The sequence below is a fragment of the Xanthomonas sp. WHRI 8932A genome, from assembly GCF_035012785.1.
Taxonomy (GTDB): Bacteria; Pseudomonadota; Gammaproteobacteria; order Xanthomonadales; family Xanthomonadaceae; genus Xanthomonas.
In genome coordinates this window covers 57,672-115,342 of the sequence record NZ_JAYGQQ010000011.1, presented here as the reverse complement: position 1 = coordinate 115,342, position 57,671 = coordinate 57,672, and the positions used below count along the sequence as shown (strand labels likewise).

49 protein-coding genes, 1 tRNA gene, 1 other RNA gene and 2 pseudogenes (2 of these 53 cut by a window edge) are annotated in these 57,671 nt (G+C 65.7%); 24 read left to right on the top strand and 29 right to left on the bottom strand.

Annotated elements, in window-relative coordinates:
* Both VC212_RS18170 and VC212_RS18165 read left to right on the top strand, forming a co-directional pair.
* Positions 1–86: pseudogene (locus VC212_RS18170) on the top strand (IS5/IS1182 family transposase) (its annotated part extends 16 nt beyond the left edge of the window); the annotation flags it as partial.
* Positions 87–268: 182 nt separating this feature from the next.
* Positions 269–628 carry a hypothetical protein gene (locus VC212_RS18165; protein WP_323515060.1) on the top strand — a complete coding sequence of 120 codons (360 nt, stop codon included), beginning with the start codon at positions 269–271 and terminating at the stop codon, positions 626–628.
* A gap of 289 nt (positions 629–917) precedes the next feature.
* Here the strand turns inward: VC212_RS18165 and VC212_RS18160 are convergent.
* The 5 genes and pseudogenes from VC212_RS18160 to dtd all read right to left on the bottom strand — a co-directional run bounded on the left by VC212_RS18160 (position 918) and on the right by dtd (position 5,311).
* Positions 918–2,027 (bottom strand): annotated as a pseudogene (locus VC212_RS18160) (IS3 family transposase).
* Between the two features lie 76 nt (positions 2,028–2,103).
* Positions 2,104–2,179: transfer RNA gene (locus VC212_RS18155), tRNA-Ile, on the bottom strand.
* 218 nt (positions 2,180–2,397) lie between these two features.
* Complete coding sequence (locus tag VC212_RS18150; RefSeq protein ID WP_323515061.1) at positions 2,398–2,643, bottom strand: hypothetical protein; 246 nt, start codon at positions 2,641–2,643, stop codon at positions 2,398–2,400.
* Positions 2,644–2,884: 241 nt separating this feature from the next.
* A complete protein-coding gene (gene rpoD, locus VC212_RS18145; RefSeq protein ID WP_055847682.1) occupies positions 2,885–4,762 on the bottom strand; it encodes an RNA polymerase sigma factor RpoD in 1,878 nt (625 codons plus the stop codon).
* A 108-nt stretch (positions 4,763–4,870) separates the two neighbouring features.
* Positions 4,871–5,311, bottom strand: a complete 441-nt coding sequence (gene dtd, locus VC212_RS18140) for a D-aminoacyl-tRNA deacylase (RefSeq protein WP_323515062.1) — start codon at positions 5,309–5,311, stop codon at positions 4,871–4,873.
* Between dtd and VC212_RS18135 the strand changes: the two genes are divergently transcribed.
* On the top strand, positions 5,310–6,326 hold the full coding sequence (locus tag VC212_RS18135) for a lauroyl acyltransferase (RefSeq protein ID WP_193552917.1): 1,017 nt from the start codon (positions 5,310–5,312) through the stop codon (positions 6,324–6,326). The genes dtd and VC212_RS18135 overlap by 2 nt on opposite strands.
* A gap of 44 nt (positions 6,327–6,370) precedes the next feature.
* Here VC212_RS18135 and VC212_RS18130 read toward each other — a convergent pair whose 3' ends face one another.
* On the bottom strand, positions 6,371–6,892 hold the full coding sequence (locus VC212_RS18130) for a GNAT family N-acetyltransferase (protein ID WP_055847672.1): 522 nt from the start codon (positions 6,890–6,892) through the stop codon (positions 6,371–6,373).
* 241 nt (positions 6,893–7,133) lie between these two features.
* On the opposite strand from VC212_RS18130, the gene ribA reads away from it, so the two are divergent.
* From ribA to VC212_RS18110, 4 genes are all read left to right on the top strand, one after another.
* A complete protein-coding gene (gene ribA / locus VC212_RS18125; protein ID WP_323515063.1) occupies positions 7,134–8,267 on the top strand; it encodes a GTP cyclohydrolase II RibA in 1,134 nt (377 codons plus the stop codon).
* 270 nt (positions 8,268–8,537) lie between these two features.
* Positions 8,538–8,614, top strand: a non-coding RNA gene (locus VC212_RS18120) — sX9 sRNA.
* A 225-nt stretch (positions 8,615–8,839) separates the two neighbouring features.
* On the top strand, positions 8,840–9,316 hold the full coding sequence (locus VC212_RS18115; protein WP_323515106.1) for a PH domain-containing protein: 477 nt from the start codon (positions 8,840–8,842) through the stop codon (positions 9,314–9,316).
* Positions 9,313–10,821, top strand: coding sequence for a PH domain-containing protein (locus tag VC212_RS18110; protein WP_323515064.1), 1,509 nt, complete (start codon positions 9,313–9,315; stop codon positions 10,819–10,821). The genes VC212_RS18115 and VC212_RS18110 overlap by 4 nt, the downstream gene beginning before the upstream one ends.
* A 117-nt stretch (positions 10,822–10,938) precedes the next feature.
* Here VC212_RS18110 and VC212_RS18105 read toward each other — a convergent pair whose 3' ends face one another.
* A complete protein-coding gene (locus VC212_RS18105) occupies positions 10,939–11,997 on the bottom strand; it encodes a CDP-glycerol glycerophosphotransferase family protein (RefSeq protein ID WP_323515065.1) in 1,059 nt (352 codons plus the stop codon).
* Here VC212_RS18105 and VC212_RS18100 point away from each other — a divergent pair, their 5' ends adjacent.
* Positions 11,998–12,822 (top strand): glycosyltransferase family 2 protein, encoded by an 825-nt coding sequence (locus VC212_RS18100; protein WP_323515066.1) that lies wholly within the window; start codon positions 11,998–12,000, stop codon positions 12,820–12,822.
* A 199-nt stretch (positions 12,823–13,021) separates the two neighbouring features.
* Here the strand turns inward: VC212_RS18100 and VC212_RS18095 are convergent, their stop codons facing one another.
* The 5 genes from VC212_RS18095 to def form a co-directional block, all read right to left on the bottom strand.
* Positions 13,022–14,299, bottom strand: a complete 1,278-nt coding sequence (locus VC212_RS18095; protein ID WP_323515068.1) for an O-antigen ligase — start codon at positions 14,297–14,299, stop codon at positions 13,022–13,024.
* 152 nt (positions 14,300–14,451) lie between these two features.
* Positions 14,452–16,173: a glycosyltransferase family 39 protein gene (locus tag VC212_RS18090; protein ID WP_323515069.1), complete on the bottom strand. Its 1,722-nt coding sequence runs from the start codon at positions 16,171–16,173 to the stop codon at positions 14,452–14,454.
* A 49-nt stretch (positions 16,174–16,222) separates the two neighbouring features.
* Positions 16,223–17,533 (bottom strand): 16S rRNA (cytosine(967)-C(5))-methyltransferase RsmB, encoded by a 1,311-nt coding sequence (gene rsmB, locus VC212_RS18085; protein ID WP_323515070.1) that lies wholly within the window; start codon positions 17,531–17,533, stop codon positions 16,223–16,225.
* A complete protein-coding gene (gene fmt, locus VC212_RS18080; RefSeq protein ID WP_115554730.1) occupies positions 17,533–18,456 on the bottom strand; it encodes a methionyl-tRNA formyltransferase in 924 nt (307 codons plus the stop codon). Before fmt ends, rsmB begins: the two co-directional genes overlap by 1 nt.
* Positions 18,457–18,769: 313 nt before the next feature.
* The gene (gene def, locus VC212_RS18075) at positions 18,770–19,282 is read right to left on the bottom strand and encodes a peptide deformylase (RefSeq protein ID WP_115514054.1); all 513 of its coding nucleotides are present in this window, start codon (positions 19,280–19,282) and stop codon (positions 18,770–18,772) included.
* 131 nt (positions 19,283–19,413) lie between these two features.
* On the opposite strand from def, the gene VC212_RS18070 reads away from it, so the two are divergent.
* The 9 genes from VC212_RS18070 (at position 19,414) to VC212_RS18030 (ending at position 29,469) form a co-directional block, all read left to right on the top strand.
* Positions 19,414–20,550 carry a LysM peptidoglycan-binding domain-containing protein gene (locus VC212_RS18070; RefSeq protein ID WP_055847644.1) on the top strand — a complete coding sequence of 379 codons (1,137 nt, stop codon included), beginning with the start codon at positions 19,414–19,416 and terminating at the stop codon, positions 20,548–20,550.
* 71 nt (positions 20,551–20,621) lie between these two features.
* Positions 20,622–21,758, top strand: coding sequence for a DNA-processing protein DprA (gene dprA, locus VC212_RS18065; RefSeq protein WP_055847641.1), 1,137 nt, complete (start codon positions 20,622–20,624; stop codon positions 21,756–21,758).
* 43 nt (positions 21,759–21,801) lie between these two features.
* A complete protein-coding gene (locus VC212_RS18060; protein WP_003484452.1) occupies positions 21,802–22,275 on the top strand; it encodes a DUF494 family protein in 474 nt (157 codons plus the stop codon).
* A gap of 40 nt (positions 22,276–22,315) precedes the next feature.
* Complete coding sequence (locus tag VC212_RS18055; protein ID WP_323515071.1) at positions 22,316–23,038, top strand: pilin; 723 nt, start codon at positions 22,316–22,318, stop codon at positions 23,036–23,038.
* A gap of 40 nt (positions 23,039–23,078) precedes the next feature.
* Positions 23,079–24,401 carry an RDD family protein gene (locus VC212_RS18050; protein WP_323515072.1) on the top strand — a complete coding sequence of 441 codons (1,323 nt, stop codon included), beginning with the start codon at positions 23,079–23,081 and terminating at the stop codon, positions 24,399–24,401.
* A 182-nt stretch (positions 24,402–24,583) separates the two neighbouring features.
* Complete coding sequence (locus tag VC212_RS18045; RefSeq protein ID WP_323515074.1) at positions 24,584–27,097, top strand: DNA topoisomerase I; 2,514 nt, start codon at positions 24,584–24,586, stop codon at positions 27,095–27,097.
* 8 nt (positions 27,098–27,105) lie between these two features.
* Positions 27,106–27,669 carry a Sua5/YciO/YrdC/YwlC family protein gene (locus VC212_RS18040; RefSeq protein WP_323515075.1) on the top strand — a complete coding sequence of 188 codons (564 nt, stop codon included), beginning with the start codon at positions 27,106–27,108 and terminating at the stop codon, positions 27,667–27,669.
* 376 nt (positions 27,670–28,045) lie between these two features.
* Positions 28,046–28,819, top strand: coding sequence for a DUF4124 domain-containing protein (locus VC212_RS18035; protein WP_323515076.1), 774 nt, complete (start codon positions 28,046–28,048; stop codon positions 28,817–28,819).
* A complete protein-coding gene (locus VC212_RS18030) occupies positions 28,816–29,469 on the top strand; it encodes a DUF4124 domain-containing protein (protein ID WP_323515077.1) in 654 nt (217 codons plus the stop codon). The genes VC212_RS18035 and VC212_RS18030 overlap by 4 nt, the downstream gene beginning before the upstream one ends.
* Before the next feature lie 765 nt (positions 29,470–30,234).
* Here the strand turns inward: VC212_RS18030 and VC212_RS18025 are convergent.
* Positions 30,235–31,011: an SDR family oxidoreductase gene (locus VC212_RS18025; protein WP_311240642.1), complete on the bottom strand. Its 777-nt coding sequence runs from the start codon at positions 31,009–31,011 to the stop codon at positions 30,235–30,237.
* A 107-nt stretch (positions 31,012–31,118) separates the two neighbouring features.
* On the opposite strand from VC212_RS18025, the gene VC212_RS18020 reads away from it, so the two are divergent.
* Positions 31,119–31,334: a hypothetical protein gene (locus tag VC212_RS18020; RefSeq protein ID WP_323515078.1), complete on the top strand. Its 216-nt coding sequence runs from the start codon at positions 31,119–31,121 to the stop codon at positions 31,332–31,334.
* Between the two features lie 148 nt (positions 31,335–31,482).
* Here the strand turns inward: VC212_RS18020 and sppA are convergent, their stop codons facing one another.
* Positions 31,483–33,384, bottom strand: a complete 1,902-nt coding sequence (sppA, locus tag VC212_RS18015; protein WP_115554739.1) for a signal peptide peptidase SppA — start codon at positions 33,382–33,384, stop codon at positions 31,483–31,485.
* An 84-nt stretch (positions 33,385–33,468) separates the two neighbouring features.
* Positions 33,469–34,845 carry an MATE family efflux transporter gene (locus VC212_RS18010; protein ID WP_055847614.1) on the bottom strand — a complete coding sequence of 459 codons (1,377 nt, stop codon included), beginning with the start codon at positions 34,843–34,845 and terminating at the stop codon, positions 33,469–33,471.
* 272 nt (positions 34,846–35,117) lie between these two features.
* On the opposite strand from VC212_RS18010, the gene VC212_RS18005 reads away from it, so the two are divergent.
* Complete coding sequence (locus VC212_RS18005; protein WP_323515079.1) at positions 35,118–36,275, top strand: DUF3667 domain-containing protein; 1,158 nt, start codon at positions 35,118–35,120, stop codon at positions 36,273–36,275.
* Between the two features lie 151 nt (positions 36,276–36,426).
* Here the strand turns inward: VC212_RS18005 and VC212_RS18000 are convergent, their stop codons facing one another.
* Positions 36,427–37,017 (bottom strand): DUF3106 domain-containing protein, encoded by a 591-nt coding sequence (locus VC212_RS18000; protein ID WP_323515080.1) that lies wholly within the window; start codon positions 37,015–37,017, stop codon positions 36,427–36,429.
* Positions 37,004–38,035 carry a hypothetical protein gene (locus tag VC212_RS17995; RefSeq protein ID WP_323515082.1) on the bottom strand — a complete coding sequence of 344 codons (1,032 nt, stop codon included), beginning with the start codon at positions 38,033–38,035 and terminating at the stop codon, positions 37,004–37,006. The genes VC212_RS18000 and VC212_RS17995 overlap by 14 nt, the downstream gene beginning before the upstream one ends.
* A gap of 459 nt (positions 38,036–38,494) precedes the next feature.
* Here VC212_RS17995 and VC212_RS17990 point away from each other — a divergent pair, with 459 nt between their 5' ends.
* On the top strand, positions 38,495–40,717 hold the full coding sequence (locus VC212_RS17990) for a primosomal protein N' (RefSeq protein ID WP_115554742.1): 2,223 nt from the start codon (positions 38,495–38,497) through the stop codon (positions 40,715–40,717).
* 251 nt (positions 40,718–40,968) lie between these two features.
* Here VC212_RS17990 and VC212_RS17985 read toward each other — a convergent pair whose 3' ends face one another.
* Genes VC212_RS17985 through VC212_RS17975 form a run of 3 tightly spaced genes read right to left on the bottom strand, consistent with a single transcriptional unit; the run spans position 40,969 to position 43,027 of the window.
* Entirely contained in the window at positions 40,969–41,619 is a 651-nt protein-coding gene (locus VC212_RS17985; protein WP_161964743.1) for a glutathione S-transferase, read from the bottom strand.
* Positions 41,620–41,621: 2 nt separating this feature from the next.
* Positions 41,622–42,449, bottom strand: coding sequence for an NYN domain-containing protein (locus VC212_RS17980; protein WP_115554743.1), 828 nt, complete (start codon positions 42,447–42,449; stop codon positions 41,622–41,624).
* Complete coding sequence (locus VC212_RS17975; protein WP_115554744.1) at positions 42,446–43,027, bottom strand: hypothetical protein; 582 nt, start codon at positions 43,025–43,027, stop codon at positions 42,446–42,448. Before VC212_RS17975 ends, VC212_RS17980 begins: the two co-directional genes overlap by 4 nt.
* A 117-nt stretch (positions 43,028–43,144) precedes the next feature.
* On the opposite strand from VC212_RS17975, the gene VC212_RS17970 reads away from it, so the two are divergent.
* The gene (locus VC212_RS17970; RefSeq protein ID WP_115554745.1) at positions 43,145–44,437 is read left to right on the top strand and encodes an NAD(P)/FAD-dependent oxidoreductase; all 1,293 of its coding nucleotides are present in this window, start codon (positions 43,145–43,147) and stop codon (positions 44,435–44,437) included.
* A 52-nt stretch (positions 44,438–44,489) separates the two neighbouring features.
* A complete protein-coding gene (locus VC212_RS17965) occupies positions 44,490–45,104 on the top strand; it encodes a trimeric intracellular cation channel family protein (RefSeq protein ID WP_055847585.1) in 615 nt (204 codons plus the stop codon).
* 147 nt (positions 45,105–45,251) lie between these two features.
* On the opposite strand, the gene rpoH is transcribed toward VC212_RS17965, so the two are convergent.
* From rpoH to rhlB, 6 genes are all read right to left on the bottom strand, one after another.
* Complete coding sequence (gene rpoH, locus VC212_RS17960; RefSeq protein WP_005987961.1) at positions 45,252–46,127, bottom strand: RNA polymerase sigma factor RpoH; 876 nt, start codon at positions 46,125–46,127, stop codon at positions 45,252–45,254.
* Positions 46,128–46,325: 198 nt separating this feature from the next.
* The gene (ung, locus tag VC212_RS17955; protein WP_055847577.1) at positions 46,326–47,051 is read right to left on the bottom strand and encodes a uracil-DNA glycosylase; all 726 of its coding nucleotides are present in this window, start codon (positions 47,049–47,051) and stop codon (positions 46,326–46,328) included.
* The gene (locus tag VC212_RS17950; RefSeq protein ID WP_055847573.1) at positions 47,048–47,890 is read right to left on the bottom strand and encodes a response regulator; all 843 of its coding nucleotides are present in this window, start codon (positions 47,888–47,890) and stop codon (positions 47,048–47,050) included. The genes ung and VC212_RS17950 overlap by 4 nt, the downstream gene beginning before the upstream one ends.
* A gap of 8 nt (positions 47,891–47,898) precedes the next feature.
* Entirely contained in the window at positions 47,899–48,849 is a 951-nt protein-coding gene (ftsX, locus tag VC212_RS17945; protein WP_115559215.1) for a permease-like cell division protein FtsX, read from the bottom strand.
* Positions 48,846–49,532 carry a cell division ATP-binding protein FtsE gene (gene ftsE, locus VC212_RS17940; protein ID WP_003484499.1) on the bottom strand — a complete coding sequence of 229 codons (687 nt, stop codon included), beginning with the start codon at positions 49,530–49,532 and terminating at the stop codon, positions 48,846–48,848. Before ftsE ends, ftsX begins: the two co-directional genes overlap by 4 nt.
* 75 nt (positions 49,533–49,607) lie before the next feature.
* Positions 49,608–51,335 (bottom strand): ATP-dependent RNA helicase RhlB, encoded by a 1,728-nt coding sequence (gene rhlB, locus VC212_RS17935; RefSeq protein WP_323515083.1) that lies wholly within the window; start codon positions 51,333–51,335, stop codon positions 49,608–49,610.
* A 198-nt stretch (positions 51,336–51,533) separates the two neighbouring features.
* On the opposite strand from rhlB, the gene trxA reads away from it, so the two are divergent.
* Both trxA and rho read left to right on the top strand, forming a co-directional pair.
* Entirely contained in the window at positions 51,534–51,875 is a 342-nt protein-coding gene (gene trxA, locus VC212_RS17930) for a thioredoxin TrxA (RefSeq protein WP_046964286.1), read from the top strand.
* Positions 51,876–52,092: 217 nt separating this feature from the next.
* Positions 52,093–53,967: a transcription termination factor Rho gene (rho, locus tag VC212_RS17925; protein ID WP_055847564.1), complete on the top strand. Its 1,875-nt coding sequence runs from the start codon at positions 52,093–52,095 to the stop codon at positions 53,965–53,967.
* A 245-nt stretch (positions 53,968–54,212) separates the two neighbouring features.
* On the opposite strand, the gene VC212_RS17920 is transcribed toward rho, so the two are convergent.
* The 3 genes in view from VC212_RS17920 to VC212_RS17910 are tightly spaced (at most 59 nt apart) and all read right to left on the bottom strand, a layout consistent with a single transcriptional unit that may run on beyond the window.
* Positions 54,213–55,085, bottom strand: coding sequence for a hypothetical protein (locus VC212_RS17920; protein WP_055847561.1), 873 nt, complete (start codon positions 55,083–55,085; stop codon positions 54,213–54,215).
* A 59-nt stretch (positions 55,086–55,144) separates the two neighbouring features.
* Positions 55,145–56,884 carry a bifunctional isocitrate dehydrogenase kinase/phosphatase gene (aceK, locus tag VC212_RS17915; protein WP_055850212.1) on the bottom strand — a complete coding sequence of 580 codons (1,740 nt, stop codon included), beginning with the start codon at positions 56,882–56,884 and terminating at the stop codon, positions 55,145–55,147.
* A gap of 13 nt (positions 56,885–56,897) precedes the next feature.
* Positions 56,898–57,671, bottom strand: partial view of a LysR substrate-binding domain-containing protein gene (locus VC212_RS17910; RefSeq protein WP_055847558.1) — the 3' portion only. 168 nt of this gene lie beyond the right edge of the window; 774 of the gene's 942 nt are visible here — the last part of the coding sequence; its start codon lies off the right edge, out of view — the gene reads right to left on this strand; its stop codon occupies positions 56,898–56,900.

Sequence of the window (57,671 nt, the reverse complement as noted above, 5' to 3'; positions counted from 1 at the left end):
ACCCAAGGCTATGGAAAAACTGCGAGCGCAAGCTCAATGCCAGTTTGCAGATGATCCAATTGACTTTGCTGCTCGGAAGACTTTGAACGGGCTCTGATAGGTAGCGCAGGTTGCCAGGGCCAAATCTATACTTTAAATGTATAGTTATTAAATATAGTATATCTCTCCACCATCCCTATCCATAGGCTGAATATGACTTGCGCATTGCGGATGCCAGCCCGGATTTGTAGTTAAATGATAAATCCCATGATAACGCTTGGATAATAAATTGAAGAAAATCTACCTGATAGTTGCGCTACTAGCATCGGCGATAAGTTCCCAGACCGTACTTGCGCAGGAACCAAGCTTTTACAATTGTCAAAATAAAGCGATCCGAGTGAACATCCCATCTATGCCCCTAGGCAAGGCAGTTGCTCGGTTCACAGAACTGACACATTGCCCAGTATCGATCGATGCTGACGAAGTCGCAAACACGGATGTGAAAGAACTTCCGACTTTCATCGTGAAAGGTAAGCTGACTCCCCGCAAAGCGCTCGATTTGATGCTCTCGAGTACGCCATTGAAGGCAAAGGAAATCAGGGGCGGCTTCTCCATTTACGAAGACAACAGTTACGACAGCAAACCATAAAAGACGCTCGTCAAGGCGTGTAAAGCAGGGACCCGCTGATACGAAAAGAGATGGCACTCTGCAGATGATAAATTGAGCGTCATCGCATTCGAATGGTCGGAAAATGTGCAGTTCGCTTTGCTTTGCGATCTGCACTTCTCCCCCAATATCTCGCGCACTCATTGCAAAGCGATCACCGACATAGCCGCCATCGCAGAACGGACCCCGTAAGCGCTTCAAATTCGGTTTGTTGCGCTCAAGTGCCAGCAGCGCAATGAATCGTCCCGACTTCTGTAGACACCCCGCAGCCTCATGATGATTGCTGCTTTCCAAACTCTACCGGCGACAGCCCGTCGTTATGACCGTGCTGTCGCCGCGTGTTGTAAAACATCTCGATGTAGCTGAAGACATCGCACTTGGCTTCCTCGCGTATCACATAGACCCGTCGCTTGGTGCGCTCACGTTTCAGGAGCTGGAAGAAGCTTTCAGCAACTGCGTTGTCGTGGTCATTGCCGCGACGGATCATGCTGCTGACCAAGCCGTGTGCCTTCAAAAAGTCCTGCCAGTCGTTCCCGGTGAACTGTGTGCCTTGGTCGGAGTGGACCAGCAGTCCTGCAGGCGGCTGACGTCGCCATACGGCCATTATCAATGCGTGTAGCACCAGGTCGGTATGCATGGTCGATTGCATCGCCCAGCCCACGATCGTCCTTGAGGAAAGATCCAACACCACGGCCAGGTACACCCCCGTGCGTTCGAATGTAGGTGATGCCGGTGACCCATGCTTGATTAGCCACGCCAGGATCGAACTGACGCGCCAGTTGCTTGCTGGTCACGGCGGCCAGTTTCTCGCCACGAACACCGGGCCGGCGGCCATAGTCGACCTGGGCACGCAAGCCTTCATGTCGCATCAGTCGCGCTGTCCGATGCTTGCCGCACGACTCAGCTATATCGCGAAGATCACAGTTGATCTTGCGGTCACCATACACACAGCCGCTTTCCAGCAAGGACGGCTTGATCAGACCGAGAACGCGCGCGCCATTCTTGTCACGTTGCGACATCGGCGCGCTCCGCCATGCGTCGTATCCGCCGGGGTGTAGGCCGAACGCCCTGCACATATTCCGAAGGCGAAAGTCCCGCTCATGATCGAGCATAAACGCGTATTTCATCCGGCCAGCTTGGCAAAGTGCGCTGCGGCCTTTTTTAGTGTGTCTCGCTCGTCGGTGACCCGCCGCAACTCCGAGGTCTATTCGATTGCCGCCGAATGCGTGGACGATGGGTAGGCCTAGTGCTTCCGCCAACCATATAGGCTGTGGATTGAGATGCCGAGCCGGCTGGCCACATCGGCCACTGAGTGGCCACGGTCGGTGACCTGCTTGACCACCTCGACCTTGAACGCTTCGGTGTATCGCTTGCTGCTCATAGACACCCCTATTGCTACCGTGAGTTACGGCTGCAAGGTGTCGTAGGAAAGCCGGAGCGATTCATGGACTGTTTTTTGGTGGGCCCACCAGGATTCGAACCTGGAACCAAAGGATTATGAGTCCTCTGCTCTAACCGTTGAGCTATAGGCCCTGCTGCACAGCGCTCGCTGATGCCGCATGCCATGCGTCGGGCCCTCAGGAGTCGAGCAAGTTTACCTGTCTGTCCGCGAGCTTGTCTGCTGCGGCGCCGTCTTCTCTGCGGGTTCGTATCTGCGCACGCTTGCTGCGACTATGCAGGCGTCTGGTATCTGCTGGACGCTTGGTAGATAGATGCCTGCACATCACAAACGCGCCTACACACCCACACCATCAAGCATCCGCAGTCTGACGTTGCTTATCGATCAACTGGCGACCTGCGCGAAACCCCTGCGCGATGGCGTCCTGGTAGGTGTCCCAAGTCTGGGTCCCGTCGTTGATGCGTGGCAGACGGGTGCCGCCGCCGGCGTACACATCGACCCACAGCGTCCACTTGGCTGTCGGCGAAGCCTGTTCGACGCGTACACGGATTTCATGCTCGCAGTGCGTGGTGGTTTCGAAGCGGCTTTGTCTGCTCATCGGACGGTCTCATGTTCCTGTCGCGCTCGAAGGTAAAGCGCCGGTTGCAATCTCGCGTGAGATTGCAGGAAACATCCACTTAATAGTGCGTTGCGGTGCGGCTTCGTCGCAAAGGCGTGAAGCCACGCCGTCCGAATCTGCGCCGCTGCTGCCCGGCTAGCATCGCCGGGCAGGTGCCTGAAACGCAACAGCCCCGCATGTGCGGGGCTGTTGTGCGACGACTATCCAGCAACGACTAGGGTCAGTCGATGTCCAGGAACGAGCGCAACTGTTCCGAGCGGCTGGGATGACGCAGCTTGCGCAGCGCCTTGGCTTCTATCTGCCGGATCCGCTCGCGGGTGACGTCGAACTGCTTGCCGACTTCTTCCAGCGTGTGATCGGTGTTCATGTCGATACCGAAGCGCATCCGCAGCACCTTGGCTTCGCGCGGGGTCAGGCCGGCCAACACGTCACGCACCGTCTCGGAGAGATTGATGTTGGTGGTGTTGTCGATCGGGGACTCCACATTGGTGTCCTCGATGAAGTCGCCCAGATGCGAATCCTCGTCGTCGCCGATCGGGGTTTCCATCGAGATCGGCTCCTTGGCGATTTTCATCACCTTGCGGATCTTGTCTTCCGGCATGTCCATTTCCTTGGCCAGCTCCTCCGGCGTGGCCTCGCGGCCAAACTGCTGGAGCATCTGACGGGAAATGCGGTTCAACTTGTTGATCGTTTCGATCATGTGCACCGGAATACGAATGGTGCGCGCCTGATCGGCGATCGAACGGGTGATGGCCTGACGGATCCACCACGTCGCATAAGTGGAGAACTTGTAACCGCGACGGTATTCGAACTTGTCCACGGCCTTCATCAGGCCGATGTTGCCTTCCTGGATCAGGTCCAGGAACTGCAGGCCGCGGTTGGTGTACTTCTTGGCGATGGAGATGACCAGACGCAGGTTGGCCTCGACCATTTCCTTCTTGGCCTTGCGCGCCTTGGCTTCGCCATAGGCCATCGCACGGCTGATCTCCTTGATCTCGCCAAGGGTCAGGTAGTTGGCCTTTTCCATCTCGATCGAGCCCTGCTGCTCGGACACGATCTGGTCCTTGACGTCGCGCAGCGCGGACGACCACTTCTGCTTGCGCTTGAGTGCGTCTTCCACCCATTCCAGATTGGTCTGATTGCCTTCCCAGGAGCGGATGAAGTCCTTGCGCGGCATGCGTGCCACGGTGGTCGCCAGGTGCAGCACCTTGCGCTCGTGGTCCTTGATGCCGTTGACCACGCCACGCAGCTGGGTGACCAGCGCGTCGGTCAGCGGCAGCGGCAGCTTGAGCGTGGTGAAGATGGCGGCCATGTCTTCGCGCGCCTTGACCACCAGCTTGTGCTCTGCGCCGTTCTTGGCATAGATCTTCTTGAACTTGGCGTATTCGTTAGCCAGGTTCTCCATGCGTGTGGCGACTTCGACCGGGTCCGGACCGGTCGGGCCGGCCTCTTCTTCGGCAGCGTCGTCGTCGCCATCTTCGGCGTCGTCGTCGTCGGCAGCATCGTCTTCGGAGACGGCAACCGGGCCGGCGGCGGCCAACGCGGCAGCGGCGGCATCGGCTTCTTCGATCAGGTCGTTGAAGCCGACCACGATCTCGGCCAGACGCTTCTTGCCTTCCTTGTGCGCTTCGTAATCGGCGAGCAGCATTTCGGTCGACAGCGGGAACACGCCCAGTGCTGCCTGGACCTGGCTCAGGCCTTCTTCGATGCGCTTGGCGATGGCGATTTCGCCTTCGCGGGTCAGCAGCTCGACCGTGCCCATTTCGCGCATGTACATGCGCACCGGGTCGGTGGTACGGCCACCTTCGGTATCGAGCGCGGTCAGCGCTGCGGCGGCTTCTTCGGCGGCAGTGTCGTCAACCTCGCGGTTGCCGGTGTTGCCATCGTTGAGCAGCAGGGTTTCGGCATCGGGGGCAACTTCATGGACATCAATGCCCATGCCGTTGATCATGCTGATGATGTCTTCGATCTGCTCCGGGTCGACGAGGTCGTCGGGCAGATGGTCATTGACTTCGGCGTAGGTCAGATAGCCCTGTTCCAGGCCCTTGCTGATCAGTAGCTTGATGTCGGATTGCTGGGCAGGACGTTCGTTGGCCATGAGTGCTCGCGCCACCGGCTTTGAGATTGGAAAGAGAACCTAGCATTATACCAGCGTGAAGCCCGGTCTGCCGGAATCAAGACGGGACCGCTGGTAGAACTGCGCTGGCTAGGGTCTGAGAAGGAAGGTCACCGGGCCGTCATTGACCAGGTCGACAACCATATGGGCACCGAAGCGTCCGGTTTCCACCCCGACGTGGTGGTTTTCGCGGCAGATCGCCACTAATTGATTGAACGCCCGTTCAGCCTCCAACGGCGGTGCCGCAGTGCTGAAGCCCGGCCGGTTACCGGAACTGGTGTCGGCGGCCAGGGTGAACTGGCTGACCAGCAACAGGCCGCCGGCAGTGTCGGTGAGCGAGCGATTCATCTTGCCGGCATCGTCGCCGAACACCCGGTAGCTCAGCAGGCGCTCGGCAAGGCGCCGGATCTGCGCGTCGCTGTCGCCGGGCTCCACGCCGACCAGCGCCAGCAACCCGGGGCCGATTTTCCCGACGACCTGGCCCTCGACACTGACCGAGGCCCGGGTAACGCGTTGGATCAATGCAAGCATTGGCTTTCTCGCCCAGCAAACTGTGCCGCGCAGCATGCCCAGCGCTGTCCGCACTGTCACGCGCGGGCCTTCGCCGGCTGCGCTGTTTAGAATTGCGCGGATGAAACCTGATGTCCGCGCCCGACTGCTCTATGCCACCGCCGCCACCGTGGGCCGCCTGCCGTGGCCGCTGCTCAAACGCGTGGCCGATGCGCTGGCCTGGAGCTGGCGCAAGCTCAACGCGCGCGAAGCCCGCGTGGCCCGCCGTAACCTGGAACTGGCCTACCCGGAGTTACCCGCCGCGCAGCGCGCGCAGCTGCACGCGCAAATCCTGCAATCGACCGCGCGCCAGACCCTGGAAGTGCTGCGCACCTGGACCCGCCCGCCGGCCGACAACCTGGCGCGCCTGCAACGCAACGGGCAGGAGCTCTACGACGCGGCGCTGGCCTCCGGACGTGGCGTGATCGTGGCGGCGCCGCACTTCGGCAACTGGGAGCTGCTCAACCAGTGGCTGTCCGAGCGCGGGCCGATCGCCATCGTCTACCGGCCGCCCGAGTCGGAGGCGGTCGACGGGTTTCTGCAGCTGGCGCGCGGCGGCGACAACGTGCGCCAGGTGCGTGCCGAAGGCCCGGCGGTGCGGCAGTTGTTCAAGGTGCTCAAGGACGGCGGCGCGGTCGGCATCCTGCCCGACCAGCAGCCGAAGATGGGCGATGGCGTGTTTGCGCCGTTCTTCGGCATCCCGGCCTTGACCATGACCCTGGTCAACCGGCTGGCCGAGCGCACCGGCGCCACCGTGCTGTACGGCTGGTGCGAACGCGCTGGCGGGGACCTGCAGTTTGCCCTGCACGTGCAACCGGCCGACCCGGCAGTGGCCGACCCCGACCCGGTGCGTGCCGCCAGCGCGCTTAATGCCGGCATCGAACAGATCGCCCGGCGCGACCCGGCGCAGTATCAGTGGACCTACAAGCGCTACACGCTGCGCCCACCCGGCAGCGGCGAGGCCAACCCCTACGCGACCGAGCGGCATCCGCATTGATCGTCGCGCCGACCTGATCGAGCGCGGCAGCCGGGCCGGGTGCGTCAGTCGTCGTGCGGGTCTGCGGGCGTCGCCAGAATGCGTTGATAGAACGCCAGATCCAGCCAGCGCCCGAACTTGAACCCGGCCTCGCGCACGGTGCCGGCATGGGTAAAGCCGAACTGTTCGTGCAGCGCCACGCTGGCCTGGTTGCTGGCATCGATACCACCGACCAGCACATGCACGCCACGCTGCTCGGCCGCGGCGATCAGCGCTTGCAGCAACGTGCGCCCCAGGCCTTTGCCGCGATGGTCCTGGTGCACATAGATCGAATGTTCGACGCTGTACTTGAACGCCGGCCAGGCGCGAAAGGTGCCGTAGCTGGCAAAGCCCATCAGCGTGCCATCGGCATCTTCGACACCAATCACCGGAAAGCCGCCCGCGCGCTTGGTGGCGAACCAGCCGACCATGCTCTCCGGCAGACGCGGCCGGTAGTCGTACAACGCGGTCGAGTTGGCGATGGCCTCGTTGAAGATGTCCAGGATCGCGCTGGCGTGACGCGCTTCGCTGCAGTCGATAAGACGCATGGGATCCGCTGAGCTGAGAGGTGATCGAATTAGAAAGCATTGCCGGGCGCTGAACAACGCGCGCGGCGCACAACCAATCGGCGCCTGTGCCGTCACTCAATCGCAGCCACTGGATGCAGCGTTCCACCCGATGGTGGCAACCGCCAGTTGCGAACCACGCGACAATGGCGGCATGCGGCCGGCACTGGCGCGGCGGCGTCCGCCTTGAAGCGGCCGTGGCAATCCCCATCTGGAGTCGTGCATGAGCAGCCCCGTCCCCTCCCCCAGCGCACAGGCCTTCGGCGACCCGGCAGCCATCCGCTGCGAGCGCGCCGCCTCCGAGCTGCGCGCCGGCCGGCCGGTGCTGTTGACCGCCGCCGATGGGCAGGCGCGTGCGGTATTGGCGTTGGACAGCAGCACGGCGCAGTCGTATGCCGCGTTCGCACGTGCCGCGCAGGGCCGTCACTATCTGTTCGTCACGCCGACCCGCGCCCAGGTGCTGGGGCTGACTGCGCCGCAAGGCGCGCGCGTGGCCCTGGCCGACTACAGCTACGACCAACTCGCCGCATTGGCCTATCTGCGCGACACCACGGTGCCGGCGCAGTGGGCGGCTGGCGATGCGCTGGATGCCGGCGGGGTGGAGATCGCGCGGCTGGGATTGCTGCTGCCGGCCCTGCTGGCCGTGGAGCTGCGCGACGTGCACGCCCACGCCGCCTTTGCCGGATGCCAGTCGCTGAGCCTGGACGATCTGAGCAGTGGCTGCGCCAAATCGGCCGCGGCCGGCTTTGAGCTCGTCACCCGCACGCCGGTGCCATTGCGCGGCCTGGGCATGAGCGAATTCGTGGTGTTCCGCGGCGGCGTCGCACAGCGCGATCAAGTGGCGATCGTGGTGGGCCAGCCCGACCTGTCGGGCGCGGTACCGGTGCGCGTGCACTCGTCGTGCCTCACCGGCGACCTGTTCGGCTCGCTCAAGTGCGACTGCGGCGACCAGCTGCGACACGGCCTGGCCAAGTTGAAGGATCTCGGCGGCGGTGTGCTGCTGTATCTGGATCAGGAAGGCCGCGGCACCGGCATCGCCGCCAAGATGCGCGCCTACGGCTACCAGCATGCAGGCCTGGACACCATCGATGCTGATGCGCAGCTGGGCTTCGGCCCGGACGAGCGCCGCTACGGCAGCGCGGTGGCGATGTTGCGCGGCCTGGGCATCGGCCGCATCCGTCTGCTGACCAATAACCCGGCCAAGGCCGAGCGGCTGCGCGCCGCGGGGATCTTTGTCGAAGATCGCATCCCGATCACCGGCGATATCACCCCTGAAAACGAGCAGTATCTGCGCACCAAGGCCGCGCGCGCCGGCCATGCGCTGGATGTGGATGCGCTGATTCTGGCTGCGCAGTAAGCGCGGGCAGCAGGCTGCCTGGCTGGGTGTCACCGGCACGCAGGAGGCGCGTGCCGGGGCCGATGCATCCGGCCATCGGCGCCTAATGCGTACCTTCTTTTGACGTCTGCCTGACGAAGTTCCGTGTTTCGATCGTCATCGCTGCGCGCCATCGGCGTGGGTGTCGGTCTGCGAGACCCGCCGTGTAGCGCAAACGCGCGCACTGATGAGGATCGCCTAACGAAACGACTGCGCAGCCACCAGGCGGGCGCTGCCGGTGCTCGCTGCGGCATATACCACTCGTACACTCCGGTTTCTAATGCGCCGCCCACGCCCACCTGACGATTGCTCGCTACGTTTCGTTAGCCGCTCTAGAAACACTCTCGACCACCGAACGTGGTTGCCCGCTGCACCACGACGGCGTCTGTCAGCCGTCCAACCCAGTTCCTTGCAACCCAAGGCCAGAGCGGATGCGCCCTGACCGGGCACCCGGCTATGCTTGCGCACCGCTTCTGCAGGCACGCCTCGTGCACGACGCTCCACCGCCGCACCCCGACATCCTGGTCAGCGCCGCGCCTGCCGACACACCGCCGGTGGATCACGCGCACTGGCAGCAGTTACCACGCCGTGGCGCCTACGTGGCCGCGGTCAATGGCGCACTTGGCGGTGGCTGTGCCGGCCTGATCGCGGCCGGTGTCGCCGTCACTGCGCTGCATGCCTGGCACTACTGGCCGGCGGTGCTGGGCGTGACGCTGGTGCTGGCGATGCTGTGCGCATGGCTGGCAGTCAAACGGCACCGGCTCACGCTGTGGAAACTCGACCAGCATGGCCTGGCGCTGCAACGCGGGCATCTGTGGCAGAGCGACACGCGCGTGCCGATCTCGCGCGTGCAGCACGTGGATCTGCGCCGCGGCCCGATCGAACGCGCCACGCGCCTGACCACGCTGGTGGTGCACACCGCCGGCAGCCGGCTCAATGCGGTGGCGCTGTCCGGCCTGGATCAGGCCGACGCCGAACATCTGCGCGACCGCCTCGCCCGCCAGCTCGATCACCACGACGACGCGCTGTGAATGCCATCGAACACCCTGGCCACGACGAGCAGCGGCTGCATCCGCTGTCGTGGGTGTTCGTGCTGCTGCAGCAGATTCGCCAGTTCCTGATTCCGTTGGTCGCCTTGGTCGTGTTCGGCAGCCGCGACGGCAGCCGCGATTTTGCCGACCACATCGCCACCGCCGTGGTGATCTCCGTGCTGGTGGCGATTTCGGTGCTGCGTTACTTCACCTATCGCTATCGCATTGGGCAAGACAGCGTGGCGATCCGCAGCGGCCTGCTGGAGCGCAGCCGGCGCGACATTCCATTCGCCCGCATCCACAACGTGGTGGTGCATCAATCGCTGCTGCATCGGTTGGCCGGTGTGGCGGAAGTGCGGCTGGAATCGGCCGGCGGGCACAAACCCGAAGCGGAAATGCGCGTGCTGCGACTGGATCAGGCGCTGGCGCTGGAAGATCTGATACGGCGCCGCGCCCACCACGCCGATGCAGCTGCAGCTGCCGTGCAGACCGACGACCGCACCACCTTGTTGCGCCTGCCGATGGGCGAAGTGATCCGGCTGGGCCTGATTTCCAACCGCGGCATGGTGGTGGTCGCGGCCAGTTTCGGTGTGATCTATCAGATGATTCCGCGCCGGGTGGCGTCCAGCTTTATCGAGACCAATGGCGAGATCGCGTACCGCTACGTCAACCAGATCCATCCGGGTGCAGCCGTCACCACGATCCTGGTGACGATCGCCGTCGTGGCGGTGCTGCTGGCCATGCGCGCGCTCTCGGTGGCCCTGGCCGTGGCGCAATACCACGGCTTTCATCTCAGCGAATCAGAGCGGCGCCTCACCGTGGAGCGCGGCCTGCTGACGCGGATCCGCAGCAGCGTTGCACTGCGGCGGATCCAGTCATGGACGGTGTATGAAAGCCGGCTGCATCGCCTGTTTGGCCGCCGCCAGTTGCGCGTGGATACCGCCGTGACCAACACCGGCGACAACCACGATAGCGCGCTGAAAGAGCTGGCACCGATCGCCGAGCCGCAGCGCTGCGATGCCTTGTTGCAAAGTCTGCTGCCGGGTATTGCGTGGCCGCCGGCGCAGTGGCAGGCGATCGCCACGCACTGCTGGTGGCGGCTGAGTTTGCCGATGCTGCTGATGTTGCTGCCGCTGGTGGCCGGGCTAGCGTGGCAGTTCGGCAGTCAGGCTGCGTGGCTGCTGCTGTGGCTGCCGTGGAGCGCCTTCAAGGCGCATCGTCAGGTGCACCGCATGGGCTATGCGGTAGATGCGCGCTATGTGGCGGTACGCGGCGGCTGGTGGAAGCGCTGGTGGCGGCTGGCCGAACTGGACAAGCTGCAGGCGCTGCAATTACAACGCTCGCCGCTGGATCGCCTGACCGGCACTTCCACGCTGTGGCTGGACACCGCCGGCGCCAGTCCCACCGGCCCGGCCTTGCGCTTGCGCTTTGTGCCTTTGGCGCAGGCGCAGGCGCTGCAAACCCAACTGGGCGCCGCGCTGGCACGGCGCAAGCTGCGCTGGTGATTGGTGATTGGTGATTGGTGATTGGTGATTGGTGATTGGTGATTGGTGATTGCTGATTGCTGATTGCTGATTGGACCAGCCTCACTGATCGGCAGGGAGATCGTCCACGACCGACGATCAGCGCTGCGCCGGACCCCAATAGCCGAGTTCGCGCCGAATCTGTAGCCCTCGCCACAGGGCGCCCAGCGGCTTGCGTCGCAGCGTACCGAGCTTGCCGGCGATGAAATCCTCGGTGGCGGCGATCACTCGTTCGGACGATCTGCCATCGCGATACGGATGGATCGCATCGGCATAACTGGCCAGCGCGCCGCGTAGTTCGGCATCCGGCGCCAGCGCACGTGCCAGTTGCTGCGGCAACTGCGCCGGCTGCTGAAAGTCCAGCATATGCGGCTGCGGCACGCGGTTGCGGAAGGTCACCACCGGTTTGTGCTGCACCACGAACTCGGAGACGATCGACGAGGTATCGGAGACCAGCACATCGGCCGCACGCTGCGCCGCCACGACCTCTTCGGGCTCGACAAACCGCGCATTGGCACCAGCCAGCGCGCGATAGCGGTCGAACAATTCCGGCGCGCATTTGGGATGCAAGGTGAGCAGCCAGTAGTGCGCACCGCGCGCGATATCGGCGGCGATTTCCTCATACAGCACAGGTGCCGCGCTCAGGCGCTCGGTAAAGGTGGAACCGAACAGGATCACCGGCCGCCCGTTAGCGGGCGCACGCAGCGTGGCGCTGTGCCCGCCGTCATCGCGAAACACCGGATCGAGCTTGGGCCAGCCGGTTTCCACCACCGCAAAATGACCCTCGCGCGCCGCCAGTGCACGAAACGGCGCAGTGGTGGCCGGGCCTTGCGTGCAATACAGATCGAACAAGCCGCGCACGCGAAAATGGCCGCGATTGTCCTCGCGCTTTTGCACGTTGAATCCGTGGAAGAGCTGCACCTTGGCGCCAGAAATAAACGGCGGCACCCAGTTGGCCGCACTGAACACCGCACGCGGACGCAGGGCCAGCGCCTCGCGCAACCCCACTTCGCGTACGCCCGGCAGCACCAGTCCGCGCGCACCGCCTTCGTACCAGGCGGCAACCGTGTCGCCGCGGGCCTGTAATGCCTGCGCCAATGGCGCCAGAATAGGCAACGCGTAACGCTCCGTTGCGAACAGCAGGTAATCGGCCATCACATGTCCTCTTCGACCGCACCCGACGAACGGCCTCGCATTAGCGCCTGCATTATCGCGTTCAACGAGGCCGATCGCCTACGCGACTGCCTGACCTCGCTGGCGTTCTGCGATGAGATCGTGGTGGTGGACTCCGGTTCCACCGATGCCACTGCTGCCATTGCCAGCGCGCATGGCGCGCGCGTGCTGCAACGCGCCTTCGATGGCTACCGCAGCCAGAAGGCGTATTGCGTCGCGCAAGCCAGCCACGACTGGGTGCTGTGCCTGGATGCGGACGAACGCATCAGCGACAGTTTGCGCGCATCGATCCTGGCGGCACGCGATGCCGGCTTTGCCGACGCGGCCGGCTATCGTTTTGCGCGGCTCTCCGAGTATTTCGGCCGCTTCTTGCGCCACGGCAATGCGTATCCGGACCGCGTGCTGCGCCTGTTCGACCGACGCCGTGGCGGCTGGCGCGGCAAGCGCGAGATCCACGAAGCGGCCAGCGTCGATGGTGCCGTGGTCACCTTGCGCGGCGACCTGGTCCACTACCCCTACCGGTCGCTGATGCAGCAGCTGGCCAAGACCCAGCGCTACGCACAGATGATGGCCGAGCACGACTACGCCCGCGGCAAGCGCGCGACCTGGAGCAAGCTGGTGTTGGCGCCGGCCTGGCGCTTCTGGCGCGGCTATCTGCTGCGCGGCGGGTTTCGCGATGGCTGGCACGGGCTGATCTACGCCTACGTGCGTGCCAACTACGTACGCCAGAAGACCATCATGCTGTGGCTGCTACAGCACAACCAGCCGGTACAGGACCCGCCGCGCGCTGCGGATCAACACAGCGACTGAGCGCGGTCAGCACGGCTGCTGCGCTCATCCCAGGCGGCGCGACTGATGCGCTCGGTGGCCACGTACCCGTCGCGCAGATGAATCGCTTCGCATGGGCGGGCAGACGCATGACGGTTTGCGCAGGTCTGGATGCTTGTTGGCCGCACTCCAGCCGATCAGGTTCCGAACACGCGAAGCGTCTCCAACTCACCACTGCTCGCTACGCGTTGCCGACAGCCTTCGGTATTGCCGGCTGTGCCTGACGTGCGGCCAGGCCCACCAATATGCCGACCATCGCCGAGTAGAAGCTTGCCGAGACCTGGTGCGCGAACATCGACTGGGTCAACCCGCACAGCGCATAGCTGATCACGATCATCACCCCGGCCGCCGCCGGCCCGCGGAACTGCACCTGCCCGCTGCGTCGATGCAAGCGCACGAACACCCACAGCGGCACGCCATAGACCGCAATCAGCAGCAACAGCCCGGGCACGCCCTGGGTAGCACCCCATTCAGCCAGATCGTTATGCGCATGGCCCAGATGGCAGCGCAGCAGCCAGGTGCCGCTGGAACAGACCGGCAACTCGCGCATCGCATCATCGAACCGACCTACACCGACGCCGGTCAGCGGATGCGCGCGCAAGGTATCCCAGGCCACATGCAGGCGTTCGATGCGGGCCCCGGCAGACGAATCGCTGTCGCCCACTTCGTAGCGTTGCAGATCGCTCTGCAACTCGCCCAGGCGCATCTGGTCGGTCAATGCGGGCACGCTGACGACCACGCCCACCGCCAGCACCGCACCGCTGACGAAAGTCAGCAGCCGCATGCGCGCGCTATGCCACGGCGCGCCCCAGGCCAGCACACCCACGGTGGCCAGCAACGCCAGCCACACGCCGCGGCTGCCGCTGAGCACGATCACCACCACCGCTGCGACCCCCGCAGCGACCAGCCAGCGCACAGCGCCGACCGGACGACAAAACGCCACCACCACCAGCAACATCAGCGCGATGTCGGCAAACACAATCGCATTGGTAAAGCCTTCTGCACGGTCGGCGCCATTCATCACCTGCAGCAATGCGATCAACATGGCCGCAAACACGCCGGCCAATGCGCCCCGCCACAGCCAGACCTGGCGGGGTTGCAAGGCGTAAGCCCATAACGCAGCCCAGGGCAGCACCAGAAAGCGCGAGCGGTTGTCGACATCGCGCAGGCCGTGCTCGAACAAAGCGATCGACAGCAGCGACATTGCGATCACGACCACCGTCAGCCACCCCACCGCGCGCAACGCGCCGCTGCGCGCCGCGATGCCGGCACGCAAGCTGCGCCAGCCGACCAGCGAGCCAAGCAACAAGCACAGGCCGAACGGCAGCAAGCCGCTGGGCATGCTCACCACCAACGCGGTCAGCGTGAACACCCCCAGCTCGGCGATGCCCACGCCCGCGCGCGATGCCACGGGTGCGGACTGCGAGAGCGAAGTGGGCTGGGTACGCAGTGAATTCATTGAAAGATCGGTGGCGGAAGGGGGCGAGACAGGCACTGCACGTCAGCGACGCCGACCAAGCTAACGATGTCCCGCATGAATGACTGCTAGACAATCGCCAGCCACTGCAGTGGCCTGATGCAGGCAGGACCTGAAATGCGCGCGTGAAGGGCTCATTCGACGTCCAGGTTGCCCTGCTCCTTTTCTTCGACCGCCCGCTCCGTGGAGCTGGCCACGCAGTCGCCGCGCACCGCATCGCCCGGTACCAGCCACCACCGACGTCGATTAGCCACACCGACCAGCTGGCTGCGACTGCGGTCCACGCAGCCCAGCAGCGCCGTCTCCTGCGCCATCAGCCAACGCTGCCCCGGTTGCTCGGCCTGCCAGGCCGCGCCGCGTCGCAGCTGTTCTTCCCATGGCACCTTAAAGCCGAAGGTCTGCGCCGGGCGGTCAGCCATCAGCAGGTTCTGCTCCTTCCACGCCACCAGGCCGAGCTGGGCATCCGGGCCGATACGGCGCCCGACCTCGCGCATCACCGCACCGGCCGAACTGGAATCGTTGAAGATCGGGTAGCAGACCAGCCCGAACGCCACCCACCACGCGCCCAGCAGCGACACCACCGCCAGCGCGGAGCGGCGCACGCGCAACAGCAGCAGGCTCGCCACGCCCCAGGTGCCCACCGCCAGCAGCAGCCAGCCCAGCGGGTCGGTGGCTTCGTTGCCGACCCCGCGGCTGTCCATGATCTTCTGCTCGAATCCGGGGTGCCCGATCAACATCGCCGCCCCGCCTGCGGCGAAGACCACAGTCAGCAGCAGCGCAAAACCGAACAGCACCCGCTGCACCCCGACCCGGCGCAGCAAACCCGCGGCCAACGGCGCCAGCGCCAGACAGAACATCGGCAACGCCGGCAGGATGTAGACATCGCGCTTGCCGCTGGGGATGGTGAAGAACACCAGCACCAGCAACCACCACGCCAACGGCAGCAGATAACGCGCATCGCGCCGGCGCAACCGCCGCCACCACGCCGGAATCGCCCATGGCAACAGCAGGACGGTCGGCATCCACATCGTGGCCATGCTCTGCAGGTGGTACCAGATCGGCTGCGCGTGATCCCACGAACTGGCGTAGCGCTTGGCGGTCTGGCGCAGCAGGATGTCGTTGAGATACACGCGGTATTCGGGCTGGCCGGCGGTGAGCGCGGTGACCATCATCGGCACGAACCACAGCGCGATCGCCACGAAGAAGAACAGCGGCCCGAGCCAGAAGCGACGGTCGCGCACATGCACGCGCACACCCGGCCAACCGCGTGCGGCGGCAATGCCGGCCGGGATCAGCATCAGCAGCGCGATGATGCCCACGCCCTTGGTGATCACACCCAGCCCGGCGGCAAACCAGCCCAGCGTCCACCAGCGCCAGGCCGGACCCATCAACAGATGCCGCAGCAGCCCGTAATTGGCCAGGGTGATCCAGAACACCACCAGCGGGTCGATCTGCGCCTTCTTGGCCTGAAAGGTGAAGTGCAGGGTGAACAACAGCAGCCACGCGGCATACACCCCCACCCGCCGGGTCCACAGCCGCCGTCCCAGGTCGTACACACAGGCCAGCGTGCCCAGCGCCGCGAGCAGCGACGGCAGCAAGAACGCCACCCGCCAATTGCCCAGCAGCGTGTAGAACAGTGCCTGCAGCCACATCAACATCGGCGGCTTGTCCGAATACAGCTCGTTGCCGCGATGCGGGAACAACCAGTCCCCGCTCAGCACCATCTGCTTGGCGACCAGCGCAAAACGCGGCTCGTCCGACGGCCAGGGGTCACGCAACCCCAGCCCGGCACCGATCACCAGCACCGCGGTGATGGCCAGCAACCAGAAATCCTTTGAAGCACGGGTCTTGAGCATGGCGGGCGGCAATGGGACGCGAAAAGGGAGCGCCGACATCGGCGCGCGATCAGGACGCTTTTAGCAAAAGCGCGTAGAAGAAACCGTCGCAGTGCTGCTCGCCGGGAAACCGCTGACGTCCCGGGCCCGCCGCATGGCCGAACTGCGCACCCAAGGGCTGCGCCTGCGCATCGGGCGTGCGTTGCAGGAAGGCCTCGACCTGCCCCTGGTTCTCGCGCGCCAGCAGCGAGCAGGTGGTGTAGAGCAGCTGGCCGCCCGGACGCAACGTGCGCCACGTCGCATCCAGCAAGCGCGCCTGCAGGGCGCACAGCGCATCGATGTCGTCGGCGCGGCGGTGCAACAGCACATCCGGCTGACGACGCACCACGCCGGTGGCCGAACACGGCGCATCCAGCAGTACTGCATCGAAGGGCTGACCGTCCCACCATGCCGCCGGATCGGCCGCATCGGCGGCATGCAGCGCGACCTGCGCGTTCGGCACGGTGCGCTGCAACGTCTGTTGCACGCGTTCCAGCCGGCGCGCATCCACATCCAGCGCGGTGAGCTGCAACTGCGGGTAACGCTCCAGCAGATGCGCCGCCTTGCCACCGGGCGCAGCGCAGGCATCGAGTACCCGCGCCGCCGGCGTAAGCGTCAGCGCGTCGGCCACCTGCTGCGCGGAGCCGTCCTGCACCGAGACCTCGCCTTCGGCAAAGCCCGGCAACTGGCTCACCGGCACTGCACTGTGCAACCGCAGCGCATCAGGCAGCACCGTGTCGATCTGTGCGGAGATGCCCACCTCTGCCAGCCGCGCCACATAGGCGGCTGGGTCGCTGCGCCCGCGATGCACGCGCAGCCACATCGGCGCCATCTGCGCGCTTGCGACGAAGATCGCTTCGGCCTGCTCGCCCCAATCGGCACGCAGCTGCTTGCGCAACCACGACGGCCAACCGGCATCGTCCGAGACCGCCGGAAATCCTTCGCGCTGCGCGCGCCGCAGGATCGCGTTGACCATGCCGGCCTGGCGCGGCCGGCCCAGCGCGCGACACGCCTCCACGGTGGCCGACAGCGCCGCGTGCGCGGGCAGTTGCAGCACGTCGAGCTGAGCGAAGCCGGCCATCAACAATGCCTTGAGTTCGGCATCGCGCGGCGGCAGCGGGCGTTCCAGCCATTGCCGCAAGGCGACGTCGTAGGCCGGGCGGCGCCGCAGCACTGCAAAACAGATCGCCTCCACCAGCGCGCGATCGCGCGGATCGGCAATGCCAGGCAGCGCAGCGGTCAGTTCGGCCTTCAACGAACGGCCCTGGTCGAACACGGCCGTGAGCACCTTCGCGGCTGCCAGCCGTGAGGCGACGCCAGCCGCCGCGGTGTCGGCGGCCATCAGCGCAGCGCCGGCAGGTCGCGGCGCGCGTTGAGGTAATCGGCGGCGGTGATCGCCTTGCCGCCCTCACGCTGCAACACGCGCACCCGCAGCGCGCCCTGCCCGCAGGCGATGTCGATGCCCTGCTTGCTGGCGGCCAACAAGGTGCCCGGCGGCTGTTGATGGGCCAACTCGAGCGCCACCGCGCCATGCAGACGCACCCGCTCGCCGGCCAGCGTGGCCTCGGCCACCGGCCACGGATTGAACGCACGCACGCGCCGCGCCAGTTCCTGCGCCGGCTGCGCCCAGTCCAGCCGCGCCTGCGCCTTGTCCAGCTTGTGCGCGTAGGTGACGCCCTCGGCCGGCTGCGCTTGCGCCACCGGGCGAATGCCGGCACGCAGCAAGCCCAGGCCATCGGACAGTACCTGCGCACCCAACGCGGCCAGGCGGTCGTGCAGCTGGCCGCCGGTTTCCTGCTCGCCGATCTCGATGCGTTGCGACAACAGCACCGGGCCGGTATCCAGACCGGCTTCCATCTGCATCAGGCACACGCCGGTTTCGGTATCGCCGGCCTCGATCGCACGCTGGATCGGCGCGGCGCCACGCCAGCGCGGCAGCAGCGAGGCATGCACATTCCAGCAGCCGTGAGTCGGCGCAGCCAGCACCGCCTTGGGCAGGATCAGCCCGTAGGCCACCACCACCATCAGATCGGCATTGAGTCCGCGCAGCGTGGCCAGCGCCTCGGGCGAGCGCAGCGTCTGCGGCTGGTACACCGGAATGCCGCGCGCGATCGCCTCCAGCTTCACCGGCGACGGCGTCAGCCCGCGACCGCGACCGGCTGGCCGATCCGGCTGGGTATAGACCGCCACCACTTCATGTCGTTGCGCGGCAACGCGTAACGAGGCGACAGCGAAGTCCGGCGTACCGGCGAAGACAATTCTCATAGGGCTGGGATTCGGGAGTCGGAATTGGGGATTGGCAACGGCGGGTGACGCAGCCGAATGGAATCGGCGGGCCGATGAGTGGGGATTGGGGAAGTGGGATTGGGAATTGGCAACAGCGGTTGGCTGGTGCTTTCAGTCGCCGGGATGGACAGGCCGGACTTCAAACCAGGTCTGTGCAGAGACACACGACCTCGCGCCCCATGCATGACGCCGCCAATCAGGTTTGTTGAACAAACGAACTGCACACCGGCGTCAACACGTGCACGGGGACCGCATTCGCCAATCCCCACTCCCGAACACCCAATCCCCGCCCTCAAGCCACATGCTTGCGCATTTTGGCCAGCTTCTTGCGCACCATTTCGCGCTTGAGCGGCGACAGGTAATCCACGAACAACTTGCCGTCCAGGTGGTCCATCTCGTGCTGGATGCATACCGCCAGCAGGCCATCGGTGCTCAGCTCGTGAGGCTGCCCATGACGGTCGAGATAACGCAGGGTGATCGCATCGGCGCGGCTGACATCGGCAAAAATGCTGGGCACCGACAGGCAGCCTTCCTGATACACCTGCTCGCCCTGCCTGGTGATGATTTCCGGGTTGACGAACACCTGCGGGGTGTTCTTTTCCTCGCTGACGTCGATCACCAGGAAGCGCTTGTGCACATCCACCTGACTGGCAGCCAGGCCGATGCCGGGCGCCTCGTACATGGTCTGGAACATGTCATCCAGCAGCGTCTGGAACGCCGGGCTGGTGACTTCGGTCGCATCGACCGGCACGGCTTTGGTGCGCAGCCGCGGATCGGGAAATTCGAGAATAGGGAGCAAAGCCATGGGGTTACCCGTCCAGAAACACCGGCGCGGCGCCGGCAAGACGGGGGCATTCTAGCGCAATGCTTGCGTGGCGCCCCGGTTTCTGGACTATAGTGCGCGGACCTGTTGGGGAATCAGGCAAGAAGGCACTCATGTTGAACCGACTTCGTACGGTCGTCGCTGCGGCGATGCTGACCGTCGCGACCTACGCTGCCGCGCAAGCGGTGGGCGAGCATCCAGACACCTATGTGGTCCGCAAGGGGGATACCCTTTGGGACATTGCTGGGCGTTTTTTGCAAAAACCATGGCTGTGGCCGGAAATTTGGCAAGCCAATCCACAGATCCAGAATCCGCACCTGATCTATCCGGGTGACGTGATCAGCCTGGCCTACCTGGACCGTGTGGGGAAAGGCACGATCCAGCCCGGCCCGCGCCAGGAAGCGCCGATCAACGCGATTCCGCTGGCCGATGTCGAGCCGTTCCTGAAGAATCTTCGCGTGGTCGAAGACTTCGACGAGCTGCCCTACGTGGTTGGCCTGGAAGGCGGACGCTCGCGCGCCACCACCGGGCAGGTCGCCTATGTGGTCGGCCTGGAAGACGCGCAGCCGGGCCAACGCTTTGCGGTGGTGCGTCCGACCGTGAAGTTCAGCCTGCCCAAGCCCAACGAAGACCTGGATATGGCGGGCAATATCACCGCCGGCTCCGGCAACATCTGGAAGAACTTCATCGCGCCGAGCACGCGCCGTGAGTTCCTCGGCTATGAGATGGCGCAGGTCAACGTCGGCACCATCACCCGCAGCGCGGCAGGCGGCAATTCCAAGGCGGCGACCTTGCTACTGCAGGACAGCGGCCGCGAAGTGCGCGCCGGCGATCGCATCGTGGCAGTGGAAGCGCAGCCGTATGATTTGCAGTTCATCCCGCATCCGCCGTCCGACCAGGCGCTGCAGACCGAGCTGCGCGTGCTGGCCATTTCCGACGCCTTCATCGTTGGCGGTACCCGCGACGTGATCGCCATTTCCGGCGGCGCGCGCGAAGGCATCAACAACGGCACGGTGTTCTCGATCTGGCGCAAGGGACGCACCGTCAGCGACCGCGTGAAGCATTCGCGCTTCTCGCGTACCGATGACGATTTCAGCGGCCCGTCCGGCTCCACCGTCGGCCTGCCCGATGAATATGCCTCGCACGCGATGGTGTTCCGCACCTTCGACAAGGTCAGCTATGCGCTGGTGATGGAAAGCGTCAAGCCAACCGGCCTGGGCTACTTCGTCAAGCATCCTGACGCGCAGTAATCTGAAAGTCCGATGCGGCAACGCGACGGCGCCCGAGGGCGCCGTCGTCGTTTTCGGCCCAGGCTGTGCGCATGGCTCCCACCTCTCCCGATCTGCGCGCAATGTTGATGTTGCTGTTGGCTGGCGGCCGCAGCCCACCGCGTCGCGCGCTGCTGAGCTCTTTCGCCAGCCTGTCCGACGTTCTGACTGCCGGGCCCGGCGCCTGGCGCGCGGCCGGCTGTGACGACCTGCAATCGGAACGGCTGCAGACGCCCGACCCGCAAGCACTGGATGCGGCGCTGCGCTGGTGCGAACAACCCGGCCACCACCTGATCGGCTGGCAAGACCCGGACTACCCGGCACTGCTGCGCCACATCGCCAACCCGCCGCTGGCGCTGTTCGTGGACGGCGACCCCAACGCACTCTGGCATCCCGGCGTGGCCGTGGTCGGCAGCCGCTCCGCCACCGCTGGCGGACGCGACCACACCCGCGCCTTCGCATCGAGCCTGGCATCTGCAGGCCTGGGCATCGTCAGCGGGATGGCCGCCGGCGTGGATGCGATCGCACACGACGCCGCGCTCGCCCAGCCTGACGGCATCACAGTGGCGGTGGTCGGCACTGGTGCCGACGTGGCTTATCCCGCGCATCACCAGGCATTGCGCGATCGCATTGCCGCACGCGGCGCAGTGGTCAGCGAATACCTGCCCGGCACCGGGCCGGTGGCCGCGCATTTTCCAGCGCGCAACCGGATCATTGCCGGGCTGGCGCTGGGCACCTTGGTGGTCGAAGCGGCGATGCGCTCGGGCGCGCTGATCACCGCGCGCCTGGCGGCCGAGGCCGGGCGCGAGGTGTTCGCCCTGCCCGGCTCGCTGCACAACCCGCTCGCGCGCGGCTGCCACCACTTGATCCGCCAGGGCGCAACGCTGGCGCAGGAACCGGCCCAGGTCATCGAGGGACTACAACTGCTGTCGGGCGAGTTGGCCACCGCCTTGCGCGAGCGCCTGGCCGCCCCCACTCAAGTGCCCAGGACGACGCGCACCACCACTTCCACGCGCCCGGACCCCGACTACCAGCGCTTGTGGCAGGCACTGGGCCACGACCCTACCCCTATGGATTCCCTGGTCGAACGCACCGGATTGACGGCCGCCGCGCTGTCCTCCATGCTGCTCATCATGGAACTGGAGGGAGACGTGGTCACCGAGCACGGTCGCTATACCCGCAATCCCTAGTTTCTTCACCTCCACAGCGTCGCGCGACGCAGGCCGAGGGGCAATGAAAGAGAGCATTCTCGATGTACTGCTGTACCTGTTTGAACATTATTTCAGCGAAGACGCGGACCTGGTCCGTGACCGTGACTCGCTTCAGAATGGCCTGATCCAGGCCGGCTTCAGTCCCGCAGAAATCAGCAAGGCGTTCGACTGGCTGGACGCGCTCTCCGAGCAGCGCCCAAGTGTGGCGCGTCCGCATGTCGATGGCCCCGTGCGTATTTATCACGGCCCGGAGCTGGACAAGCTCGATGTCGATTGCCGTGGATTTCTGCTGTTCCTCGAACAACACCGCATTCTCGATGCCGACCAGCGCGAGTTGGTGCTGGACCGCGCCATGGCGTTGGACCAGGACGAGCTGGATCTGGACGACCTCAAATGGGTGGTGCTGATGGTGTTGTTCAACCAGCCGGGCGCGGAAGCGGCCTATGCCTGGATGGAAACCCAGATGTTCCTGGACGAGCCTGAACCCGTACACTGAAGGCTGAAGCCGCCACGGACGTGCGTGCGAGGGGACGGGGATGAGCAGTTGGTATTACGCCGAAGGCAACCGCCAGCGGCGTGGCCCGGTGGCCGACGAGGTTCTGCTGGGTCTGTATCGCGATCGTCAGATTGCCCTGGACACGCTGGTCTGGCGCGAAGGTCTGGAGCAGTGGCTGCCGCTGGCTGCTTGTGCCGACGCGCTCGGCCCGCCGATCTCCACCGATCTGCATGCCACTACGGTCCCGCCGCCATTACCAATGGCAGCAGCGGGCGCCCCGCCGGTCAACCCTGCGTCACCGCACCTGCGCCAACCTGCCAAGGGGCCAGCATGGCCACTGCTGTTGGTGTTGGGCGCGGTGGCAGGCTTGTTTGTGGTCGTTGCCATGATCGGCATCCTCGCGGCGATCGCATTGCCGGCCTACAAGGACTATCAGACCCGCGCCAAGGTCACCGCGGCAGTTGCTGCATTGGCGCCACTGAAGCCGCAGATCGCCGACTTTCTCGCGCGCGAAGGCCGTTGCCCGGAGAATGGGGATACCGGCTTCCAGACGCCCGAGCACTACGCCAACGGCACCCTGACCAGCGTGCAGATCGGCCGTTTCGACACCAGCGCCTGCGGCGTCGAGGCGCTGCTGCATGCTCCCGGCTCGCCCAAGATCGACGGCAAGGCGCTGTGGCTGGATTTCGATGCGGATGCCGGCACCTGGGAGTGCAGTTCCGAGATCGACGACAACCAACTTCCGCAGGACTGCCGCGGCTGACCGGTCGCTGCACGCACAACGCATCATCCAAGGGGACATCATGACGCAGTGGTACTACGCCGACGCACAGCGGCAACGCCAGGGGCCGGTCGACACGGACACGCTTGCCGCGCGCCTGTCGCAGGGCATCATCGATCACACCAGTCTGGTCTGGCGCGAAGGTCTGCCGCAGTGGGTGACCCTGAGCGAAGTTGCGTCCGAACTGGGCGTGGACACGCTGGCGCCAGCATCCCCGCCCGCCGCAGAGGCGCCGATGCCCGCGCATGACGAGGCTGCGCCAGCCGTCGCACTGCCTGCTGACACCGCGCTCCGGGATGCGCCCCCGGTTGCCGCAGCCCCGGCGACGGACCTTCCATCGCAGGCCTGGTCAAGACAGGCAGAGCCTGCCGCGGCTGATGCGGATGCGCTGCCCGGACCCGGACCATCTCCGACTCACTCTGGCGCGACGCCGGACGCCGTGTCCTGGACGGGCGCGCCTGTGGGCGCCGCAGACCATCCGCCGCACACGGCTGAGGACGCGCCAGCCGGTCAATTGACCGCCTCTGCGCCGGTCGCGTCCGAGGGCAACGAGTCGTGGCCCGGCACGCCTGGCGCTGTGGATCCCGCCGTGCATGCGCCAACCCCAGCGGCGACCGCTGCTACCACCCCACTGCCCCCAGCCCCGGCCGCCACGCCGTTGCCAAGTGCCTGGGATACCCCGGTAGCCGCACTGCCCGCTGCTGCAGTCGTCACCCATGACGCGCCAGTGGTCTACGCGGGCCTATGGCGGCGTGTGGCGGCTAGCATCCTGGATAGCCTGATCACCACCTTCGCGGTCTATCTGATCGTGATTCCGCTGGTGTTCGTCGTGGCGCTCGGCACCAGCATGGGCGATTCCGCGTCGTCGATGGACGACGGCAGTGCGCTGGGCATCGCCATTGTGGTGATGTCCTACGGCATCGGCCTGGCCATCCCCACGCTGTATTTCGCCTGGATGCAGTCCAGCCGGCTTCAGGCCAGCCTGGGCAAGCTCGCCTGCGGCATCAAGGTCGTGCGCGCCGACAGCAACGGAGCGCGGGTCGGGTTCTGGCGCAATGTGTTGCGCTATCTGGCCTACATGTTGATCAGCGTCCTCACCCTGGGGATCGGCGCGGTCGTGGCGGCCTTCATGGCCGGCATGTCGCAGCGCAAGCAGACTCCGCACGACAAGATCTGCGACACGCTGGTTGTGGACCGCTGGGCCTTCACCGACCGCCCGGAGCTGCAGTCGCGCGGTCTGGACACGGTGTCGATCGTGGTGCTGGCCATTTACGGGGTGATGCTGGTGTTGTCGATCGTGGTCGTGGTGATCATGCTGGCGACGATCGGAATGAGCCAGAGCTAGCAGTTCGCCGCGCCCGCCGCTTGACACGGCGGCGTCCGCCGTGATCTTTCTAATAAGAGAACTGAACGCCCGGGAGTACTCCCCGGGCGTTAACGTGTGGGAAACGGCCGATCTGCTTCCCTCAACCGGCCAATTAGGCCACGCTACCTGCCCCCCGGGCTCCGCCCCAAGAATTTGCCACCATGCCCAAGCACCTGCTCATCGTCGAATCGCCCGCCAAGGCCAAGACGATCAATAAATACCTCGGCAAGGACTTCACCGTCCTGGCCTCGTATGGGCACGTGCGCGACCTCGTCCCCAAGGAGGGTGCGGTCGATCCGGATAACGGCTTTGCGATGCGTTACGACCTGATCGAGAAAAACGAGAAGCATGTCGAAGCCATTGCCCGTGCCGCCAAGAGCGCCGACGACATCTATCTGGCAACCGACCCGGACCGCGAGGGTGAGGCGATCAGCTGGCATATCGCCGAGATCCTGAAAGAGCGCGGCCTGCTTGAGAACAAGACGATGCAGCGGGTGGTGTTCACCGAGATCACGCCGCGCGCGATCAAGGAAGCCATGCTCAAGCCGCGTGCGATCGCCGTCGATCTGGTGGACGCGCAGCAGGCCCGCCGCGCACTGGACTATCTGGTCGGCTTCAACTTGTCGCCGGTGCTGTGGCGCAAGGTGCAGCGCGGGCTGTCGGCCGGCCGCGTGCAGTCGCCGGCGCTACGCATGATCGTCGAGCGCGAAGAAGAGATCGAAGCCTTCATCGCGCGCGAATACTGGTCCATCGATGCGCATTGCCGGCATCCGTCGCAGCCGTTCAACGCCCGCCTGATCAAGCTGGACGGGCAGAAGTTCGAACAATTCACCGTGACCGACGGCGACACCGCTGAGGCCGCGCGTCTGCGCATCCAGCAGGCCGCGCAAGGCGTGCTGCATGTCACCGATGTGGCCAGCAAGGAGCGCAAGCGCCGCCCTGCTCCGCCGTTCACCACCTCCACGCTGCAGCAGGAGGCGTCGCGCAAGCTCGGCTTCACCACCCGCAAGACCATGCAGGTGGCGCAGAAGTTGTACGAAGGTGTGGCGCTCGGCGACGAAGGCTCGGTCGGTCTGATCAGCTATATGCGTACCGACTCGGTGAATCTGTCGCAGGACGCACTGGCGGAGATCCGCGACGTGATCGCGCGCGATTTCGGCACCGCGTCGTTGCCGGATCAGCCCAACGCCTACACCACCAAATCCAAGAACGCGCAGGAAGCCCACGAAGCAGTGCGCCCGACCTCCGCGTTGCGCACGCCTGCGCAGGTCGCGCGCTTTTTGTCTGACGACGAGCGCCGCCTGTACGAATTGATCTGGCGCCGCGCAGTGGCCTGCCAGATGATTCCGGCCACGCTCAATACCGTCAGCGTCGATCTGTCGGCCGGCAGCGACCAGGTGTTCCGTGCCAGCGGCACCACCGTGGTGGTGTCGGGCTTTTTGGCGGTCTATGAAGAAGGCAAGGACACCAAGAGCAGCGAGGACGAGGACGAAGGCCGCAAGCTGCCGCTGATGAAAGCCGGCGACAACATCCCGCTGGACCGCATCGTCACCGATCAGCATTTCACCCAGCCGCCGCCGCGCTTCACCGAAGCGGCGCTGGTCAAGGCGCTGGAGGAATACGGCATCGGCCGTCCGTCCACCTACGCCTCGATCATCCAGACCCTGCAGTTCCGCAAGTACGTGGAGATGGAAGGCCGCAGCTTCCGCCCGACCGACGTCGGCCGCGCGGTGTCCAAGTTCCTGTCCGGGCATTTCACCCGCTACGTGGACTACGACTTCACCGCCAATCTGGAAGACGATCTGGATGCGGTGTCGCGCGGCGAAGCCGAGTGGATTCCGTTGATGGAGAAGTTCTGGGGCCCGTTCAAGGAACTGGTCGAGGACAAGAAGGATTCGCTGGACAAGACAGACGCCGGCAGCGTGCGCGTGCTCGGCGCCGACCCGGTCAGCGGCAAGGAAGTCAGCGCGCGCATCGGCCGTTTCGGCCCGATGGTGCAGATCGGCACTGTGGAAGACGAAGAAAAGCCCACGTTCGCCTCGCTGCGTCCGGGCCAGAGCATCTATTCGATCTCGATCGAGGACGCGCTGGAACTGTTCAAAATGCCGCGCGCGTTGGGCCAGGACAAGGAGCAGGACGTCAGCGTCGGCATCGGCCGGTTCGGGCCGTTTGCACGCCGTGGCACCGTGTATGCGTCGCTGAAGAAAGAAGACGACCCGTACACCATCGATCTGGAGCGTGCGGTATTCCTGATCGAAGAGAAGGAAGAGATCGCGCGCAACCGGGTGATCAAGGAATTCGACGGCAGCGACATCCAGGTGCTCAACGGCCGCTTCGGCCCGTACATCAGCGATGGCAAGCTCAATGGCAAGATCCCGAAGGATCGCGAGCCGGCGTCGCTGACCTTCGAGGAAGTGCAGCAGTTGCTGGCCGACACCGGCAAGCCGGTGCGCAAGGGCTTCGGCGCCAAGAAGGCCACGCTCAAGAAGAATGCAGTGAAGGATTCGGCCAAGGTGGCCAAGGACGCCGCAGCGAAAGACGCGGCAGCCAAGAAGACTGCGGTGAAGAAAGCGGCCACCAAGACCGCTGCGAAGAAGGCGCCGGCCAAGAAGACTGCGGCCAAGAAAGCCGCCAAGCGCGTGGTCAAGAAAACCGTGAGCAAGGCGGCAGGCTGAGGCCCCGCATGGATCACACGCTAGGCCTGGACAGCGCCGTCGCCACCCTGCAGAAGGGTGGCGTGATCGCCTACCCGACCGAAGCGGTCTGGGGGCTGGGCTGCGACCCGGCACAGGAGGCCGCCGTGCTACGCCTGCTGGAGATCAAGCGACGCTCGGTCGACAAGGGCGTGATCGTGGTGGCATCCGACATCGAGGTGCTGCGCGACTGGGTCGATCTCGACGCGCTGGAGCCGGCCCGCCGGGATGAAGTGTTGGCCAGCTGGCCCGGCCCACATACCTGGATCCTGCCGGTCACCACCCGTGCGCCGCGCTGGGTCACCGGCACGCACGATGGGCTGGCCGTACGCATCAGCGCGCATCCGGTCGTGGCAGCGCTGTGCGCGGTCTGGGGGGCGCCACTGGTGTCCACAAGCGCCAACCTGGCCGGCGAGCCACCAGCACGCAGCCGCGAGGCCCTGGACCCGGCGCTGCTGGCGACCATCGATGGCGTGGTGGCGGGCGATGTCGGCGGGCTGGCGCAGCCCACCCCGATCCGCGATGCGCGCAGCGGTCAGAGCCTGCGCGACTGAGCCTGCGGCATGTGGGCGGCCTCTGGCACCGCAGCAGCGGGCGTCTGGCGGGTGAGAGACGACCGGCACCATGAAGATCGTGCACGGCGCCTACGCGCCGACCGAAGGTCACCGCTTCAATCACAACAAGCTGCTGCTGGTGCGCACCGACGTGATGTCATGGCGAGGGCGCTTTCAAACCCGCTTACATAGATCGCCGTGCTCCAGGTCTAGCGCCAGCTCTCACTGACAACGTCACGCAGCAGACCGCCGGACGGCCACATCGCCACGCCCCAGACGCAGAATCCACCGGCCCGCCCGCTTTCCCGCACGCGGGCCTGAGCAGCGCCAGTCCGCACACTTTGCTGCGCGGCCGCCAAGCGCGCACACTCGGCGCATGCGCACTCTTCCAACCTTTTTGTTGCTGGCCTGCGCGCTGCCTGCCTTGGCAGCGAGCACCGCCGCCAAGCCGGACCCGAACGTGCGGGTCTACCGCTGCGTCAGCAGTACCGGGACCGTGGCTCTGCAGGATGCGCCGTGCAGCAGCGGTCGCCAGCAGGTGCTGGACATGCAGCGCCCGCAGGACCCGCCGCCGCGACCGCAACGCGTGGAGGCACCTGTCCCCGTTCCGGCCGCGCCGTCGCGCGAAGTGCGCATCGTTACCGTGCAACCACCGCAGCCGATGTACGAGTGCACCACCGAAGACGGCGAGCGCTATACCAGCGACAGCCCGGAAGGCAATCCGCGCTGGGTGCCGACCTGGGGGCCGGCCTACGTGGGCAATGCGGTTGGCCCGCCGATCAGCGGCGGCGGCATCCAGCGTCCACCGATCTCGGTCAACCCGCGCCCGGCGATTGCGGTGCAGGGCGGCGCCGGGCGGGGCAGCATCCGCGGCAGTGCCAGCTTTGGCGGCGGTAGCTACCAGGGCGGCTATCAGGACAGTTACCACGGCGGCGGCTACGGCGGCACGGTGATCGTGCCTTACGGCAATGTGCAGATCCGCGACGAGTGCCATGCCCTGCCCGAACAAGAGGTCTGCGCGCGGCTGGCAGACCGCCGCTGGGAGTTGATCCGTCGCTACAACAGCGCGCTGCAGAGCGAACGCCAGGACCTCAGCCGCGAACAACGTGGCATCGAAGCGCGTCAGCAACGCGACTGCGGCGGCGCATGAGCCGCGCCTTGTGGCTGATGCTGGTGCTGGGTTGGGTACCGGGCGCCAACGCCCAGGACGTGGCCATCTACCGCTGCACCGATCCCTCCGGGGCGCTCACCGTGCAGAACATGCCGTGCCCGAAGGGCATGCAGCAACAAAAGAAAATGATGACCGCACCGGCGGCGGTGCCGTTTGCACCGGGCGGCACGCCTGCACCCGCACCAGTACGTACTGCGCCAGCTGCACGGCAGCCGCCCGCTAGTCCCGCTGCCGCGCCTGCTGCGCCGGCAGCTGCATCGACGCCACCGCCGCTGACGCCCACCTCCACGCTGCCTCCGCCGCCGTTGTTCGAATGCACCGCACACGACAATGGCCGCTACTTCACCGAAGACCGAGAACCGGCCACACGCTGCCTGCCGATGCAGACCACCAATTTGGCCGGCGGGCCGGCAACCGGTGGCGGCAGCGCCTGCGAAGTGGTCACCGACCGCTGCGCACCGGTGCCGGATCAGAGTCTGTGCGAGGCCTGGCGCAAACGCGCCGAGCAGGCTGAGGCGACCTGGCGTTTCTCCGACGAGGCGCAATCGGCAGAGCGCAAGCAGCGCTACGACCAGATGCGCCGGGTGCTGGACGAAAGCCGCTGCGCCAATCCATCCGCTGCGCCCTGACTGACTCTGCAGGGCTGCGTGCGGGAAGGCGATCGATGGCGAGTGCGTCATGCCTGCGCATGACCGATGCCCCCATCCGCCCTTCGGGCACCTTCCCCCGCGATGCGGGGGAAGGGATGCATCTCCTGCCGACCCGGGGCTCCTTCTGCTTACGTAGCAAAGACTCCCCTCACTCGCGGCACCATGCAGCCAACGCCTGCCATCATCACAGCGCGCAAGGAGCTGACAGGCGTCACGGGAGCACGGGCGGCCGGCACCGGTTGGGTGCGGAAGCAGATCGGTGGCGAGTGCGTCATGCCTGCGCATCACCGATGCCCCCATCCGCCCTTCGGGCACCTTCCCCCGCGATGTGGGGGAAGGGATGCATCTCCTGCCGACGCGGGGTTCTTCTGCTTACGTAGCAAAGACTCCCCTGATTGGCGGCAATACCCGGCCAACGTCTGCCATCACCACAGCGCGCAAGGAGCTGACAGGCGTTACGCGAGCCCGGGCGGCCGGCACCGGTTGGGTGCGGAAGCAGATCGATGGCGAGTGCGTCATGGCTGCACATGACCGATGCCCCCATCCGCCCTTCGGGCACCTTCCCCCGCGATGCGGGGGAAGGGATGTCTCCCGTGCCAGTGCATCCCGTGCCGACGCAGAAATCCTCTGGTTGCGCGCGTTGCGGATTACGCGCCCTTCTCTGGTTAAGCGTCTTTTCGTTTACACGCCGTTGCCAGATCGGCCGCAGCCGCCTGACAGTGGCCGCATCGTGTGCCGGTGAGGCTAGAACCCGTAGCGCAGAAACCCGCCATCCACCGCGATGCATTCGCCGGTGATGTAGCTGGCGGCAGGCAGGCACAAAAAGCCCACGGCTGCGGCGACTTCTTCGGGTTCGCCGATGCGGCGCATCGGGGTGCGCTCGATCACCTGTTCGTAGTAATCCGGATCCGACAACGGGCCGGAGGTGCGCCGCGTGCGGATGTACCACGGCGCGACCGCGTTGACGCGGATGCCGTCCTCTGCCCATTCCACCGCCAAATTGCGCGTCATCTGCTGCAACGCGGCCTTGGTCATGCCGTACGGCGCGCCGCTGCGCACATGGGTGATGCCCGAGACGCTGCCCACATTGACGATGGCCGAAGCGGCGTGCCGGGTCAGCAGCGGATGCGCATACCGCGACAATTCGAATGCGGAAAACACGTTGGTTTCGAAGATGCCGCGCCACTCGTCTTCGGTGTAATCGATCGCGGCGCGGGTGATGTTGCCGCCGGCATTGTTGATCAGCAGATGCAGGCCGTCGGCGTGGTCTTCCACCCAGTCCAGGATCGCGCGACGCTCTTCATCGTCGGACACATCGGCCGCCAGCCCATGCAGCTCACGCTCGGGAAATTCTTCGGCCAGTTCGTCGCGTGCCTGCGCCAACGCATCGGCATCGCGCGCCACCATCAGCAGATCCGCCCCGAAGCCGAGCAGTTCGCGTGCGATGGCCAATCCAATACCGGCACTGGCGCCGGTGATGAGCGCGGTCTGTCCATCCAGCCGCCAACGCTGCGTTGTCACGTGGGTGATCCTCTTTCAAAACGCGGAAAAACGGTCGCTGCAGCGCAGTTGACGCGCAGCTGCGGCACCGGCGTTAGGATACCGCCACCGCTCGCGAGGTCACGACGATGAAACTTCACTGGATGCTTGCCGCCGTTTTGACGTTGCCGCTGGCTGCCTGTCAGCGCCCGCAACCGGCGCCCACCGACCAAAAGCCCGACCCGCAGGCCACTGCCTTGCGCGACCACATCCAGCAGCCATTAAACAAGGCGCACGCGGTGCAGGCCGCTACCGACCAGGCCGCGGAAGATCAGCGCAAGGCCATCGACGCCGCCACGCATTAAACGCGAGGCGCGATAGGCGCGATCAACACCGCAACGCCGCTGTCAGGCCGCTCGCACAAGGCGAGCGTCCGGCATCAGACGACACAAAAACAACGACGCCGGCACAAGGCCGGCGTCGTCGCTACAGTCAGTAGCCTGGTTTGCCGCTTTAGAACCCGCAGAAGCAATACGCCAGCGCCTTGACCGGCGTGCCACCGGCCTTGCTGTCGTGCACGGCGCTTTCGACGAAACGCAGCTGCGTGTCCACTTCCGGCAGCGAGCGCGCCAACATGGCACGCGCCATGCCCGAGTCGCTCAGCATCCACGCACCCATGCGGCTGCCGGCAAATCCGCTCATGAACTGCGAGAACGGCGTGGCCGGCTTTTCCACGTAGTGCACGCGGAACTTGCCCTTGCTCAATTTGGCGCGATTGGCCGCATCGGCCACCGCGTCCTGCATGCCGCCGAACGCATCCACCAAGCCATGCTGCTTGGCCTGCGCACCGCTCCACACGCGCCCGCGGGCGACCTTGTCGATGGCCTCCACCGATTGGTGACGCGCCTGCGCGACCTTGCCGGTGAAATCGGCATAGCCCTTATTGATCACCGCCTGGATGACCTGCCCGGCGGCCGGGTCCAGTGGACGGGTGATGTCGAACGCGCCGGCAAACCGCGTAGTGCCCACGCCGTCGGTGTGCACGCCGATCTTGTCCAGCGCGCGGGTCAGATTCGGCACCATGCCGAAGATGCCGATCGAGCCACTGATGGTCGACGGGTCGGCATAGATGCGATCGGCGTTCATGCTGATCCAGTACCCGCCCGAAGCGGCCAGATCGCCCATCGACACCACCACCGGCTTGCCGGCCTGCTTGAGCGCGACCACTTCGCGACGGATCTGCTCGGAGGCGAACACTTCACCGCCCGGCGAATCCACGCGCAGCACCACCGCCTTGACCTTTTCGTCGTCGCGCGCCTGGCGCAGCAACGCGGCGGTGGATTCGCCACCGATGCGGCCGGCCGGCTGCTCGCCGCCGCTGATCTCGCCGGCCGCCACAACAACGGCCACCTGCGGACGGCTGTCCATCGGCGAGCGCTGTGCCTGCAACTGACTCAGATAATCGTTGAAGCCGATATTGCGGAAGCCGCTGTCGGCATCGCTGTCGGCCACGCCGCGCTTGGTCAGCAGCGCATCGACGTCCTCGCGGGTCTTGAGCCCGTCGACCAGTTTCTGCTGCAGCGCGAACTTGGCCAGATCGCCACCTGCGGCCACCACGCCTTCAGGCAGCGTGTCGATGCCGGCGGTCAGCTGCGCCGGGGTGAGCTTGCGCGCGGTGCCGACGTCGGCCAGGTAGCGCTGCCACACGTCGTTCATCCAGAACAGATCCGCTTCCTTGGCATCGGCCGAGGCCGCGTCGAGGATGTACGGCTCGGCAGCGGACTTGTATTCGCCCACGCGGAACAGGTGCACGTCCACGCCGAGCTTGTCCTGCAAGCCTTCGCGGAAGTACTGGCGATAGCGCCCAAGGCCTTCCAGCAGCACGCTGCCCATCGGATCCAGATAGACCTCGTTGGCCTGCGCGGCGAGCAGGTACTGGCCCTGACTCATGCTCTCGCTGAAGGCCACGATCTGCTTGCCGGAAGCACGCAGCTTCTGCAATGCGGCGGCCACTTCGCGCTGCGAAGCGAAGCCGGACGGCTGCAGCTTGTCCAGATTCAACAACACCCGCTCGATCTTGCGGTCCTTGCCGGCCGCTTCGATCACCCGCACCAGGTCGCGCAACTGCACCTCTTCGGCGCTCTTGTCGCCCACGGCCTTGGCCAGCGAGCGGCTCACCGGGTCGGCGCTGAACTGTTCGACCAGCGTGCCTTCGGGGTTGATGACCAACGTTGTGCGCTCGGCCAGCGGCTTGGTGCCGTCGCCGCGCGCCATCGCTACCACGAGCACCAGCAGCATCAGGAACAGGAAACCGAAGAACACCAGATTGAAGATCAGGCGCCGGGTGAAATTCATCACGTCCCACAGGCCGACGAAGAAACTGGCGATGGGACTGCGACGCACGGGGTGGTTCATGGAAAACTCCGTCGAAAAGACGCTGCATGTACGTAATGCTGCCCAGCATACCGGCTGCGCACCGCCCACGGCATGCGCTGAAAGTCAGGGGGTCGCGTCGGCAGTCAGCCGCCGGCTGGTCTGCCGGAAACGCAGGCCCATCAGAATCGACGCGGTGGTCAGGCCCAGGATCAGGCCGATCCACATGCCTTGCGGCCCCCAGCCCAATCCCAGGCCGAGCCCGGCGCCGATCGGCATGCCCACACCCCAATACGAGAACATCGCCAGGAACATCGGCACGCGGGTGTCCTTGAGCCCGCGCAGCGCGCCGGCCGAGAGCACCTGGATACCGTCGGGAAACTGGAAGGTGGCGGCAAACAGCAGCAACACCGATGCCAGCGCGGCCACCGTCACATCGTTGGTATACACACCGACGATGGCGTCGTGGCCAAGCAGCAGCGCACTTGCCGACAACGCCTGCGTGCCCAGCACGATGGCGTAACCGGCCCAGGTGGCACGCCGAATGGCCAACGGATCGCCACGCCCCACCGCGTGACCGACGCGCACGGTGGTGGCCTCGGCCACGCCCATCGGCACCATGAAGCACAGCTGCGCCACATTGATGGCGATCTGGTGCGCCGCCGCTTCGGTCGAGCCCAGCCGGCCGATCAACAGCGCAGTGACGATAAACAGGCCGCCTTCCATCAGCACGGTGATGCCGATCGGCAGCCCGGTGCGCAACAGATCGCCGATGGCGCGCCAACGCGGCCCTTCCAGATGGGTGAACAACTCCAGGTGCGCAAAGCGCCGCGCGCGCCATAGATACAGCGCGAATACGCTGGCCTGCACCCACATGGTGATGGCCGAGGCCATGCCCAGGCCTTCGGCACCGTGCTCGGCAAAGCCGAACTTGCCGTAGGTCAGCACATAACCCAGCGGCGCCAGCACCAGCAAGCCGCCAAACCCCAGCAGCATGGTCGGCAGCGTCCAGTGCATGCCTTCGCTGAGATAGCGCATGCAGAAGTAGAACGTCAGCGCCGGCACGCCCCAGCGCACCGCGTGCAGAAAGTCGGTGGCACCCGGCACGATGTCCGGCGCAATCCCGAAAGTGGGCAGCAGCGGCGGCACCACGCTCAGAAACGCGAACATCAATGCGCTCAGCCCTAGCGACAGCCACAACGCCTGGCGAAACAACGGGCCAATCTCGCGCTCGCGCCCGGCGCCACGCAATTGCGACACCGAGGCGGTCAAGGAAATGAGCGTCCCGATCGGCACCAGCATCGGCAGCCATAGCAGCGCGGTGCCGATGGTCACCGCCGCCAGCGTCGCAGTGCCGTGGTGGCCGGCGATGACGTTGTCGACAAACCCGATCAAGCCGGTAGAGACGTGACCGAGCACCAGCGGCAAGGCCAGCAGGCCGGTGGTGCGCACTTCCGCGGCGAAGCCTGGCGTCGCGGACGCGGGGGCAGGAGAAACAGACATGACACACCGATTGCTGCGCGGACTACGGCCGTGCCGGGAGGCGCTGGCACCGGGTCGCGTGGGGCCGCTATCTTACGCGTACTTTCCGATTGCGCCCTGACGCGCGCCTGGGCAGTTCTCGCCGCGCTCGCTGCTATGTGCGCGGCAACAAAAGCAGCTGCCGATGTTTCCCGGCAGCCGCATGCTGACGCTATACCGTGTGCCAGGCGTGGACCTTCGCGGTATCGCATCGGGCACGTGGCCTCTCCATCACCGCCAACTGGACCTGGCTCATGTCCCTGCACCCGACCGCATTGCATCCATCGGACTGTGAAAACTGTTCCACCGCATTGCAAGGCGCGTTTTGCCACGCCTGCGGGCAAAGCGCGCATAGCCCGGTGCGCAGCGTCGCGCACGCGGTGGAAGAAGTCTTCGAGTCGTTCTGGCACCTGGATGGGCGGATCTTCCGCACCTTGCGCGATCTGCTGGTGCCCGGCCGCGTGGCACTGCGGTTTCTGAGTGGGCAACGGGTGCGCTATGTCGCGCCGATGCGGCTGTTTCTGGTGGTCAGCCTGTTGACCTTTTTCATTGCACGTATCGCGGTGCATGCCTCTGACGAGGACGTCGCGGCGCCAGGCACCACGCACAGCGCCGTACCGAAGGATTTTGCGTATGCGCGCACGCCGGCGCAGGTGGAAGCGGTGCGTGCGCAGATCGTCGGCACGCTCACCCAGACCCGCAAGGTAGTGCCGGCAGGCATCGCGCGCGACGGCGTGGATGCCGGCATCGCCCGCGCCGAAAGCGAGGCGCGCAAGCGGCTGGCGCAACTGCACCAGGGCGCGCGGCTGGAAAGCGCTGCGCCGGCGGTCGATGCCCCAGACAACAGCACGTTCTTTTCGTTGGGAGGCAAACCCTGGGACCCGGTCAGCAACCCGCTGACGGTTGCGCCGTTGCCGCAGTTCGCCAACCGCTGGCTCAACGTGCAGCTGGACCACATCCGCGCCAACCTGCCGCGCCTGCGCAGCAATCCGCAACTGCTCTACAACGCGTTCTTCGCCGCGGTGCCATCCACCTTGCTGGTGCTGGTGCCGTTGTTTGCGCTGTTGTTGCGCGTGTTCTATCTGCGCAGCGGGCGGGTGTATCTGGAACATCTGGTGGTGGCGCTGTACAGCCATGCGTTTCTTTGCCTGAACCTGCTGGCGATGCTGCTGCTGTCGCTGCTCAGGGAATCGGTGACGCAGGTGGCTCCCCCGATTGCCTGGAGCATCGGCCTGCTCCAATTCGGGCTGGCAGTGTGGATGCCGCTGTATCTGCTGGGGATGCAGCGCCACGTGTACGGCCAATCGTGGTCAGCCACGGTGCTGAAATACCTCGGCCTGGGCAGCATTTATTTCGTCGTGGTCACGTTTGCTGCCGCGCTCTTGATGGTGGCGAGTCTGGCGCGTCTTTGACGCTGCGTACTGCAACTGCGGCGCTGCAGTCGCACGGGCCCGACAGCGCGGTGCAACGCGGGTTACGCGATTGACGGACGCGTTATTCGCACAACGCAGGTCGATGAGCACTTGCCGCGCCAACGCGCGGCAATGCACCGCGCATCGGCGATCAGCGCGCCAGTTGCCGCTTCAGCCAGGCGCTGCGGGTGGCCGGGGCTTCGGCCAGCAAGGCATCGCGTAACCCATCGCGGTCCTGCGGCGGGGTGCGTTGGGCGAGGACCGCCAGCTGTTCCAGCTGGCCGGCATCCAGGCTGCGCAGCACCGCCAGCACGCGCTCGCGCTGGTCGACCGGCACATAGCCGATCAGCGGCTGCAGCTGCGGATAGAACGCGCCCACCTGCGACCCCAGACGCCAGCCATCGCGATGCAGGCGATCCATCGCGCTGAACTGGGTGCTCAAGGCGCGTTGCTGGTCCTCGGGCAGGCTGTGCAGCCGTTCGCGCGCCTGCCGCAACACCACGCGGTCGGTGGCGGTCAGGTCTTTCCACGCGGCATAGCGCGCACGCAGGTTGGCCTGCTGTGCCGGCGTCAGTGCCGCCCAGCGCGCGCGTTGCTGCGCGGCACTGGGCGCTGCCGCCGGGGCGGGCGCGCTGGCAGGTTCGGTGTGCCCGCTTTCGTCCAATGCCGCTGGCAAGGCCTGCGCACCGGCGATGCCGGCACTGGCGAACATCAGCAGGCCGAACCACTTAGTTGTCGTCATCGACCGTCTCCAGAGGGGCGGAAGGCTGCTCAGCCGCGGTGGCATGCGCGCCGGATTCGTCAGCCGGCACCGGGTGGCCGGCGGCGTACCAGGCGTAAAAGTCTGACGCACGCGCCAACTCCAGGTCCGGGTCGGCCAGCATCGTCTGGTCGCGTGGATCCATGCCCGGGGCGGCAGGAGCCTCCGGCAGGTCGGACGCCGGCAGTTCTTCCACCACCACTGGCGCGGCATCGGTGACATGCAGCACCCCGGCCGGCGCCTGCGAGACCGGCTCGGGCGGCAAGCTGGGCCGTCGGTGGGTCCACCACCAGCCCAGCACCGTCAGCAGCAGCACCAGTGCGAGTCCCCCCAGAGCGATACCGGCATGGCGCCGATCCAGCTGTGGCCACTGCCATTGCCGCTTGGGGCGGACCTGTGCCGGGGTGGCGCGGCGTGGCGCGGGCGGCGCCTCTGCCGGGATGGCGGGTTGCAGCGCGACGCCGGCCAGCGAGGCGTCGCGCAACTGGCTGAGCCGGGTCAGCTGAGACGGGGTGAGATCGCGCAGCTCCGTTTGCGCCGCCTCGGCCAGCACCCGCCACGCCTGTGCATCGGGATTGCCGGCCGCATCGCGTGGACAGGCACGCGCCAGCGACTGTCGATAATCCGCCACCGCGATGCCCTGTACGTCGCTGGCGGCCTCCTCTTCCAGCCCGGCCACGATCCGCAGCAGCAGCGCCAGCCGGTCGGAGGTCTGCATCCGGCCCAGTACGGTGAAGGGCGGCAGCCAGGTGCCAGGCATGGGCTCGCGGCGCAGTGGCGGCGCGGTTGCCAGCAGGCTCCAGAAGCGCATCGGCCAGCCGGCCATCGGCCGTCCCGCTGCCTGGCTGCTGAAAGCGCGCAGGGCAGCGGCCAACGCCCGCTCGGCTGCCGCCACGTCGCCGCATTGCAGCTGCGCTAGTACCAGGCCCCGGCGTTCCACACCCCGCAGAAAGGCTGATAGTGCGGCGGGGGTAACGGGGGCATCAGGGACTACGGTCATGTGAACTCCAGCATCGGCCGGCATGATACCGACGCACGTCCGCCACGCCGACCGCTTGACAGATCGCACGACCCTCGATCCGGTCGCGAGCGCTATCCGCGTACGTTGTGCACAGCGGCAGACACACCGATACGCGACCGTCTGTCAACTGTTGTTTTTTCTTTGTTGCAATCGTGTTTCACGCCTAAGCTATTGATATATATTCAATTTCGATGTGTGGCGAAAAAATGTCCAAGAGGTTGCCAAGGCAAGTGAATCCGCCTTCACCGCGTGGAGCACGAGACTAATTCACAGGCTTATCCACAGGCAGTGTGGATAAACCCGTTTCCTCAGGCCTCACATAGGTTTACGTCGTATTTATCACTTGGGTCACAGAAAGGCGCCGCAAGTGATCACACCGTCTTCACGAGTGAAATTGCGCAAGTCGGGGGTGCTGGACAGTGTCGGTAGACTGAGCGCATGCCTTCCACCGTCCTCACTTTGCGCGTCGCCTTGCCGGTGCCGCTGCCCCAGCTGTTCGATTACCTGCCACCTGCCGACGCCCCGCTGACCGATCCAACGCAGGTCGGCTGCCGTGTGCGGGTGCCGTTCGGGTCGCGCGAGTTGATTGGGGTGGTGGTGGAGATCGGCCAGCTGGCATCGGCCGATGGCCTGCGCCCGGCACTGGCCTGGTGCGACCAGGCGCCGCTGCTGGTGGATGAACTGGCACGCTCTCTGCGGTGGCTGGCCCGTTATACCCATGCTCCCCTCGGCGAGGCCCAGGCCAGTGCCCTGCCCGGCCCGCTACGGCGCGGCGAGCCGCTGGCCGACACCCATGCCTGGGCCTGGCAGCTCACCGAGGCCGGGCGTACCGGGGCGAGCAGCCTGCGTGCGGGCAGCCGGCCCGCCCTGCTCGCCGCCCTGTTGCAGACCGGTGCGGTGGGCGAAGAACAGCTGGACCCGCTGCTGCCGCAGTGGCGCGAGGCTGCACGCAGCCTGGTCAAGCGCGGCCACGCCGAACGCGTGGCGGTGCCGGCCGATGCCATCGCGCCACGGCCCGGCACTGGCCCGGCACTCAACGACGAACAACGCGCTGCCGCCGCCGCGATCCGGGCGCACACCGGCTTTGCCACCTATCTGCTCGACGGCGTGACCGGCAGCGGCAAGACCGAGGTCTACCTGCAGGCGATCGCCGACTGCCTGGCCGCCGGCAAGCAGGCGCTGGTGCTGGTCCCGGAAATCGGCCTGACCCCGCAGACGCTCGGCCGCTTCCGCGCGCGCCTGGGCGTGCCGGTGCATGCGCTGCATTCGGGCCTGTCCGATGGCGAACGCGCCCGCGTCTGGGCGGCGGCCTGGCGCGGCGAAGCCAAACTGATCGTCGGCACCCGTTCGGCGGTGTTCACCCCGCTGCCCAACGCCGGGCTGATCGTGATCGATGAGGAACACGACGGCAGCTACAAGCAACAGGACGGCATCCGCTACCACGCCCGCGACTTCGCTCTGGTGCGCGGCAAGGCGCTGGACGTGCCGGTGATCCTGGGCAGCGCGACCCCGTCGCTGGAAAGCCTGCACAACGCCTATTCCGGCCGCTACCAGCACCTGCGGTTGTCGCAGCGCGCCGGCGACGCGCGCCCGCCGCGTGTGCGTGTGCTGGACGTGCGCAAGCGCCCGCTCAAGGACGGCTTGTCGCCGGAGGTGCTGGCCGGTATCGGCGCCACCCTGGCGCGCGGCGAGCAGGTGCTGGTGTTCAAGAACCGCCGCGGCTATGCGCCGGTGCTGCTATGCCACGACTGCGGCTGGACCGCTGCCTGCCAGCGCTGCAGCACGCCGCTGCACCAGACCCCGATGACCGTGCACGCCGGCGGCCGCCGCCTGCAGTGCCACCACTGCGGCGCCCGCCAGCAGGCGCCGCTGGCCTGCCCGGCCTGCGCCAGCCTGGCCTTGCAGCCGCAGGGCATCGGTACCGAGCGACTGGAAGAACGGCTGACCGAGGCGTTTCCGGCATTCCCGGTGGTGCGCATCGACCGCAGCACCACCCAGCGCCGCGACAGCCTGGAAACCCAGCTCGCCCGGCTCGGCACCGATGCCGGCATCCTGGTCGGCACCCAGATCCTGGCCAAGGGCCACGACCTGCCGCGGTTGACCATGGTGGTGGTGGTCGGCATCGATGAAGGCCTGTTCTCCGCCGACTTCCGTGCCGCCGAAAAACTCTCCCAGCAGCTGATCCAGGTGGCAGGACGCGCCGGGCGCGCCGATCGCCCCGGCGAGGTCTGGCTGCAAACCCACCATCCCGAACATCCGCTGCTGCAGACCCTGGTCAATGGCGGCTACCACGCCTTCGCCGATGCCGAACTGCAGCAGCGCGAGGCCGCCGGCTTCCCGCCGTTTGCGCATCTGGCGCTGTTCCGCGCCGAAGCCAAGGATGTCGCGGCGGCCAACCAGTTCCTGATGGCGGTGCGCGAACTGGCCACGGCCGACACCAGCGCACAATCGCCCGCGTTTGCAGAGGTGGAGTGCTACGGCCCGATGCCTGCGCCGATGCCGCGCCGCGCCGGTTTCCAGCGCACCCAGTTGTTGCTGTCCGCACAGCAACGCTCGGCGCTGCATCGCCTGCTCGATGCGCAGCTTCCGGCCATCTATGCGCTCCCGCAGGCGCGCCGCGTGCGCTGGTCGCTGGATGTGGACCCGATCGATCTGTATTAGCGCAGGGCGTATCGCATACGGAGTTGCAGCCAGACGCACGTGGCGCGGTGTACCCAGGTTCTGTAGGAGCGCACCTGGGCGCGAGGGCATTCCCGGTCACGTTGCGTCGCGCCCAGGTGCGCTCCTACGACAACGCGCGCTATCAGCGCCGCGCGATGTACAAGGCCCACGTCACTTGCAGAAGCATGTGGGGTCGGCGGCGCGTTCGGTGCCTGCAATGAACAACGCTGGCCTGAGCGGTGGCTCGAAACTCAGGTCAGCGCCGTCATCACGCCGCGTTGGTATGCAGGCCGTGTGCGCAAGCGCTGATACCACGCGTGCAAATGCGGCAACGCAGGCCGCTCGATCGGCATTTCGAACCATGCATAGATGAAACTGCCCAGCGGAATATCGCCCATCGCGAAGCGCTCGCCGGACAGATACGGCTGCTGCGCCAACGCCGCATCGGCGCGTGCCAGCAGCTCGCCCGACTGCGCCAGTGCTGAAGCGATACGTGCGGCATCGCGCTCGGCCTCGGGTGTGCGCAGCACGCCCCAGAACAGGTCGCGAAACACGCTGGCAAAGGTCGAGGTGGTCCAGTCCATCCAGCGATCGCCCACTGCGCGCTCGGCCGGCGATGACGGATACAACGCCGGTGCGTACTGCGCGGCGAGGTACCGCACGATCGCATTGGATTCCCACACCACCAACTCCCCATCCTGCAAGGTCGGTACCACGCCGTTCGGATTCAGCGCGCGATAGGCCGGCGTGTCATTGCCGCCGAAAGCGCCGCCCACCTCGATCGACGTATAGGCCACACCGGCCTCTTCGGCACACCACAACACCTTGCGTACATTGCTGGAATTACGACGCCCCCACAGCGTGATCGTCGGCTGTGCGGATGCCATCGCGTCGTGCGTCATCGTTATTTTCCGGTGGCAGGTTTGGCTGTTGCGCGCGCTGCACGCTTGGGGCTGGCTTGCGGCTCCGGTGCAACAGCAGGCACGGCAGTTTTCGCAAGGTTGTCGCTGCCCTTGGGCGTATCGCGTACCCACAAGGCCTGCTCGTCCAGCTTGAGCTCAAACAGGCCGATCGCGCGCACCAGATCGCTGAGTTTGCGATAGCCGTAATTGCGTGGATCGAACGAAGCCTGGTTAGCCACCTGCTTGCCCACCGCGCTCAACAACGCCCAACCATCGTCCTCGCATGCGCTGACGATGGCGTTGCGCAGCATCTGCACCAGGCGCGTATCGCTGCGCAACGCGGTGGCATCCTTGCGCCCGGCCGCGGTATCGCGGGCCGCGGCGGCCTGCTCGCCCAGCGCTTCCACATAGGTGAATTTGGAGCAGGCGTTGACGAACGGCGCCGGGGTTTTCTTCTCGCCAAAGCCATAGACCTTCATGCCATCGGTGAGCAGGCGCATCACCAGCGGGGTGAAATCCGCATCGCTGGAGACGATCGCAAACCCATCCAGATTGCGCGCGTACAGCAGGTCCATCGCATCGATCACCATCGCCATATCCGAGGCGTTCTTGCCGGAGCTATAGGCAAACTGCTGGATCGGCCGAATCGCATAATCGTGCAAGGCCGCTTCCCAGCCTTTCAGGTGCGGGCTCTTCCAGTTGCCGTAGGCGCGGCGCACGTTGGCCACGCCATAGCGCGCCACTTCCGCCAGCACCACATCGATCTTGCCGGCCGGCGCATTGTCGGCATCGATCAGCAAGGCGATCCGTTTGTCGGGATTGTCGGTCATGCGCGTTCCTCCAAAGACGTGCCCGCGTCGGTTTGCATCTCCGATTCGGTTTCTATTTCCGATTCGGTTTCTATCTCGGTTTCGGTTTCGGTTTCGGTTTCGAGCTCGCTATCGTCCGCGGCCGGCAGCGCGAAGTGCCTGCCATCGCGCATGATGAGTTCTCCGTCGGTCAGAATCTCCTGCTCGGAGTCGGCACTGACCCAGGTGGCCTGCACGCGGCCGGCGCCGCGATCGCCTTCCACATTGAACACAAACTCCTCGCTTCCCTGCGCCAGACTCGTGCGGTACAGATCGACCCGCATCGTGTGGATCTGGCCGATATGTTCCTGCACCACGGCGTCGGCTTGCAGTGCAGTACGCGCCTGATCGGTAAACAACGACCAGCCGATGCCGAGCAGCCACACGCTCGCTGCCAGGACCACGATCCCGAACAGCGTTGCGCAAGCCAGCACGCCGATCAGCCCGATCGCCACGCTGCTGAGCTTTTTCCTGGCCGCAGGCGCGGGCGGGACAGCCGACGCTGCGGTAGGCATGGCGGCTGGCGACAGCGGCGGCAAGGGCGGTGGCAATGAGGACATGCGATGGCCGTCAGAAGTGGATGCGACATGATGCCGCAGCCACGCGGCGCCAACGCGTCATGTTCATTGGAAATTTGGCATTCTGTCGTGCCCGCGTTGCCTTCCATCGGACCTACGATGACCTCATCTCCCTCCCCCGCTCCCTTGCATCTGGTTGTGGTCGGCGGCGGTTTCGCCGGCTTGTGGGCGACCCGCGCGCTCGATGACCCCGCCATCCGCATCACATTGATCGACCGGCAAAACCACCATCTGTTCCAACCGTTGCTGTACCAGGTCGCCACCGCCGGGCTGTCGGCACCGGATATTGCCGCACCGCTGCGCCATATCCTGCGCGAGCAGCGCAATGTCGAAGTGCTGCTTGGCGATGTGGCCGAAATCGCGCCAACCCGTCGCGAAGTGGTACTGACCGATGGCAAGACGCTCGGCTACGACATGTTGCTGCTGGCCACCGGCGCCACCCATGCCTACTTCGGCAACGACCAATGGGCCGAACATGCGCCCGGCCTGAAAACCCTCTACGACGCGCTGGTGCTGCGCCGCAAGCTGCTGCTGGCCTTCGAACGCGCCGAGGCCGAATCCGACCCAGCCGCGCGTGCGGCCTGGCTGAGCTTTGCAGTGGTCGGCGGCGGCCCCACCGGTGTCGAGCTGGCCGGCACCCTGGCCGAGATCGCCCGCCACACGCTCAAGAACGAATTCCGCCACATCGACCCGCGCCAGGCGCGCGTGCGCCTGGTCGAAGCCGGCCCGCGCGTGTTGCCGTCGTTCCCCGACGATCTCACCGACAAGGCGCGCAAGCAGCTGGAGCGGCTGGGCGTGGAAGTCCACACCGGCACGCCGGTGACCCATATCGATGCGCTGGGCTACCAGCTTGGCGACAGCTTCGTCCCCGCGCGCACCGTGGTGTGGGCCGCCGGCGTTGCCGCCTCGCCGCTGGCGCGCACGCTGGGCGTGCCGCTGGATCGCGCCGGCCGCGTGCTGGTGGCGCCGGACCTGAGCGTGCCAGGCCACCCGGAGATCTTCGTCGGCGGCGACCTGGCGTCGGTGCAGCAGAACGGTCGCCCGGTACCGGGCGTGGCGCCGGCGGCCAAGCAGATGGGCAAACACATCGCCAAGGCGATCCGTGCGCGCCAGCGCGGTCAGACGGCAACCGCGTTCCGGTATCAGGACTTCGGCAACCTGGCCACCATCGGCCGCATGGCCGCCATCGTGCACGTGGGCAAGCTCAAGCTGTCCGGCATCGTGGCGTGGTGGTTCTGGCTGGCCGCGCACGTCTACTTCCTAATCGGCTTCCGCAACCGCTTCGTGGTGTTGGTGAACTGGGCCATGGCGTACTGGAGCTACCAGCGCGCCGCACGCATCATTTTCGGTGGCGCAACCGACGACCCGCCGCCCAACACCAAGGACGGATGACAGCGCCACCGGCCGTGCGCGATGCTGTGCGGCCTGATTCGACGGTCTACGTGTGGCAACTGTCCTGTTCCTGCTGGATCTGCTCGGCACCTTCGTGTTCGCCCTGAGCGGCGCGACCGTGGCAGTGCGCAACCGCCTGGACCTATTCGGCGTGCTGGTGCTGTCGTGCGCGGCCGCTGTCTCCGGCGGCATCGTGCGCGATGTGTTGATCGGCGCCACCCCGCCGGCGGCACTGGTCCACCCGCAGTATCTGCTCACCGCCTGCCTGGCCGGCGTCGCCGGGTTTTACTGGCACGCGGCAGTGGAGCGCCTGCGCAACCCGGTGCAGATTTTCGACGCGGCGGGTCTGGCGCTGTTTGCGGTCTACGGCACCAGCAAGGCGCTGGACTACAACCTCAGCCCGTTGAGCGCCACGTTGCTGGGCATGCTCAGCGGCATCGGTGGCGGCATCGCACGCGACCTGCTGGTCGCCCGCACGCCGGTAGTCTTGCAAGCGGAGTTATATGCGGTCGCCGCGCTTGCCGGCGGTGGCCTCGTTGCGGTCGGACATGTGCTCGGCGTGCCGCAAGCCTGGTCGCTGGCAACCGGTGCCGGGGTGTGCTTTGGCCTGCGCTTCATGGCGATCCGTTATGGCTGGCATCTGCCGGTGGCCCGCTTGCCGGAGTAGTGGTTGTCGCTCATGGCAATAGATGCCGGCCGCATTGCCTGGACAGTGCGTCAGGTTTCTGGAGTCCGTGGAAACCGCACACCGCCAACGCAAACGGCCCGGATCAACCGGGCCGTTCGTGCAGCATGTACCGCGTGATCGAACCGATCAGGCGACGAACAGTGCCTTCATCTTCTTCAGCGCGTTCGCTTCGATCTGGCGGATACGCTCGGCCGAGACGCCGTATTCGTCGGCCAGCTCCTGCAGCGTCACCTTGGACTCCGAATCCAGCCAACGGCGCTTAACGATGTCGCGCGAGCGGGTATCCAGACCGGCCATGCCTTCGCGCAGCAACTGCAGCTGGTTGTCTTCGCTGTCGTGCCGCTCATAGGCCTGCGAGGGATCTTCCTCATTAGCCACCAGATAGCTGACCGGCGACGGCGGGCCATGATCGTCGTCTTCATCCGACGACGCATCGAAGCCGATATCGCGGCCGGACAGGCGCGACTCCATCTCCATCACTTCACGCTCGGAGACGTTCAGATCCTTGGCGACCGCGGTCACTTCGGAGGCGTTGAGCCAGCCCAGACGGGTCTTGGACTTGCGCAGGTTGAAGAACAGCTTGCGCTGCGCCTTGGTCGTGGCGACCTTGACGATGCGCCAGTTCTTCAAGATGAACTCGTGCATTTCGGCACGGATCCAGTGCACCGCGAAGCTGACCAGGCGCACGCCCATTTCGGGGTCGAAGCGCTTGACCGCCTTCATCAGGCCGATATTGCCTTCCTGGATCAGGTCGCCCAGCGGCAGGCCGTAGCCGTTGTAACCGCGGGCCACGTGCACCACGAAGCGCAGATGGGAATGGACCAATTCACGCGCTGCGTCCAGATCCAGCTCGTCGCGGAAGCGGCGGGCCAAATTCTGTTCCTCATCGACCGACAGCACCGGAATCTGGTGCACGGCACCGATGTAGGCGTCCAGCGAACCGAGCGCACTGGGAATCGGGAGATTGTTTGCCACAAGGGCAGTCGAGGTAGTCTGGTTCATAGGCACCATCTTAGCAGTCGAACTATTGGACTGCCGGGTACAGAAAGAGTTCCCAGCGTTCCATTTATAGGACGTTCGGGCTTTCAGCCTTGGCGGCGTTCTACCGCACAGCTCCCCGAATTCAAGCCCTACGCTACCACTGCGCCCCTGCGCAGACCGTGACAAACCTGTGGCGAAATGCGCGTGCGCAAGGGTTGTTCAGCCGGCGGCCGACGTTGTATCCAAGGCGTTGCGCGGCGGCAACGACCAATCGACCGGCTGGATGCCGCGACGCTGCAGGTGCTCGTTGGTCTTGGAGAAATGCTTGCATCCCAGAAAGCCGCGATGCGCCGACAACGGCGAAGGATGCGGCGCCTTGAACACGCGGTGGCGTGCCTGGTCGATGACCTTGCCCTTGGACTGCGCGTAGCTGCCCCAGAGCAGGAACACCAGGCCTTCGCGCTCGCGGTTGAGCGTCTCCACCACATGGTCGGTGAAACCTTCCCAGCCCTTGTTCTGGTGCGCGCCGGCGCGGCCCTGCTCCACCGTCAGCACCGCATTGAGCAGCAACACGCCCTGGCGCGCCCACGGCATCAGATAGCCGTGATCGGGACGCGGGATGCCGAGGTCGTCCTGAATCTCTTTGTAGATATTGAGCAGCGACGGCGGCACCGGCACGCCGGGCAGGACCGAAAAGCACAGCCCGTGCGCCTGGCCCTCACCGTGGTACGGATCCTGGCCCAGGATCACCACCTTGACCTGATCGAACGGGGTGGCATCGAAGGCGGCAAACATCTGCGGGCCGGGCGGAAACACCCGCGCGCCAGCCGCCTTGCGCTGGCGCAGAAAGGCCGACAGCTCCTGCATCTCCGGGCGCAGCAACCAGTCGCCCACCTTTGCCTTCCACGACGGTTCCAGCTGGATACGCCCTTCCACTTCGGTCATAGGGTGATGGCCTGGTCTTCCAGGCGTGCCAGCCGCAATTGGAACAACACCTTGGTCACCAGCAGGCGCTCTTCGATGGGTTTTTGCACCAGGTCGTTGGCGCCAGCGCGCAGCAGTTCGGACTGGTTGCGCGGATTGGTGTCGCCAGTCATCACCAGCACCGGCAGGCGGCGCTTGCCGTAGGCGAAATCGATGCGGATGCGCTCGACCACATCGCGGCCGTTGAGCTCGCCTTTCAGGGTCACGTCGGTCAGCACCACGTCGATACGGCGCTCGGTGCGGCCTAGCGATTCGGCGGTAAGCAGCGCAAACGCATCCTCGGCGGTGAGCACGTGCACCACTTTCAGGCTCTGGCGCTCGAGCATGCGCTTGGTCGCCTCGGCCACCACGCGGCTGTCTTCGATGTAGAGCACGGTGGCGCCCACCACCGGCTCGGGCTGCACATAACCGCGGATAAAGGTCGCCAGGGCTTCATGGCCCAGCGCCTTATCGAAATAATCGGTGACGTACTCGGTAAAACGACGCTCGACCAGATGCTGCTGCGCATCGCCGGACACCACGATCACCGGCACATAGGCCTGGCCGGCCGCTTCGCGCACGCTGCGCGCCAGGGTCAGGCCATCACCATCGGGCAAGGACAGCGAGGTGGTGACCAGATCCACCGCACCGGACTCCAGCGCAGCGCGCGCTTCGGCAATGCTGGCGCAACCGATCACCTGCACATTGGGCAGGTCGCGCCGGAGCACGTCGGCAATGAGCTTGCGTACCAGCTTCGAACCATCGACGACCATCACACGTGGTGCGTCGCTGATCAGGTGTTTGAGATCTGGTGGATGCATGGCAGGCCTCAGGTCTCGGTGGGACGGGTCTGACGAAGGAAATGGCCGGTCACCAGCCAGGCGCCCAGCCAACCCAGCACCAGGGTGCCGATCAGCACCATCACAGAATGCAGCAGATCCAGCCCGTGCAGGGTAAAGGAACTGCCGTAGCTATCGGCCAATGTGGCCAATGGCGCGCGCAATGCCAAGCCCGAGGCGGCGATGAGAGCGAGCGCAACAGCGCCGGCGCCCAGCCCGTACCACGCACCCAGATACAGGAACGGGCGACGGATGAAGCCATCGCTGGCACCGAGCAATTGCAGCACGCCGATCTCTTCGCGCCGCGACTGGATATCCAGCCGCACCGTGTTGCCGACCACCAGCACCGCGCCGATGCCAAGCAGCGCCGACAGCACCTGCACCAGGCGTTCGCCGAAATGCAGCCAGCCATCCAGACGCTTGCGCCACAACGCGTCGTGCTGCACCTGGTCGGTCTGCGGCAAGGCCTGCAACGCGCTAGCCAGCTGCGCGTCGTCGGCCGCATCGGTGGGGGTGACGATCAGCAGCGTCGGCAACGGATTCTCGCCCAGGGCATCGGCGGCTTCGTCGAGTTTTGCGCTCTCGCGCAACGCGGCCAACCCCTGCTCCGGCGTACGCAGCGTCACCTGGGCCACGTCGGTGCGCGCACGCAACTCGCCGGCAAGCGCTTGCGCGGCATCGGCGGCGACATCGACCTTGAGGAACAGATTGATTTCGCGCGACTGCTGCACGCTGCCAGCCAACAGCTTGACGTTGTCCAGCGCGATCGACAGCCCCAGCGGCAGCGCCAGCGCCAAGGCCATCACCACGATGGTCAGCAGCGTTGCCCACGGCTTGCGCATCGCGCGGCCCAGGCTGAAGGCGATGCTGTGCAGGTGGTGGTCGATCCACACGCCGAAGCGCGACGGCGCCACGGCTTCGGTATTGGCGAGCTTGCTCATTCGGCCAGATCCTGCGGCGAGATGTCGTCGACCAGGCGGCCGTGATCCAGGATCAGCACGCGCTTGCGCATCTGCTTGAGCAAGGCAAGGTCGTGGCTGACCACCAGCACGCTGGTGCCGCGCGCGGGCAGTTCGGCAAACAACTGCATGATTTCGGCGGCCAGTGCCGGGTCGAGATTGCCGGTGGGCTCATCGGCCACCAGCAGGCGCGGCTCACCAACGATGGCACGCGCAATCCCCACGCGTTGCTGCTCGCCCGCCGACAGCTGCGACGGCAAGGCTTTTTCGCGATGAGCCAGGCCGATACGTTCCAGTGCAGAGCGCACGCGCTTGCCGATCTCGGCGCGGCGGGTGCCGCGCAGGATCAACGGCAACGCCACGTTCTCGGCGATGCTGCGGTCGTTGAGCAGACGATGGTCCTGATAGACCGCGCCCACCTGGCGACGATGCAGCGGAATCTGCCGGCCACGCACCTTGAGCAGGTTGCGCTCGCCCAACAGCACGGCGCCCTGGCTGGGACGCTCGCTGAGGTGGATCAATTTGAGCAACGTACTTTTGCCGGCGCCGGAGTGGCCGGTCACGAACAGCATCTCGCCATCGGCCACTTCGAAGCTGACATCGGTCAGCGCCTGGTGGCCCCCGGCGTAGTGCTTGCTGACGTTGTCGAAACGCAGAACGGTCATCCAGCGATTATGCCGGAGCGCCAGCGCTTACGTCGCATCGCCGAAGACCGGCGATGCGATTGATGCCGCCAGTGGTCAGTTGCCCGAGACCAGCGAACGCAGACGGCGGCCGATCCTGCTCAGCAGCGACGGACTGCCGCCCGGCTTGGCGGCGGCACGCACTGGCTTGGCGACCACCTGGGTCGGCTTGCGCGGCGCGGCGGGTGCGGGCACCGGCGTGGATGCGACCGGCTCGGCGCCTTCGACCGGACGGCCGTTGCGACGGCGACGACGCTTGCGCGGTGCGCGCTCGCCCTCGACGTCGACGTCGACGTCGAGGGTGGACGGTGCAGCCGCAGCGGCTTCAGCAATCACCGGTGGGACCGCTGCAGCCGCTGCAACCGGAGCCTCGCCCTCGACGCGCGGCTTGCGACGCGGACGCGGCTTGCTATCGGCACTGCCACCGTCGCGACGACTGCCGCCACTGCCACTGCGCGAGGCGCCGCCCGGACCGCTGCGACCGCCACCGCGGCGCTGTTCTTCGGCCGCACGCTGCTCGCGCGCCTCGCGGAAGATGGTGCCCACGCTGTCGCCAGCGTCTTCATCGACCTCTTCGCCTTCCACCGCCACGCGCGCCGCACGCGGCAACGGTGTCAGCAGCTCGGTGGTCACCGGCTCAACCGGGATCTTCTGATCGATGTAGGCCTCAATGTCCGGCAGGCTCATCGCGTAGCGCTCGCAGGCGAAGCTGATCGCATCGCCCTCTTCGCCCAGACGCGCGGTGCGGCCGATGCGGTGCACGTAATCTTCGGCATCGAACGGCAGGTCGTAGTTGTAGACGTACTTGACCCCGTCGATGTGCAGGCCGCGCGCGGCCACGTCGGTGGCGACCAGGATCTCCAACTGGCCCTTCTGGAAGCGGTTGAGCAGCGACTCGCGCTTCTTCTGCGGCACGTCGCCGGACAACACACCGACGCGATAACCATGGCGCTCCAGGGTGCGTGCCACGCGCTCGACGAACGCCTTGGTGTTGACGAACACCATGGTGCGCGCACCTTCGCTGCGCGACAGCAGGCCCAGCAGCAGCGTCTGCTTCTCTTCGTCAGACGGGAAGTAGATGCGCTGCCGTACGCGTGCGGCGGTGATGGTTTCGGTCTCCACCACGAGCTTTTCCGGCTCGTTCATGTGCTCGTAGGCCAGCTCCAGCACGCGGTGGCTCAGCGTGGCCGAGAACAGCAGCGTCTGGCGGGTGCCGCGCTCGGGCATGCGCCGCAGCAGGAAGCGGATGTCCTTGATGAAGCCCAGGTCGAACATGCGGTCGGCTTCGTCCAGCACGCAGATCTCGCAGGCATGCAGCGAGACCACCTTGTGCTGCTTGACGTAGTCGATCAGCCGGCCCGGGGTGGCGATGATCACGTCCACACCCTGCTGCAGCAGCTCGCGCTGCTTGTCGTAGTCCACCCCGCCGTAGACCAGCGCAAAGCGCAGGCCCAGGTCGGCGCCGAACTTGACCGCGTCCTTGTGGATCTGGATCGCCAGCTCGCGGGTGGGCGCCAGGATCAGCGCGCGCGGGTCTTCCGGCTTGCGGTCGGCCAGCGCCGGGCGGATCAGCAGGCGGTTCATCACCGTCACCAAAAACGCCAACGTCTTGCCGGTGCCGGTCTGGGCCTGGCCGGCGACATCGCCGCCCGGCAGCGCGACCGGCAAGGTCAATGCCTGGATCGGGGTACAGCGGGTAAACCCGGCGCTCTCCAGCCCGGCAACCAACGCCGGCTGTAGGTCGAACGAGGAAAAAGTCAAATCGGTCAGCGGTTTGTCGCTCATTATTCCGTCTTCGTGAGGCGCCCTGGGCAGCCCGGGCGCGGCTTGCATCGATGCCGACAGCGTCGCAAACTGCGGCTCTTGTGGCGGACAGCGCGGCTTCAGGACTGACACTTGATTCAGTCGCGCAATGCCCCAGTTTAACGCAATGTGGCGGCCTGCCCGATCCGGGTGGGCCGTTTGGTTTCCAGGAGACCCAACGTGAGCGACAAGGTTCAACATGTCGGCGATGCCGACTTCGATACAGCAGTACTGCAATCCGGCGAACCGGTCCTGGTGGATTTCTGGGCCGAATGGTGTGGCCCGTGCAAGATGATCGCACCGGTGCTGGACGATCTGGCCGATACATACCAGGGCAGGCTCAAGGTTGCCAAGGTCAATGTGGACCAGAACCGCGCCCTGGCCATCAAATACCACGTGCGCTCGATCCCGATGCTGTTGCTGTTCAAGGACGGGCAAGTGCAGGCGAGCCAGATCGGGGCGGTCGGCAAGGGCCAGCTGACCCAGATGATCGACAAGACCCTGGGCGGCGCGGCTGCCTGAGTGAACGGGCGTCCAGCGATGGGCGCCCTGCGGTTCGCCGGTAGTTAAACCCTGCCAAGGCGGACGCTTGCGCGGTTGCGCGTCGCGGTGATAGTGTCAGTTGGTCCGGCACACGTTCGTGCGCCGCCGTACCCCTCTAGAAACTTCTTCTAGACTCCCATCTACCAATAGTTCGCCCCCCAGCCGGGCGCTCGCACCTTAGCGAGGAATCACGCACTTGTCCGATCATCCTTCCTCCGATACCGGGAGCAGCGTCGACGCTCCCGTCGAGAAGCGCGTGCGCAAGCCGCGCGTGAGCAAGACCGCCGCCTCCCATGACGATGCCGGCGCACAGCAGTCCAATCTGCCCTTGCCCGCCAGTCCCGCACCCGACGCTCCACGCGCCCCGCAGGCACCGTCGCACGCTGCCAATTCGGCATCGGCGCAGACGTTCGGCGATGGCGCAGGCGCCGGCAGTTCGCCCGGTAACAGCGGTAACAGCCAGGGCGGCGACAGCCACGGCGAGCCCCGCGAAGGCGGCCAGTCGCAGCAGCAGCGCTTCAATCAGGCGCAGCAACAGCAGAACCAGAATCAGGCGCAAAGCCAGGGCCAGCCCCAAGGTCAGGGTCAAGGCCAGCAGCCGGGCCAGGGCCAGAACGCTGGTCAGAACCAGCAAGGCCAGGGTCAGGGGCAGAACCAGCAGGGCAACCGCCGTGACCGGTTCCGCAACCGCCGCGACCGCGGCCCGCGCGATCGGTTCGGCAACGAAAGCGGCGGCATGCCCTCCTCCGATGGCAGCAACGAGCCGTTCATCGCGCGTCCGCATCCGGCCGTGCCGGAAGGCTTTCCGGTGTATTCCCTGAGCGATCTCAAGCGGATGCCGGCGCAGAAGCTGCTGGACATCGCAGATCAGCTCAACATCCAGGAAGGCGTGGCGCGCGCGCGCAAGCAGGACGTGATCTTCGCCCTGCTCAAGGTGCTGACCCGCCATGGCGAAGGCGTTGCCGCCGACGGCGTGCTGGAAATCCTGCCGGACGGCTTCGGTTTCCTGCGTGCCGCCGAAGCCAGCTACCTGGCAGGCCCGGACGATACCTATATCTCGCCCAGCCAGATCCGCCGCTTCAATCTGCGCACCGGCGATCATTTGTCCGGCCGCATCCGCTTCCCCAAGGATGGCGAGCGCTATTTTGCGCTGTCGATCGTGGACACCATCAATGGTGAGCCGCTGGAAGCGAGCAAGAACAAGGTGCTGTTCGAGAATCTGACCCCGCTGTTCCCGCGTCGCCGGTTCCGTCTGGAACGTGGCGATGGGTCCACCGAGGACATCACCGGCCGCATCCTGGATCTGATGGCACCGCAGGGTAAGGGTCAGCGTGCGCTGATCGTCTCCCCGCCGAAAGCCGGTAAGACGATGATGATGCAGCAGGTGGCCACGGCCATCACCAGCAATCATCCCGAAGTGCACATGATCGTGTTGCTGATCGACGAGCGCCCGGAAGAAGTGACCGAAATGCAGCGCACCGTGCGCGGCGAGGTCATCTCCTCCACCTTCGACGAGCCGGCCGCGCGCCACGTGCAGGTCGCCGAGATGGTGATCGAGCGGGCCAAGCGCCTGGTCGAGCATAAGAAGGACGTGGTGATCCTGCTCGACTCGATCACCCGCCTGGCACGTGCCTACAACAACGTGGTGCCCAGCTCCGGCAAGGTGCTCACCGGTGGTGTGGACGCCAACGCCCTGCACCGTCCGAAGCGTTTCTTCGGTGCGGCACGTAACGTGGAAGAAGGCGGCTCGCTGACCATCATTGCCACGGCGCTGGTCGAGACCGGCAGCAAGATGGACGAGGTGATCTACGAAGAGTTCAAGGGCACCGGCAACAGCGAAGTGCATTTGAACCGTCGCATCACCGAAAAGCGCGTCTACCCGGCGATCGACATCAACCGCTCGGGCACGCGTCGCGAAGATCTGTTGATCGAGCCGGAGCTGCTGCAGAAGATCTGGATCCTGCGCAAGCTGCTGCATCCGATGGACGAGATCGCGGCGATGGAATTCCTGCTGGACAAGATGAAGACCACCAAGTCCAACGACGAGTTCTTCAGTTCGATGAAGCGCTGAGGCCGGTCTGGATTAGCGCGACGAGAAAGCCCCGCACTGCGGGGCTTTTTTGTGGGCGGCGTTCGCGTGAGAAAGCACTTGGTCTTCCAAGCTCGCTCGAACTGGCGCGCGGTCGTTGCCGATCAACTGCCGTGTTGACCGAGAGCTCGACGGCCGTATGTGGTGCAAGCGGCCGTCGGAGGGCTGATCTGAGAGCGGGCCGACTGCGCAACACCCGCCGCGCCGATTCAGAACCGCCAGTCGTCTTAGCCTTCCTGCAGCGGCGTGATCAGGCGTACGCCTTCGCCGCGGACGGAAAACAATCCCGATCCCGGCAGGGCGTCCGGGCTGTCGGTCGTGGCGGCTGCGTCATTCTGCATTCGCCACGACGCGGTCTGACGCGGGCCCGGCAAATACGACTGCCATTTTTTCTGCTTGGCATCCAGGTCCTTCTCGGACGCTGCGATGTCGAACGTCACCGGCACGCGCATCTCCCAGAACGGCGCAGTGCGCTCAGACCCGGCAGTGGCCGCAGTGAAGGTCCAGCTGCGCGCCTTGGCGATGGAGGCGTCGGCAAATTCCTTGCGCCAGCGCGCACGCTTGGACTCGGGAACCAGTGCGGTGAGGTTGACCTGTTCGGCAACCACATCTTCCACCTTGCCATCGCGTCCGATCTTGAGCAGCAGGTAGACCACACCGGTAGCGCCGCCCCTGAAGGCATTGACCGGATAGGGCGGCGGCGCCATGCCGTTGGGTTGTGCGCTGACGCCCTGCGGGGTCTGGCCGCCGAAATGCGCGCTGCGGATCGACACCCGATATTGATTGTCATCGCCAGGCTTGGCGACCAGCAGCAAGCTCATCGGCAGCCGCGCCGGCAAGGCATTGCCATCGTCCTTGACCGGATCGAACCGCCACGCGGCCACCGAGTGCTTGATCCGCTCGCGGACAGCTGCAGGCAAACGCTCCTCGTCGACGAGCGCCACTGCGGTCACGGTGCCGTCGGGGGTCAGCGTCAACTCGCCGGTGACATTCATGCTCGCTTCGATCTGCGCACGCGCAGCGTCCGGCTTGGCGTGCGCAACGCCCATCGCTGCCAGCGAAAAAAGGATGCCCAGACCTAACCGTTGCTTCCACTGCATTGTCTTACTCCATTGGTTGATCGCACGTTTTACCAGCCTGCCGCTATAAACGAAACGGCCTAGGCAAGCCGCCGCGACTCCGCATACGGCGGAGTGTCCGGATAATCGTCTTCGCGCAGCCGGGCTTGCAGGTTGCGCCACCACTGCGCGTCGAACAGTTCCGGGTGGATATGTTTGACCGCCTCCAGTTGCGAGGCCGGCAAGCCCATGAACAAGGCGAAGCGCTCGGGAAATACATCGCGTGGGCCGACGTGGAACCAGGGTTCGGCGGCGAGTTGTTCTTCGTAGGTGGTGGGCGTGGGCCAGTCGCGAAAGGTGCAGTCGGTGATCAGACACAGCTCGTCGTAGTCGTAGAACACCGCGCGCTGATGGCGGGTGATGCCGAAGTTCTTTAGCAGCATGTCGCCGGGAAAGATGTTGTTGCGCGCCATGTCCTTGATCGCCTGGCCATAGTCCAGCGCGGCGGCATGCGCGGCTTCGGGTAGTTGTTCGCGCAGGTACAAATTGAGCGGGCGCAGCCGCCGTTGCACGTAGCACAGCGCAATCAGGACATCGTCGCCGTCCTCGCTCAGGCTCATCGCGCAGCTGGTCTGCAGTTCTTCCAGCAGCGCTGGCGAGAAGCGCGCCTTGGGAAAGCGCAGAAATCGATACGGCTGTGCGTCGAGCAGGCGGCCGATGCGATCGAGCTGGAAGACCAATTCGTATTTCCCTTCGACCTGCGCGCGGCTCATGGTCTTGGGATAGGCGAAACGGTCGCGAATGAGCTTGAACACCAGCGGATAACTGGGCAGCGTAAACACCACCATGACCATGCCGGGCGTGCCATCGGCATGCACCAGCTGCTCGGACGGCTGCGCCTGAAAATGGCTGAAAAACGTGCGATAGCGCTCGGTCTTGCCTTGCTTGGCGCGGCCCAGCATGGTGTAAAGCTCGTCGACCGGCTTATGGGTCAGCAGGCTGCGCAGAAACACCACCGCATCGCCGACCGTGGACAGATCGGCCTGAAAATAACTGCGCGAGTTACTGAACAGTTGCGCGACATCGCTGCGCTTGGTCAGCACCGCTTCGGCGCGCAAGCCGGCACCGTCGTTGATCAGCGCGATGACGCACGGCGAAAACCGATGCTCGCCGAACACACGCCCGACCAGATACGCGCGACGTTCGCGATAGAACACCGTTTCCAGCAGTTCGACGCTGCGCACCGGGTGCTCACCCCAATGCGCCAGATCGTCGAGCAGACGCACCGCAATGGCCGCCGCGCAGCGGGTGCGGTGCGCATACGGCACGGCGAATGCGTAATCGCCCAGCACGCGCACCAGCATGTCGGTCAGCCGGCCCGGCGACACGGCGTAGGTATGCCGTGCGACCGGCACGGTGATGGCATCGGTGGGCTCAATATCCAGCGCGATGAATTCGATATCGGCATCCACGCCATGAGTGCCGAAGTAACGCCGCGTCAGCGTGTTGTAGAAGGTCTTGTACAACTCCTGATCGATCAACCCGGCCAGCAGCGCGGCGTAATGACCGCGTGCGCGCATCCACAACGCGCGGTCGTGCGCCTGCCCCAGCAGCACGGCGCGCAGGCGCAGCATGCATTCGGTGATGTACTGATCGTAGAGCGCGATACGTGCGACGGCGTCATCGCGCGCAGCGCTCCAGTCGCGCGTTTCGAAGCGCTGCTTGGCACGTGCGGTGATCTCTGAAAACCGTGCGTGGTAATCCTCGAACGCTTCGTACACGGCGTGGGCGATCGCCAGCGCGCGGCGTTCGGATTGCGGCGGTAACGGGAGCTGGCTCATGGCGGCAGTGTACTCAGCGCTTGCGGCGACGCGGGGTGGGCAGCGCAGCATGCGGGGCGACCGCTGCCTGCTGCGCGTGCGCAGCATGTTCGCGCGCCTGTGTTTGCAGCCATGCGCGAAACGCGAGAAAGCCGGTGTGTGCGGCCGACCGTGGCGGGTACACCAGGTAATGCGACCAGCTGGTCTTGAGCCGTTGCGCGGACAGCGCCACCAGTTGGCCGGATGCCAGCAACAGGCGTGCGCGCGTCACCCGCCCCATCGCCACACCGACGCCATCCAGCGCCGCGCGGTGATGGGACTCGGAGTCGTCGAGCACGGCGGCATAGCGACGCGGCGGCTCGCCACCGAAGGTTGTAAACCAGCGCGGCCAGTCGCCATCCGGGTCGCCCAGCAGCGGCCATTGCTGCAGCGGCTGCGCATCGATGCCGCCCATGCGCGCGATCAGCGCCGGGCTGGCCATCGGCACCAGCCATTCGTCGAACAACGGTTCGGCGATTACGCCCGGCCATTGCCCGGCGCCGATGCGCATGGCCGCATCCACGTCCGGCTGGCGCTCGAAATCCACCAGTCGCTCGCTGGAAAGCAGATTGATCTCGATGGTGGGATGGGCTGCCAGAAAATCGCTCAGGCGCGGCACCAGCCATGCCGAGGCCATCGACGGGGTGATGCTCAGGGTGAGTGTGTCTTCGCGGCGCGCGGCGAACGGCTGGAACGCCTCGGCAATCGCATCCAGATGCGGTGCGATGCGGTCGAGCAACTGTTGCCCCTGCGGCGTGGCGCTGACGCC

Coding starts and splice junctions, on each gene's coding strand:
- aceK (WP_055850212.1), bottom strand. CDS start 56,884: ATGAGCCAGCTCCCGTTACCGCCGCAATCCGAACGCCGCGCGCTGGCG.
- VC212_RS18030 (WP_323515077.1), top strand. CDS start 28,816: ATGAGCCGCGCCTTGTGGCTGATGCTGGTGCTGGGTTGGGTACCGGGC.
- VC212_RS18130 (WP_055847672.1), bottom strand. CDS start 6,892: ATGCGTCTTATCGACTGCAGCGAAGCGCGTCACGCCAGCGCGATCCTG.
- VC212_RS17950 (WP_055847573.1), bottom strand. CDS start 47,890: ATGCATCCACCAGATCTCAAACACCTGATCAGCGACGCACCACGTGTG.
- VC212_RS17980 (WP_115554743.1), bottom strand. CDS start 42,449: ATGACCGACAATCCCGACAAACGGATCGCCTTGCTGATCGATGCCGAC.
- VC212_RS18055 (WP_323515071.1), top strand. CDS start 22,316: ATGAGCAGTTGGTATTACGCCGAAGGCAACCGCCAGCGGCGTGGCCCG.
- VC212_RS18040 (WP_323515075.1), top strand. CDS start 27,106: ATGGATCACACGCTAGGCCTGGACAGCGCCGTCGCCACCCTGCAGAAG.
- rpoH (WP_005987961.1), bottom strand. CDS start 46,127: ATGAACCAGACTACCTCGACTGCCCTTGTGGCAAACAATCTCCCGATT.
- dtd (WP_323515062.1), bottom strand. CDS start 5,311: ATGCTTGCATTGATCCAACGCGTTACCCGGGCCTCGGTCAGTGTCGAG.
- VC212_RS18060 (WP_003484452.1), top strand. CDS start 21,802: ATGAAAGAGAGCATTCTCGATGTACTGCTGTACCTGTTTGAACATTAT.
- VC212_RS17920 (WP_055847561.1), bottom strand. CDS start 55,085: ATGCAGTGGAAGCAACGGTTAGGTCTGGGCATCCTTTTTTCGCTGGCA.
- VC212_RS18010 (WP_055847614.1), bottom strand. CDS start 34,845: ATGTCTGTTTCTCCTGCCCCCGCGTCCGCGACGCCAGGCTTCGCCGCG.
- VC212_RS18035 (WP_323515076.1), top strand. CDS start 28,046: ATGCGCACTCTTCCAACCTTTTTGTTGCTGGCCTGCGCGCTGCCTGCC.
- ftsE (WP_003484499.1), bottom strand. CDS start 49,532: ATGACCGTTCTGCGTTTCGACAACGTCAGCAAGCACTACGCCGGGGGC.
- VC212_RS18095 (WP_323515068.1), bottom strand. CDS start 14,299: ATGAATTCACTGCGTACCCAGCCCACTTCGCTCTCGCAGTCCGCACCC.
- VC212_RS18020 (WP_323515078.1), top strand. CDS start 31,119: ATGAAACTTCACTGGATGCTTGCCGCCGTTTTGACGTTGCCGCTGGCT.
- VC212_RS18150 (WP_323515061.1), bottom strand. CDS start 2,643: ATGAGCAGACAAAGCCGCTTCGAAACCACCACGCACTGCGAGCATGAA.
- fmt (WP_115554730.1), bottom strand. CDS start 18,456: ATGAGAATTGTCTTCGCCGGTACGCCGGACTTCGCTGTCGCCTCGTTA.
- VC212_RS18100 (WP_323515066.1), top strand. CDS start 11,998: ATGTCCTCTTCGACCGCACCCGACGAACGGCCTCGCATTAGCGCCTGC.
- sppA (WP_115554739.1), bottom strand. CDS start 33,384: ATGAACCACCCCGTGCGTCGCAGTCCCATCGCCAGTTTCTTCGTCGGC.
- VC212_RS18045 (WP_323515074.1), top strand. CDS start 24,584: ATGCCCAAGCACCTGCTCATCGTCGAATCGCCCGCCAAGGCCAAGACG.
- rsmB (WP_323515070.1), bottom strand. CDS start 17,533: ATGGCCGCCGACACCGCGGCGGCTGGCGTCGCCTCACGGCTGGCAGCC.
- VC212_RS17985 (WP_161964743.1), bottom strand. CDS start 41,619: ATGACGCACGACGCGATGGCATCCGCACAGCCGACGATCACGCTGTGG.
- VC212_RS18070 (WP_055847644.1), top strand. CDS start 19,414: ATGTTGAACCGACTTCGTACGGTCGTCGCTGCGGCGATGCTGACCGTC.
- rhlB (WP_323515083.1), bottom strand. CDS start 51,335: ATGAGCGACAAACCGCTGACCGATTTGACTTTTTCCTCGTTCGACCTA.
- VC212_RS17990 (WP_115554742.1), top strand. CDS start 38,495: ATGCCTTCCACCGTCCTCACTTTGCGCGTCGCCTTGCCGGTGCCGCTG.
- ung (WP_055847577.1), bottom strand. CDS start 47,051: ATGACCGAAGTGGAAGGGCGTATCCAGCTGGAACCGTCGTGGAAGGCA.
- VC212_RS17975 (WP_115554744.1), bottom strand. CDS start 43,027: ATGTCCTCATTGCCACCGCCCTTGCCGCCGCTGTCGCCAGCCGCCATG.
- VC212_RS18050 (WP_323515072.1), top strand. CDS start 23,079: ATGACGCAGTGGTACTACGCCGACGCACAGCGGCAACGCCAGGGGCCG.
- rpoD (WP_055847682.1), bottom strand. CDS start 4,762: ATGGCCAACGAACGTCCTGCCCAGCAATCCGACATCAAGCTACTGATC.
- VC212_RS18090 (WP_323515069.1), bottom strand. CDS start 16,173: ATGCTCAAGACCCGTGCTTCAAAGGATTTCTGGTTGCTGGCCATCACC.
- def (WP_115514054.1), bottom strand. CDS start 19,282: ATGGCTTTGCTCCCTATTCTCGAATTTCCCGATCCGCGGCTGCGCACC.
- VC212_RS18005 (WP_323515079.1), top strand. CDS start 35,118: ATGTCCCTGCACCCGACCGCATTGCATCCATCGGACTGTGAAAACTGT.
- VC212_RS18000 (WP_323515080.1), bottom strand. CDS start 37,017: ATGACGACAACTAAGTGGTTCGGCCTGCTGATGTTCGCCAGTGCCGGC.
- VC212_RS17970 (WP_115554745.1), top strand. CDS start 43,145: ATGACCTCATCTCCCTCCCCCGCTCCCTTGCATCTGGTTGTGGTCGGC.
- ribA (WP_323515063.1), top strand. CDS start 7,134: ATGAGCAGCCCCGTCCCCTCCCCCAGCGCACAGGCCTTCGGCGACCCG.
- ftsX (WP_115559215.1), bottom strand. CDS start 48,849: ATGAGCAAGCTCGCCAATACCGAAGCCGTGGCGCCGTCGCGCTTCGGC.
- VC212_RS17995 (WP_323515082.1), bottom strand. CDS start 38,035: ATGACCGTAGTCCCTGATGCCCCCGTTACCCCCGCCGCACTATCAGCC.
- dprA (WP_055847641.1), top strand. CDS start 20,622: ATGGCTCCCACCTCTCCCGATCTGCGCGCAATGTTGATGTTGCTGTTG.